We start from the raw sequence: 57031 nt of genomic DNA on the forward strand, positions 1-57031 counted from the left end.
GGCTCCGCAGGCCGGGCAGCGGCGGATGTGGCCGGCCGCCGCGATGACGGTGCGCTCGCCGCAGCGGGAGCAGAAGCGGTGCAGGCGCTGCCAGTTCTCCAGGGCGACGGCATGCACCAGCAGGCCCGCGTCGCGGGGGGACAGGAGCAGGCCCGCCTCGCGCAGTCCGGCGGGCCGGGCCGACTGGTCCATGCGGCCGGGCAGGGCGTCCTTCTGGAGGGCGAAGTAGCTGACGCCTTCCTCGTCGGTGCCCAGGAAGTAGCGGTGGGTCTCGGTGACCGGGGCCTCGAAGGCCGGGGTCATGACGATCTCGGTGCGGCCGTCGGCGATGTCGTCGATCAGGACCTGGCCGCCGGACACCACGAAGACCCGGGTCGTCGGATGGCTCCAGGCGGCCGCCAGCCAGGCCTCGTCGAGGCGGTGGTGGGCCGCGCGGTCGATGCCGCTGTGCTCGGTGAGGCCGATGGGCGTGGCGAGCCCGATCGGCCGGTCCGTGGTGGCTTCACTGCTGGTGGTGCTCACAGGTGCTTCCAACTCCCCCGGGTGGATGGTGTGTTCAGCGATGTCCGTCAGCCGGTGGACCGGGCTGTCGTGGCGGCGGCCGGGCCCCGGCGATGGCCCGCCGGCGCACCGCCCAGGTCGCTCCACAGGTGGGCCGTGGTCTCGACGCCCTTGAGCAGCAGGTCCAGTTGGACCTTCTCGTTGGGCGCGTGCCAGCCGTCGGAGGGGACCGAGATCCCCAGGAACAGGACGGGCGCGGCCAGTACGTCCTGGAGGTCGGCGGCGGGGCCCGAGCCTCCCTCGCGGGTGAAGCGGACCTTCTTGCCGAAGGCCTCGGCCATGGCGCGTACGACGGACTGGAGTGCCGGGTGGCCGAGCGGGGTGAGGCACGGGCGGGTGCCCGCGCTCCAGGTGATCTCGTGCCGGATCCCGGCGGGGACCTGCTCTCCGGCCCAAGCGGTGACGAGCTTCTCGATCCGCTCGGGGTCCTGGCCCGCGACCAGGCGGAACGACAGCTTCACCATCGCCGAGGACGGGATGACCGTCTTGCCGCCAGGGCCCTGGTAGCCGCCGCCGATGCCGTTGACCTCGGCGGTCGGGCGGGCCCAGATCCGCTCCAGGGTGGAGTACCCCGCCTCGCCGAGGGTCGCCGTCGACTTGGCGGTGCGCAGCCATTCGGCCTCGTCGAAGGGCAGCTCGGCGAAGAGCTCGCGCTCGGCGTCGGTCAGCTCGGCGATGCCGTCGTAGAAGCCGGGCACGGTGACGTGCTCGGCACCGTCGTGCAGGGCCGCGACCAGGCGGGCGGCGGCCGTCGCCGGGTTGGGGACCGCGCCGCCGAACGAACCGGAGTGGATGTCCTGGCCGGGGCCGTACAGCCGGATCTCGCACTCGGCGAGGCCGCGCATGCCGGTGCACACGGTGGGGGTGTCCGCGGACCACATGCCGGTGTCGGACACGATCACGGCGTCGGCCGCGAGGCGCTCGGCGTGCTGCTCGACCAGGGCCCGGAAGTGCGGCGAACCCGACTCCTCCTCGCCCTCGATCAGGAGCTTCAGGTTGACGGCGGGGGCGGTGCGGCCGGTGGCCGCCAGGTGCGCGCGGACCCCGAGGGTGTGGAAGAACACCTGGCCCTTGTCGTCGGCCGCGCCCCGCCCGTACATCCGGCCGTCGGCGATCACCGGCTCGAACGGGTCGGTGTGCCAGCCGTCCTCGCGAGCTGCGGGCTGCACGTCGTGGTGGCCGTAGACCAGGACGGTGGGTGCGCCCGGCTCACCCGAGGGCCACTCGGCGTAGACGGCGGGGGCGCCCGGGGTGTCCAGGATCTCGGCGACCGGGAAACCGGTCTCCCTGAGCTTGGCGGCGAGCCAGTCGGCGCTGCGCCGTACGTCGGCGGCGTGGTCGGGCTGGGCCGACACGGACGGGATGCGCAGCCACTCCGCGAGGTCGTCGAGGAAGGCGGCGCGGTGCTGCTCGATGTACGTGCGCACCGTCGCGGTGGCGGTCTGGACGGCGCTGTCCGGGGTCTCGCTCATGTCCTTGAGCCTATCCGGCCTGGGGTGGTGGCTCGTCCTGCGGTCCGCTCCTCGGACTCTGCCCGAGCAGGATCGCCGTCAGCTCGGCGCGACCCGGCAGCCGGGCCGGGCGGACCGTCTCACCTGTGCGTACGTAGACGAACGCGGTCCGCACCGCCTCAAGTGGGATGCCCAGCTGCTCGGCCCAGGCGACCCGGTAGACCGCCAGCTGGAGGGGGTCGGCGGTGGCTTCCCTGCTGGTCTTCCAGTCCACGATCTCGTACCTGGCCGAGCTGCCGTCGCCCTCCTTGTACACGGCGTCGATCCGGCCCCGGATCACCCGGCCCGCGAGGGTCAGCTGGATGGGGGCCTCGATGCGGAACGGGGTGCGGGTCGCGTACGGGGTGCGCTCGAAGGCCTCCTTGAGGGCGGCCAGGTCCCGCTCGTCCGCGATGTCGGCCGCGCTGTCGTCCGCCCCGGGCAGTTCGTCGGGGCCGAGCATCGGCAGCGGGAGCTCTTCGAAGCGGGACTCCACCCAGGCGTGGAACCGGGTGCCCCGGCGGGCGGCGGGCTGCGGGCGGCGCGGCATGGGGCGGGCCAGGTCCCTGGCGAAGCCGTCGGGGTCGGCGGCCAGCCTCAGCAGCTCGGACGCGGTGAGCGAGGCCGGCACCGGAACGTCGCGGGTGGTGGCGCGGGCCCGGCGGAGCTCGGTGGTGAGCGCCTCCAGGTCGCGGTCCCAGGAGTGCAGGGTGCGGCGGTCCTCGGGGGTCAGGCGGGGGGCGGGCACGGCTGCCGAAGCGGGGGCGTGATCGCGCGCCCCGGTGTCGCCGCCGGGCTCGCTGCGGGCGTGCTCGACCCGGGCGCCGCCGGTCGGCGCGGCGGCCGGGCGCTCGGTGGGCAGCAGGTCCCAGTCGTCGGCCGCATCGGCGGGACCGCCGAACTCCTCGTCGTCCTCAGGAGGGAACGGCTCGTCCTCATAAGGCTGGTCCTCATAAGGCTCGCCCTCATAAGAGGGATCGCCATAGGACTCGTCCTCATAAGAGGGGCCGCCGTACGAGGCGTCGCCGTCGGCGCCGTCCTCATAAGAGGCGTCCTTGTAGGGCGGCGCCTCCCCATGGGCGCGCTCTTCGTACGCGGCCGCCGCGGCCGGGCCCGCCAGGTGGGCCAGGACGCGCTCCGCCGCGGCGCGGCGGCGGGCCAGGGATTCCGGGTCGAGCGGGAGCGGCCAGGCGTACGCGGTCGCGGACTCGTGCAGGGCCGGGTTCTCGGCGTCCTCGGCCGGTACGTCCGCCCACGCCTCGATCTCGCCGTGGCCCGCCGCGCAGTGCTCGTACAGCGCGTGCAGGAAGGCGGAGGGACCCCGGGGCTTCTTCTGGCTCGGACCCCACCAGTGGCCCGAGCCGAGCAGCAGGGTGCGGGGACGGGTGAACGTCACGTATCCCAGGCGCAGTTCCTCGGTGTGCTGGTGCTCCTTCATGTCCTCCTTGAAGGACTTGAGGCCCTTCGCGTCCCACTCCCCGACCACGGGCAGCGTCGGGGCGTCGCCGCGCAGGGCGTGCGGGAGGACCTTCGCCTGGGACGTCCAGGCCTCCCGGGACTGGGTGGAGGGGAACGTTCCGGTGACCAGGCCGGGGACGGCGACGACATCCCACTCCAGCCCCTTGGACTTGTGGGCGGTGAGCACCTTCACCGTGTTCTCGCCGCCGGGCAGCGCGTTGTCCAGGCCCTTCTCGTACTGGGCGGCGGTCCGCAGGAAGCCGAGGAAGGCGAGCAGCGAGGCCTCGCCGTCGAGCGCGGCGAAGCCGGCCGCCGTGTCGAGGAACCCGGAGAGCGTCTCGCGGCGGCGGGCGGCCAGCGCGTGCGGGGACGCGGACAGTTCGACTTCGAGGCCGGTGGCGGTCAGGACCCGGTGCAGTACGTCCATGAGCGGATCGGCGAGCGAGCGGCGCAGGTCGCGCAGTTCGGCGGCGAGGCGGGCGAAGCGGACGCGGGCCTCGGCGGAGAAGGGGAGTCCGTCGTCCTCGGTGCTTTCGAGGAACGTGTCCAGGGCGTCGGCCAGCGAGATCACCTCGGCCGGGTCGACCCCGTCGACGGCCTCGGCGAGGCGCTGGTCGGGATCGTCGGAGCCGCTCGGGGTGCGGCGTACGAGGTTGCGGGCGCGGCGGCCGAGCAGCGCCAGGTCGCGGGGGCCGATGCGCCAGCGCGGGCCGGTCAGGATCCGTACCAGGGAGGCGTTGGCGCCCGGGTCCTGGAGGACTTCGCAGACCGCGACGAGGTCGGCGACCTCGGGCAGGTGGAGGAGCCCGGACAGGCCGACGACCTCGACGGGGACGTCCCGGGCCACCAACGCGCCCTGGATCTGCGGGAAGTCGCCCGCCGTACGGCACAGGACGGCGATCTCGCCGGGGGCCTTGCCGGTGCGTACCAGGTGGGCGATCGAGTCGGCGAGCCACTCGATCTCCTGCTCGTGGGTGTCGAGCAGGGCGATGCGGACGCTTCCGTCCCGCTCGGCGCCGGGGGCCGGGCGCAGCGCCTGGACGCCTTCGTGCATCGAACGCAGCGGCGCGGCAAGGGAGTTGGCGAGGTCCAGGAGGCGGCCGCCGCTGCGGCGGTTCTCGGAGAGGGAGTGGCGGGTGGCGGGGCGTCCGTCGGCGTACGGGAAGTGGCGGGGGAAGTCGTCCAGGTTGGCGACCGAGGCGCCGCGCCAGCCGTAGATGGCCTGGCAGGGGTCGCCGACCGCGGTCACGGCGTGGCCGGTGCCGCCGCCGAAGAGCGCGGCGAGCAGGCGGCGCTGGGCGACGGAGGTGTCCTGGTACTCGTCCAGGAGGACCACCCGGAACTCCTCGCGCAGGATCCGGCCGACCTCGGGGCGGGTGAGGGCGAGCTCGGCGGACAGCGCGATCTGGTCGCCGAAGTCCAGCAGGTCGCGGCTCTTCTTGGCGGCGCGGTAGCGGGTGGTGAGGTCGAGCAGTTCGAGGCGGGCCCCGGCGGCCTCGGGGACCTTGCGCAGGTCGGCGTTGGTGAGCCTGGCGTCGGCGAGGGTGCGCAGCAGTTCCCGGTCGTACGCAGCCAGTTGTTCGGGGCGTACGAGATGTTCCGCGAGCTCGGCGTCGAGCGCGAGGAGGTCGCTGACCAGGGAGGCGAACGACTTGGTCAGCGCCGGGTACGGGCCCGGTGCCTCGCGGAGCACCCGGGCGGCGAGCTGGAAGCGGGTGGCGTCGGCGAGCAGCCGGGAGGTGGGCTCCAGGCCTATGCGCAGGCCGTGGTCGGTGAGGAGGCGGCCCGCGAAGGCGTGGTACGTGGAGATGCCGGGCTCGCCCTGCTCGGGTTCCGGGGCGTCCGGGTCCGTGATGCCCGCCCTGATCAGCGCGGTGCGCACGCGGTCCGCGAGCTCGCCCGCGGCCTTGTTGGTGAAGGTCAGGCCGAGGACCTGTTCGGGTGCGACCTGGCCGGTGCCGACCAGCCATACGACCCGGGCCGCCATCACCGTCGTCTTGCCGGAGCCGGCTCCGGCCACGATGACCTGCGGGGCGGGCGGGGCGGTGATGCAGGCCGTCTGCTCCGGGGTGAAGGGGATGCCGAGGAGCTCTTTGAGCTCGTCGGGGTCGCTGAGGCGGGTGGGCACGTCAGGAAGGGTAGTCGGGGGCACTGACAGCGGGCGGGGCGAAGCCGGAACGGGGGGCGGGGCGAAGCCGCCCCCGGCACTGACCAGCGGGGCGAAGCCGGCAGGGGGCGGACGCCTCCTACTCGACCACCTGCCGCCCCTCCGGCTGGGCCGTGCACGACGCCCGGAACGTGCAGTGAGTGCAGTGGGTGCCGGGGGTCGGGGTGAAGTGCTCGTCCAGGACCCGGCCCGCCGCCGTGGCCAGCAGGTCCCCCACCCACTCGCCCGCCAGCGGCTGCTGCGCCTGGACCTTCGGGTGGGCGTCGCCGCCCTCGCGCTGGGGGGCGGGCTGGCGCAGGTGGACGAGCTCGGCGCCGCCGGGGTCGGGGCGGCGGCCCTCGAAGGCCTCGTCCACGGCGCCCTCGCGGACGGCGAGCTGGTAGACGGCGAGCTGCGGATGGGCGGCGACCTCGGCGGCGGTGGGCGCCTGCTTGCCGGTCTTGAAGTCGACCACGTACGCGCGGCCCTCGACGTCCTGCTCGACCCGGTCCATGGAGCCCCGGATGCGCACCTCGTACTCCCCCGCCTCCAGGGTCACGTCGAAGCCGTGTTCCGTGGCGACCGGGGTGCGGCCCGCGCGGTCCAGGGTGTGCCACTGCAGGAACCGCTCCAGGGCGGCGCGGGCGTTCTGCTTCTCCTGGACGGACTTCCAGGGCGCGTCGAAGGCGAGCGCGTCCCATACCGAGTCGAGGCGCTCCATCAGGACGGCGAGGTCGGCGGGCGTGCGGCCGGACGCCACCTCGTCGGCGAGGACGTGGACGACGTTGCCGAAGCCCTGGGCGGCGGTGGCGGGCGCGTCCGCCTTCACCTCGCGGCCCAGGAACCACTGGAGCGCGCAGGTGTTGGCGAGTTGGTCGAGGGCGCTGCCGGACAGCACGACCGGGGTGTCGCGGTCCCGCAGCGGAACCTCCGAACGGGTCGGCTCGTACAGGCCCCACCAGCGGTACGGATGCGCTGCGGGGACCAGCGGCCGGTCCTCGTCGTCGGTCAGCGCGGCCAGCCGGGCGAGCCGCTCGGCGGCCGCCTCGCGCAGCGCGTCCGAGGCCCCCGGGTCGACGGTGGTGGCGCGCAGTTCGGCGACGAGCGGGGCGATGGCGAGCGGGCGGCGGGGGCGGCCGGTCGTGTCGCGCGGTTCGACGCCCAGTTCGGTCAGGAAGCGGGAGGGCTGGTCGCCGTCGTCGGCCGCGGCCTTCACGGCGGTGACGATCAGGCGGTCGCGGGCGCGGGTGGCCGCGACGTAGAAGAGGCGTCGTTCCTCGGCAAGGAGCGCGCCCGGGGTGAGCGGTTCGGCGAGGCCGTCGCGGCCGATGCGGTCGGCTTCGAGGAGCGAGCCGCGGCGGCGCAGATCGGGCCAGAGCCCTTCCTGGACGCAGGCCACCACGACCAGGCTCCACTCCAGGCCCTTGGCGCGGTGGGCGGTCATGACGCGTACCGCGTCCGGGCGGGCGGCCCCGCGGGTCAGGGTGTCGGCCGCTATGTCCTGGGCGTCGACCTCTTCGAGGAAGTTGAGCGCGCCCCGGCCGCCGGTGCGCTCCTCGGCGCGGGCCGCGGTGTCGAACAGCGCGCAGACCGCGTCGAGATCGCGGTCGGCGGCCCGGCCGCCGGCTCCGCCGCGCAGCGCCGCCCGTTCCAGGCGCTGCGGCCAGGGGGTGCCGTTCCACAGCTCCCAGAGGGCCTCGGACGCGGTGCCGCCGCCCGCCAGAAGTTCGCGGGCCTTGCGCAGCAGCGCGGCGAGGCGCTGCGCGCCGCGGGCGTACGAGGGGTCGTGCGCGACGAGCCGCTCGGGCTCGGCCAGCGCGCGGGCGAGCAGCACGTCCGAGGGCGCCGGGAGGCGGGTGCCCGCGGCCCGTTCCTCGTCGCGCAGGGCGCGGGCCAGGCGGCGCAGGTCGGCGGTGTCCATGCCGCCGAGCGGCGAGGTGAGGAGGGCGTGGGCGGTCTCGGGGTCGAGCCAGGCGGGGGGTGCGGCCCGGTCCGCGGCGGGTTCGGCCGGCTCGGTCGGCGGCGCGGGCCCGTCCGGGACCGGAGCCGTGCTGGCCAGTGCCGCCGCGCGCAGCGCCACGAGGAGGGGGCCCACCGCCGGTTCGTGGCGCAGCGGGGTGTCGGCGCCCGAGGTGTCCAGAGGGATGCCGGCCGCGGTCAGGGCGCGACGCAGCGCCGGGATGGTGCGGGTGCCCGCCCGGACCAGGACCGCCATCTCCCGCCAGGAGACGCCCTCTTCGAGGTGCGCGCGGCGCAGCAGGTCCGCGATGTTGTCCAGCTCGGTGGAGGCCGTGGGATAGGTGTGGGCCTCCACGCGGCCGCCCGCGCGGGTGGGCGTCAGCTCGCGGTGCGCGCGGACCCGCTCGGCGGGCAGCCGCGGCAGCGGCATCCGGCGGGTCAGCAGCCGGGTCGCTTCGAGGAGGGCCGCGCCGGAGCGGCGGGAGGTGGTGAGGACCTCCACCGGCGCCGGTGTTCCGTCCGCGCGGGCGAAGGCGTCGGGGAAGTCGAGGATGCCGTTGATGTCGGCGCCGCGGAAGGTGTAGATCGACTGGTCGGGGTCGCCGAAGGCGACCAGGGTGCCGCCGCCGCCCGCCAGCGCCCGCAGCAGCCGTACCTGCGCCGGGTCGGTGTCCTGGTACTCGTCGACGAACACGGCGTCGTAGGAGGGCAGCGCGACGCGCTCGGCGAGCAGCACCGCGCGGTGTACGAGTTCCGCGTAGTCCAGGACGCCCTGGAGGTCGAGGACGTCGAGGTATTCGGCCAGGAACGCGGCGGCCGCCGTCCAGTCCGGGCGCCCGGACTGCCGGGCGAAGTGGGCCAGCGAGTCGGGGCCGAGGCCCAGTTCGCGGCTGCGGGCGAGCACCGCGCGCACCTCGTCGGCGAAGCCGCGCGTGGTCAGGCAGGCGCGCAGTTCGTCGGGCCAGCTCACCCGCGCGAGGCCGGTGCGCTCCAGGTCGAGCTGGCCGGCCAGCAGGTCGCGTACGGCCACGTCCTGTTCGGGACCTGACAGCAGCCGCAGCGGCTCGCGGAACAGCTCCGCATCCTGGTGGGCGCGTACCAGCGCGTAGCAGTACGAGTGGAACGTGGTGGCCTGCGGCCCCTTCGCGCCGGCGCCGAGCCGCAGGGCCATGCGGTCGCGGAGCTCCACCGCGGCCTTGCGGCTGAAGGTGAGGACCAGGATGCGTTCGGGGTCCATGCCGGCCGCCACCCGGGCCGCGACCGCCTCGACCAGGGTGGTGGTCTTGCCGGTGCCGGGCCCCGCGAGCACCAGAAGGGGACCCGAGCGGTGGTCAACCACCCTGCGCTGGGGTGCGTCAAGGAGGGGGGGATCCACCGGGTCCGGCGGGGTACGCACCAGTCGGTACGCGCCGGGGGTCCGCCGACGTACCTGCTGGTACGTCGTACGCCCGGTGGAAGAGGAGGAGCTCACGTGGATCGCCGGTCCTGGTGGGTGTGCTGGTCGTGATGGTGGTTACGAGGTCCGCGCCGCGGGTGCGGGCCCTCGACGGTACGCCGAACCGCACCGGGAACGCAGCGAGTCATCCGTACGGTCCTCAGGCCGCCCCCGGCCGCGCCGGATGGCGGAAGCTGTCACACATGAGCCGCTTCGCCGCCGAGCCCGCCGCCGGAGCCGTCCCAGCGGGCCCGCTTCATGTCGAGCCGCGGCAGATGACCCTCAGCGAACCGGCCCGCCTCGCGCAGCGGCGTGGCCTCGTCCCGGTAGTGCTCCAGGGCGCGCAGTTCGTGGCCGGGCAGCAGCGCGCCGTCCGCCCGCACCACCCGCCACCACGGCACCGCACCGCCGTAGAGCGCCATGACCCGGCCGACCTGGCGCGGCCCGCCCTCGCCCAGCCATTCGGCAACGTCCCCGTACGTCATCACCCGGCCGGGCGGGATGCGCTCGGCGACGTCAAGGACCCGTTCCGCGTATTCCGGGACCTCGGGGAGCGCTCCGCCCGCCGGGTCCGTATGCTCCTCGCTCATCCGCTCCATCCTGCCGTACGCCACCGACAGCGGCCCCGGGTCCGGTCCCGCGGCGGCAAAGGGGCGCAGCTCACACCGCGCACGCCGGGGCAATGCACCCTGATGCCCCCCGGGGGCGTCTGGTCATGCCACCATCATGCGGGCGGTGACCGGTGATACGAGACAGCGACAAGACGGACGAGACAGCGAAGGAGCGGGGCGTGCAGCCACCCGACGCGGCGGCAAGCAGCACCCCTGGGAAGGGGCGGCGCCCCGCCGCACCCGAAGCACCCGAGTCGGCGGCCGAGGCCAGGACCCCCGCCACCGGCCCCACCGGAACCGGCGCCGGGGACCCCGAGGGCGGCGAGCAGCAAAACGCCCACGAGGGCCCGGACTGCCCCGAAGAACCCGGCCCGGACCGCCCCGAAAAACCCAAAGAACACGAAGAGCCCGAAGAGCCCGAGGAGTCCAGCAGCGCGGACTCCGGCAAGAAGTCCCCCGACGCCCGGTGCGAGGACGCCTCCGGACCCATCGAGCGCGTCTCCGTGGACGAGCCGCTGCTGCCCGCCCGGGTGCACCGCCCCTCGGACCTGCTCCGGCTGCTCACCGGTGTGCTCGCGATCGCCGTCGTGCTGGCCGTCGCCGCGTTCGCGCACGGCACCACGTCCGGTCTGGAGGACGACATCACCAAGGGGACCGTCGGCACCCCCGACGTCCTCATCCGGCTCGCCGGGCTGACCTCCAGCATCGCCGTCCTCGTGCTGCCCGTCGCCTTCGCCATCGAGCGGCTGATCAAACGTGACGGGCTGCGGATCGCGGACGGCGTGCTCGCCGCGGTCCTCGCGCACGGCTTCGCGCTCGCCACGGACCTGTGGGTCGCCAAGTCCGCGCCCGGCTCGATCACCCAGGCACTGACCCGGCAGGCCGCCTCGGGCGCCCTCACCGACCCCGTGCACGGCTATCTCGCCCCCGTCATCGCCTATATGACGGCCGTCGGCATGGCCCGCAGACCCCGCTGGCGGGTGGCGCTGTGGGGCGTGCTGCTACTCAACTCCTTCGCGGTGCTCGTCGGCGGGCAGACCACGCCGTTCTCGATCGTCGTGACGATCCTGATCGGCTGGACCGTCGCGTACGGCACGCTGTACGCGGTGGGCTCGCCCAATGTGCGGCCCACCGGGCAGACCCTGCTCGCGGGGCTTCGGCACGTCGGCTTCAACCCGGTGACCGCGATGCGCGCCGAGGACGTACCGGACTCGATGGAGCAGGGCGAGCGCGGCCGGCGCTATCTGGTCACGCTGGAGGACGGGCCGCCGCTCGATGTGACGGTGGTCGACCGCGAGCAGCAGGCGCAGGGCTTCTTCTACCGGGTGTGGCGCCGTCTGACGCTGCGTTCCATCACCACCCGGCGCTCCATCCAGTCGCTGCGGCAGGCCCTGGAGCAGGAGGCGCTCCTCGCGTACGCGGCGATCGCGGCCGGGGCGAACGCGCCCAAGCTGATCGCCACCTCCGAGCTCGGCCCGGACGCCGTGATGCTGGTGTACGAGCACACCGGCGGCCGCTCCCTGGACTCGCTTGAGGACAAGGAGATCACCGACGAGCTGCTGCGCGAGACCTGGCGGCAGGTCGAGGCGCTCCAGTCGCGGCGGATCGCGCACCGCAGGCTGGCCGGCGACGCGATCCTGGTGGATCGTTCCGGCAGCGTGATCGTGACCGATCTGCGCGGCGGTGAGATCGCGGCCGGCGACATCGTGCTCAGGATGGACATCGCCCAGCTGCTCACCACCCTCGGCCTGCGGGTCGGCGCCGAACGCTCGGTGGCCTCCGCCCTCGACGTGCTCGGCCCGGACGCGGTCGCCGACAGCCTGCCGCTGCTCCAGCCCATCGCGCTGCCCCGCTCCACCCGCGCGACACTGCGCAGGCTCGGCCGGGAGCAGGCCCAGCGCGAGCGCGAGGCGGTCCTGGAGGCCTCGGACGCGGCGAAGGAGGCGAAGGCCGCGGAGGCCGCCGCCGCCAAGGAGGCCGCCGCGCATCCCGAGGCCGTGGCCGCCCCGGACGACCGCAAGGCCGTCAAGGCGGGCAAGAAGGCCGAGAAGCTGGCCATCGACGAGGCCCTGGAGCAGGCCCACGAGGACGATCTGCTCACCCAGATCCGCCATCAGGTGCTGCTGATCCGCCCGCAGGCCCCGGTGGAACCGGTGCGCCTGGAGCGCATCAAGGTGAAGACGCTGATCAGTTTTGTGGCCGGGGCGTTCGCCGCGTACTTCCTCCTGGTGCAGCTCACCAACATCAAGTTCGGCGATCTGATCGCGAACGCCCAGTGGGGCTGGGTCGCGGCGGCCGTGCTGTTCTCGGCGCTGTCCTACCCGGCGGCGGCGGCCAGCCTGCTCGGCTTCGTTCCCGAGCGGGTGCCGTTCTGGCGGGCGGTCGTCGCGCAGGTCGCGGGGTCCTTCGTGAAGCTGGTGGCGCCCGCGGCGGTCGGCGGTGTCGCCCTCAACACGCGGTTCCTCCAGCGCGCGGGGGTGCGTCCGGGGCTCGCGGTGGCGAGCGTCGGCGCATCGCAGCTGTTCGGCCTCGCCTCGCACATCTCGCTGCTGCTGGTCTTCGGCTATGTGACCGGCACCGAGCAGACCTCGGAGCTGTCGCCGTCCCGGACGGTGATCGCGGGCCTGCTCACGGCAGCCGTACTGATCCTGGTGGTGACGGCGGTCCCGTTCCTGCGGAAGTTCGTGGTGAGCCGGGTCCGCTCGCTGTTCGCGGGTGTGGTGCCGCGCATGCTCGACGTGCTCCAGCGGCCGCAGAAGCTGCTCACCGGGATCGGCGGCATGCTGCTCCTGACCGGCGTGTTCGTGATGTGCCTGGACGCGTCGATCCGCGCGTTCGGCACCGGCAGCCCGCACACCCTGAGCTATGCGAGCGTCGCGGTGGTCTTCCTGACCGCCAACGCGCTCGGGTCCGCGGCGCCGACCCCCGGCGGCGTCGGCGCCGTCGAGCTGGCGCTGTCGACGGCGCTGACCATCGCGGGCATGACGGCCGAGACCGCCACGTCTGCGGTGCTGCTGTACCGGTTGCTCACGTTCTGGTTGCCTGTGTTGCCGGGGTGGCTGTGCTTCAACTACCTCACCAGGAAGGGCCAGTTGTAGCCGGGGGTGGGGAGCGGCGTATGAGGGGGTGATGCGAGGCCTGGTTGCGCGCGGCCCCCGGTTGGCCGACCCATTCGCGCAGCCCCCGCTCGCCCCCCGCAGGATGGGGGAATGGAACACCACCCTGCCCCGCGCAAGCGGACCCGGGCTGCCGCGTTCAGCGCTGCTGCCGTACTGCTCGCCGCCGTCGGCTGTTCCGGCGGGGGCAAGGACAACAACGGGGTCGGCTCCGCCGCCGCCGACCCGGCCAAGCTCGCCACGCAGAAGCTGAACTGGAAGACGTGCCCCGCGCCCACCCCCGCGGAGGGCAGCGGTGCCGCGCCCTCCCCGCTGCCCGGCGGCGCGCAGTGGAAGTGCGCCACGATGAAGGCGCCGCTCGACTACGGCAACCCGCACGCCGGCACCGTCGACCTGGCCCTGATCCGCACCGAGGCCCGCGACCAGGGCAGCCGCATCGGCTCGCTCATCTTCAACTTCGGCGGGCCCGGCGGCTCCGGCGTGACCACGCTGCCCGCCGCCGCGGGCGACTACGAGGCACTGCGCGCCCGCTACGACCTGGTCAGCTTCGACCCGCGCGGGGTCGGCGCCAGCGCCCCCGTGCGCTGCGAGAACGACTCCCAGCTCGACACCTACTTCGCCCAGGACGCCACCCCCGACGACGCGGCCGAGGAGAAGACGTACATCGACGGCCTCAAGTCGTTCGCCACCGCCTGCAAGGACAACTCCGGCCCGGTGCTCCCCCACGTCGGCACCACCGACGCCGCCCGCGACATGGACCTGCTGCGCCAGGTGCTCGGCGACAAGAAGCTGTACTACATGGGGATTTCGTACGGGACCGAGCTCGGCGGCGTCTACGCCCACCTGTTCCCGAAGACCGTCGGGCGGGCCGTCTTCGACGCCGTGGTCGACCCCACCAGCAACGCCAAGCAGGGCGCGCTCGGCCAGGCCAAGGGCTTCCAGCTCGCCCTCGACAACTTCGCCCAGGACTGCGTCAACCGCGGTGACAAGTGCCTGCTGCGCGGCGCCAACGTCAAGGAGGTCGAGGACGTCATCGTCAAACTGCTCGCCGCCCTCGACAAGAAGCCCATCCCGGCCGGCAACAGCGGCCGCACACTCACCCAGACGCAGGCCACCAACGGCATCGCCCAGGCGCTCTACTCCAAGGACTACTGGCAGCTCCTCGAACAGGGTGTCGACGAGGCCGAGGGCGGCAACGGCGCCCTCCTCCTCGCCCTCTCCGACGCCATGAACGGGCGCGGCAAGGACGGCACGTACAGCAACATCCAGGCGGCCAACGCCGCCATCAACTGTGCTGATTTCAAGGAGCGTTACTCACTGGAGCAAACGAAGGCCGCACTCCCCGAGTTCCAGCGCGCCTCACCCGTTTTCGGCAACTTCATGGGCTGGGGCCTCATGGGCTGCTCCGAGTGGCCCGTACCCGGGCAGTGGGAGACCCCTGACGTCAGTGCGCCCGGCGCCGCCCCCATCGTGGTCATCGGCAACACCGGCGACCCGGCCACCCCGTACGCGGGCGCCAAGAACATGGTGGACAAGCTCGGTCCGGGCGTCGGCGTGGAGCTCACGTACAAGGGCCAGGGCCACGGCGCGTACAACAGCGGCAACAAGTGCGTCCAGGGCGCGGTAAACGCGTACCTCCTGGACGGAAAGGTTCCCTCTGCGGGGGCGGTTTGCCAGTAGCGGCACGGCAAAGGGACCGACCCGCACGCGAGGTGCAGGCCGGCCCCCAGGGCCGTGCTTTGAGGGGCGCGGGGCTGCGACACCATGCGGCTCCGCCGCGTTGGCCCGCAGTCGAATAGCCGCGCCTCAGTAAATCGGCTTCTCCGGCTCGATCTGGTTGACCCAGCCGATCACGCCGCCGCCCACGTGCACCGCGTCCGCGAAGCCCGCGGCCTTGAGGACCGCGAGGACCTCCGCCGAGCGGACGCCCGTCTTGCAGTGCAGGACGATGCGCTTGTCCTGGGGCAGCGACTCAAGGGCCGTGCCCATCAGGAACTCGTTCTTCGGAATCAGCTTGGCGCCCGGGATGGAGACGATCTCGTACTCGTTCGGCTCGCGGACGTCGATGATCTCGATCTTCTCGTCGGCGTCGATCCACTCCTTGAGCTGCTTGGGAGTGATCGTGGAGCCGAGCGCCGCCTCCTGGGCCTCCTCGGACACGACGCCGCAGAAGGCCTCGTAGTCGATGAGCTCGGTGACGGTCGCGTTCGGACCGCAGACCGCGCAGTCGGGGTCCTTGCGGACCTTGACCTGGCGGTACTGCATCTCCAGGGCGTCGTAGATCATCAGGCGGCCGACCAGCGGCTCGCCGACGCCCGTGAGGACCTTGATCGCCTCGGTGACCTGGATCGAGCCGATCGACGCGCAGAGCACGCCGAGCACGCCGCCCTCGGCGCAGCTCGGGACCATGCCCGGCGGCGGGGGCTCCGGGTAGAGGCAGCGGTAGCAGGGGCCGTGCTCGGACCAGAAGACCGAGGCCTGGCCGTCGAAGCGGTAGATCGAACCCCATACGTACGGCTTGTTCAGGAGCACGCAGGCGTCGTTGACGAGGTAGCGCGTCGCGAAGTTGTCCGTGCCGTCGACGATCAGGTCGTACTGGCTGAAGATGTCCATCACGTTCTCGGCTTCGAGCCGCTCTTCGTGCAGGACCACGTTCACGTACGGGTTGATGCCGAGGACGGAGTCACGCGCGGACTCGGCCTTCGAGCGGCCGATGTCGGCCTGGCTGTGGATGATCTGGCGCTGCAGGTTCGACTCGTCGACCTCGTCGAACTCCACGATGCCGAGCGTGCCGACACCGGCGGCGGCCAGGTACATCAGGGCCGGGGAGCCGAGACCGCCGGCGCCCACGGCGAGCACCTTCGCGTTCTTCAGCCGCTTCTGCCCGTCCATCCCGACGTCGGGGATGATCAGGTGGCGCGAATACCTGCGGACCTCGTCTACGGTGAGCTCAGCTGCTGGCTCGACCAGGGGTGGCAGCGACACGGAAACTCCGTCGGTCGGTATGTCAGTACGGTTGTTCTCTGCGTAACACTGCCACGCGCCCGCTCATTCCGAGATACCAGGTCCGATCCGCGAGACGATTTCGTCCCAGTAGCCGGGCAACGCCTCGAACGGGGTGAGATGTCCGCTTCCGTGGCGGGAGTGGTCGGCGCGGTCCGTGAAGTAGATGGTGCCCGCGCCCTGCCAGCGGGCGATCCGCAGGGCCTCCTCCAGGCGGGTTCGGGGCACGCCGTGGACCAGGTGGCAGAAGCGCTCGGGCGGGTGCTCGGCGGTCCATTCGGCCACCTGCGACCAGCGGTAGTCGGCCCAGGACCCGCTGAAGGTGACGAGCTGGTCGGCGGCCTCCGCGTAGCCGGGGTACGGGTGGGTGCCGTGCCCGAAGACGAGGTGGACGTCATCGCGCAGGGCGCGCAGCGTTCCGGCGGAAGTCCGTATTTCGGGCAGGTCGTCTCGGTCTGTGGGACAGCGGTCGAGGAGGAAGCCGTCGACGCGGTACCAGTCGAGGTAGCGGTGGGCATCGGAGAGCTGCTCACCGAGGGAGCGGGTGCCGTACGCGGTGTCGAGGTGGCCGAGCACCCGGATGCCCGCGTTGCGCAGCTTTCCCACGGCTTCCAGGCAGTGCGGGTCGGGCCGGCTGCCCGGGCCGCCCGGAACTCCGCCGGACACGTTGAGCACGGCCCAGTGCAACGGCGTTCCGGGGCGGGTGAGTTCGGCCCATTCGACGGGGGCGACCAGCGGATGGGCGTAGCCGGGGACGCCTAGGCCGAGCCGGGCGGCACCGGTCGCCGCCCGCTGTCCCGCGAGCCGGGTCAGATTCGGCATGCCGCCTCCATCCAGATGTCCGCGAGGGATTCCTCCAGGTTGATCCGGGGCCGCCAGCCGAGCCGGTCCCGCGCGGTGCGCACATCGGCCTGCTGCCAGCTTCCGCAGCCGTCGGGGTACGGCGCGGGCGCGGCGAGGTGGTCCAGCGAGCCGTCGCCGGAGCGCGGGGATCCGATGAGGCCGGGCCGCATCACGGGCGGGCCGTCCAGCTCGTGCAGGGCTCCCGCGTAGCCCGCGACCCTGGCCAGGACGGCGGCCGCGTCGCGGAGCTTCACCGAGCGTCCGGTGCCGATGTTGACCACGCCCTGCGCGGCGGAGAGCGAGGCCGCGTGCACGGCCCGCGCCACATCGCGTACGTCGACGAAGTCCCGCTGCACCCCGAGTCCGCCGAGCTTGAGCTCGCCGTCGCCGGACTGCATGGCCCGCCGCATCGCCTCGGCGAGCCGGCCCAGCGGGGATCCGGCGGGGGTGCCGGGGCCGACGGGCGAGAAGACGCGCAGCACGATCGCGTCGAGCCCGGAGCCGAGGACGAGTTCGGTCGCGGCGAGCTTCGAGACGCCGTACGGTCCGCCGGGGCGCGGCACCGCGTCCTCGGCGGTCGAGGAGCCGGGCTGCGAGGGCCCGTACTCCGAGGCGCAGCCGATCTGCACCAGGCGGGCGCCGCAGCCGCTGCGCCGCAGGGCCTCGCAGACGGTGGCGACGGCGACGGTGTTGTGCCGGGTCAGTTCGCGGGCGCCGCCGCGGGTGGCGCCCGCGCAGTTGACGACGACCCCGGGGTGCACGGCGTCCAGGAAGCGGGTGAGGGCCCCGGGGCTGCCGGTGGCGAGGTCGAAGCGCACGTCGGCGTCGTCGCCGCGCCCGAGGGCGGTGAGCTGCACGGCGGGGTCGGCGAGCAGGCGGTCGGCGACGAACCGGCCGAGGTATCCATTGGCACCGAGCAGCAGCACCCTCATCGCGCGGTCCTTCCGTGCGGGCGGCGGGTGGCCGGTGGCAGGGCGGTCATGTGTCGTTCTCCTTCAATGCCTCGTCGCCCGCTCATGACGTGACCGGGCGAGGTCGGCGTTTTGTGGGGTGGGCGCTCGGTCGTCGGGCGCCTCACTGGTCGGAGTGGGCGGAGGCGCGGGCCAGGACCGCGGTGGCACGGACGAGCAGGGTGAGGGCGGCGGCGGCGCACACGGCAGCCGGCACGGCTCCGGCGCCCCAGGTCTCGACCGCGCTCTTGACGGGCCGGCCGAGGATGCCGCAGCCGGGCAGCCGGCCCGCGAACACGGAGGCGAGCGCGAGCAGTTCGGTGCAGCAGGCGGCGGCGAGCACCTTCGCGGCAGCCCCGGCGAATCCGTGCACGGCGAGCAGCCGGGCCGCCCAGAGCAGCATCCCGAGCGCGGCGGCCGACAGCAACAGGCCTGTTCTGTACGCCAGTTGAGCCGCCGCCAGGCAGCCGGCGAGCCCGCCGAGGAACAGGAGCACGCTTCCCATCAGGAGCGGTCGCGAGCGCCCGGCGAACTCGGCGAGGCCCCGGCTGGAGGCGAGCTGCTTGTGGGCCTGTACGGAGAAGAGGTGGGCGCACCAGATCGCGGGGGCGACGGCGAACGCGAGGCCGGTGGCGGCGGCCGGGTCGAGCGCCCAGGCTCCGTCGGGCCCGCCGCGAACGGCCTCGCCGAGCAGCCCGTCGCCGCCGATCGCGTACGCGACGAGCGAGGCGGTGCAGAGCCGTACGGCCAGCCGATGGTGCGGCTCGGCGCGCAGGGGTCCGCGCCGCAGGGCCAGCGCCAGGGCCGCCACGACGGCGGCCGCCCCGAGGACGGCCACCGCCGACCGGGCGCCGCCGTCGGCGAGTTGTACGCCCGTGACGGCGAGGGCGCAGACGGTTCCGGGCAGCAGTGCCAGCAGGGCCCATCCGGCGGGCTGTCGGGCCAACTCCCCTGCCAGGAGCGGGGTTTCGGTGTCGCGCGGAACGCGGGCGTACAGCTCTTCGGCGAGCGAGAAGACGTCCCGGTGCCGGAAGCGGGCGGCGGTGCGGTCGGTGACGCCGTGTGCTTCGAGGCCCGCCGCGATCTCCAGCGGGTCGACGGCCCGCTCGCAGAGTTCGCGGTGGCGGTGCATGAGCGCCCTGACCGGATCGGCGGGGCCGCGCCGGGTGGTGGCACGGTTCGCGGCGGCGGGTGCGGAGGCGAGGGCGTCCTTCGAGCGTGCGTCCCAGGCGGTACCGGTGGCCGGGGCGGCGGGGATGTCGGTCATGCGCCCGCCCCTTCTTCCGCTTCGGCACGTACTTCAGCTCGTACTTCGGTACGCTCTCCGGCTCGTTCTCCGGTCAGGACCGCGAGCGGGCCGCCCGCCCAGCTCGGTACCGGGCCGCCGGACGCGGCCGGCAGGCGGGCCGCGGTCGGGGCCGCCCAGCGTCCCGGCACATGGGCCTCGGCGGGATGCGCGAAGGGCTGGGGCCCGCCGGAGTCGTCCCCGCTCTCGTGGTGGACCGGGTTGTGCGACATGAGCTCCAGGTAAATGCCGCGAAATGCCGCGAGGTTCTGCTCCACGGTGAACAGTTCGAGCGCGCGGGCGCGGGCGGCTGCGCCCAGGCGCGCGCGGCGTTCGGGGTCGCGCAGCAGCGCCACACAGGCATCGGCGAGGGCGCGCGGGTTGCGCGGCGGCACCACCAGGCCCGTACCGCCGATGACTTCGACCACGGCGCCCGCGTCGGTGGAGACGGTGGCCCGGCCGCAGAACATGGCCTCGACCAGGCTGATCGGGAAGCCCTCGACCACGCTGGACAGGACGACGACGCTTCCGGCCGCGTACGCGTCGGCGAGTTCGGGGGCCTCGGGGCCGCCGAGCTCCTCGAACGACACGGGGTTGTCGCCGACCGCGTGGGCGTCGGCGGCCTCGTCGGGGAAGAGCTGGGCGGCCAGCGCGCGGCAGTGGGCGAGGTAGGTGACGGCCTCGGGGCCCCGCGCGGGCGGGGCGATCAGTCGCAGCCGGGCCTCGGGCTCGGCCCTGCGGACCTCGGCGAAGGCGTGCAGCAGCGCGATGAGGTCCTTGGCGGGCTCGATCCGGCCCACCCACACCAGGGTGTTCGGGTCGCCGCCATACGCGCCCTCCCCCACGGCGTGGAACCGGTCGGCGGACATCCCGGGATAGACGGTGCGCAGCTTGGCGCGGTCGGCTCCGCAGCGCTCCTGCCAGCGCCGGGCGTGGGTGTTGCCGGGGGTGATGAGGGCGGCCTGCGCGTACACCTCGGCGGCGAGGCGGCGCTGGAATGCCGCGCGCAATGCCCGTACGGGGACGGAGAGTTGGGCGTTGGCGAGGTACTGGGCGCGGACCTGGACGCCGTACTCGGTGACCAGGAGGGGGACTCCGCAGAAGCGTTTGGCCAGGAGGCCGGGCAGGGCCGCGCAGCCGCCGGACGCGGCGTGGCTGAGGTCGGCCGCGCCGAGCGCGTCGTCGCCGTACCAGTCGAGCGAGAGCGGGCGCAGGGTGCGCTCCAGGAGGCTCGCGAAGGCGAGCTGGTCGGGGATCCGGGCGGCCTGCACGGCGCGGTTCGCGCCCGGCGTGCGGCAGGCGGCTTCCAGGATGCGGACAGCTGTCTCGGAACGCGGTTCGCCGCCGAGTCCGCCGTGATCCCGGGCGAGGGCGGCCAGTCCGTAGAGCCCCTCGGCGAAGCCGTCGCCCTCGGCCGGGTCCTCGGTGCAGATCGCGGTGGCGAGCCGCCCGAAGTGCGCGGCGAACTCGCGCCGTTCACGGCGCCCGAAGCGGCGCTCGGCGTGGCCCCGTACCGCGTGCCGCGCGTCGGGCGCGGACCAGAGCGGTGCGGTGCGCACCTGGCGCACCTGGGGCGGCAGGTCGACCAGACCCTGCTCCTCCTGGTCCGCGCTGCGGCTCAGCACGTATATGTCGAACTCGTGCCGCGCGAGCCCGCGCACGAGCCGGTCGCACCACAGCCTGGACTCACCGGTCGGGTACGGAAAACCACCGTCCATGAGCAGTCCGATCCGCATGTGCGCACCCCCGATCTCCCTTGTGGGCGGCCACCGTTGGCAACGGCGACTCGCAGCGGGAAGAACGTATGCGGATATGCCGGTGGCGCGACGGACGGTTGTCCATCGCGCCACCGGAAGGGGTGAATGCACGTAACTTTCCCCACCCGGTGGCGTTCAGTCGCGCTACGGGGCGGTTTGGTCACGCACGGCTATGCCGCGGCCACCTCCTGGCGGGGTGTCCCGCGCAGCTCTCGGCGGGCCGCGCGGCGCTCCGAGGCCAGCGCGGGGTCGAGCGAGGGCACGGCCGCGAGCAGCTGCCGGGTGTACGGATCCTTCGGCGCCCCGTACACGGCGGCCACCTCACCCTCCTCCACGATCCGCCCCCGCCGCATCACGGCGACCCGGTCGCTGACCTGCCGCACCACGGCCAGGTCGTGCGCGATGAAGACCAGCGCGAGACCGAGTTCGCGCTGCAACTCGGCGAGCAGCGCGGTGACTTGGGCCTGTGTCGTCACATCGAGGGCCGATACGGGTTCGTCGCACACGATCAGCTGCGGCTCGGCGGCCAGCGCCCGGGCGATCCCGACACGCTGGCGCTGCCCGCCGCTGAACTCGTGCGGGTAGCTGTCGTACCGGTCCGGATCGAGCCCGACCCGCGCCAGCAGCTCCCCGACCCTGGCCCGGACCGCCGCCTCGTCGCGTCGGCCGGCGGCCCGCAGCGGGTCGGCGACGGATTCGCCGATCGAGCGGCGGGGGTTGAGCGAGGAGACGGGGTCCTGGAAGACCATCTGCACGGTGCCGGCGCGCCGCACGCTGCCCTCGCTGGGCTCAAGCAGCCCGACCAGCATCCGGCCCAGCGTCGTCTTTCCGCTTCCGCTCTCGCCGACGATGCCGAGGGTTTCGCCGCGGTGAAGTGTGATGCCGACGCTGTCGACGGCGGTGAATGCGGTTCGGCCGCGCCCGAAGACCTTGCGCAGGTTGCGCGCCTCCAACACGACCTCGCCCGCGGCGGGCAAGTCCCCCACCCCGCCCCTTCCCGAAACCCTCCGGGGGTTGCCGGGGCTCCGCCCCGGATCCCGCTCCGGCTGAGATTCGGCCGCGGACCGTGCGTGGCTGGTCGCGCAGTTCCCCGCGCCCCTAAGCCCTCCAGCACGTCCGGCGTTTGAGGACGAGCGCCCTTCAGGCGCGATCGGGGTCTGGGGCGGAGCGCCAGCGGAGCCGCAGAGTGCCACAGCGGGAAGGGGCGGGGTGGGGGAAATCCTCGGGACCGACGCCAGCAGTGCCTGCGTGTACGGATCCTGGGGCGCACCCAGCACCTTCCCCACCGGCCCCCGCTCCACCTCCCTCCCCGCCCGCATCACCAGCACCTCATCCACGCTCTCCGCCGCGACCCCCACGTCATGGGTGACAAGGAGCAGACCCAGGCCCGTCTCGCGGCGCAGTTCGTGCAGCAGGTCGAGGATCTGAGCCTGGACGGTCACGTCCAGGGCCGTCGTCGGCTCGTCCGCGATCAGCAGCCTCGGCTCGCACGCCAGCGCCATCGCGATGAGCGCCCGTTGCCGCATGCCGCCGCTGAACTCGTGCGGACGGGCCCGGGACTTGCGGGCCGCGTCCGGGATGCCGACCCGGTCCAGGACGGAGACCGCGCGGGCCCGGGCGGCGCGGCGCGAGCCGCCCTTGTGCACCCGGTACACCTCGGCGATCTGGTCGCCGATCGTGTAGTAGGGGTCGAGCGAGGACAGCGGATCCTGGAAGACCATCGCCGCCAACCCGCCTCGCAGGGACCGGAGTTCGGCGTCGGACGCGGCCGCCACATCGACCCCGGCCACCCGCACCGAGCCGGTGACCCGGGCGCCCGTCCCCCGGTGCAGTCCGAGCAGCGCGTACGCGGACGCGCTCTTGCCGGAGCCGGACTCGCCGACGACGCCGAGCGCGGCGCCCGGCGCGAGCGTGAAGGAGAGCCCGTCGACGGCCCGCACCTCCCCGAAGGAGATCCCGAGGTCGGCGACCTCGACCAGAGTTTCCACCGCACTCTTCACCACAGACTCGGTCATGACAGCACCACCCGTCGGTCCGCCATCGCGTACAGGACGTCCGCGACCGCATTGGCAAGCACCACGAAGAATCCGGTGGTCAGGACCACGCCGACCACCACCGGCAGGTCGACCGTGCGCACCGACTGCACGAGTTGCCGGCCGATGCCGGGGATGCCGAACAGCGTCTCGGTGAGCACCGCGCTGCCGAACATGGTGCCCGCGTCCAGCGCGCTGAGCGCGATCACGGGGGCGACCGCGCCGCGCAGCGCGTGGCGGCCGACGATGGCCCGCTCGGTCAGTCCGTATGCCCGGAAGGTGCGCACATGGTCCTCGGCGAGCGTCTCCAGCATCGAACTGCGGGTCAGCCGCGCGTACTTGGCCGATTCGATCAGTGCCAGCGAGAACCACGGCAGCAGCAGCCCCCAGAACCACTGCTGGGGGTCGTCCGTGAAGGGCACGTACTGCGGGAAGGGCAGCCATTGCAGGGTGGAGCACAGGATGATGATCAGCAGAAGCCCGATGACGAACACCGGCGTGGACGTGCCGGCCAGGGTCAGCCAGGTGAGCAGCCGCTCGATCACTCCGCCGCGCTTCCACGCGGAGAGCACCCCGGTGCCGACGCCGATGAGCAGCCACAGCGCGAACGCGCCGACGACCAGTGATCCGGTGACCGGGAGCTTGCCGAGGATGAGGCCGGTGACCTGCTCGTCGGTGCGGTAGGACTGGCCGAGGCAGGGTGCGGAGCAGTGCACCGTGCCGGTGCCGGACGAGAAGTCGCGGCCGGCGAAGATCCCCTGGATGAAGTGGCCGTACTGGACGTACAGCGGGTCGCCGAGCCCCAACTTGTCGTGGACCAGGGCGACTTGCTGCGGTGAGCAGCGTTCGCCGCAGACGATCTGGGCGACGTTGCCGGGGGCCACGTAGAAGACGAGGTAGACGATGACGGAGAGGGCGAGGAGCACGAGGACGGCTCCGGCGATCCGCCTCAGCAGAAAGCCTGTGAAGCCTGTCAACTTGCCTTCTCCTTACGGGACTTGAGCTCCCTGCGGGTGCCCACACGCAGCCGCGAGGCCGCCCTCGGGTCCAGTGCCGTGCGCACGCCCTCGCCGATCACGGTCAGCGAGAGGACGGTGATGAAGAGCAGCCCGGCCGGGAGGAGCAGATAGGTGGGGGCCGCCTGGTACCAGGTGTTGGCGTCGGTGAGCATCTGCCCCCAGGACGGCGTGGGCGGTTTGATGCCGACGCCGAGGAAGGACAGTGCCGCCTCGGCCACCACATTGGTGGGGACAAGGAGTACGGCGTACGTGATGACGGGCGCGGCGAGCGCGGGCAGCAGCTCACGCCGTGCGATCGCCCAGGTGCCCCAGCCGCTGAGCCGCGCCGCCGAGACGTGGTCGAGCGTCTTGAGGGTGAGGGCGCCCGCGCGCACGATCTTCGAGGTGCCGAACCAGCCGAGCCCGGCGATGATCAGGGTGATCAGCACCGGCCGGGGGATCGAGGCGGGGGCCACGGCGAGCAGGCCGAGGGTGATGACGAGCATGGGCAGCGCGGCCGCCACGTCGGTGACGCGGCTGACGATCTGGTCGGCCCAGCGGCCGCCGAGCGCGGCGAACAGGCCGAGTGCGATCCCGAGCGCGACCTGGATGAGGGTGGCGACGAAGGCGACCCCGAGCGAGACCCGGGCGCCGTACACGATCCGGGCGAACAGGTCGCGGCCGGTCTGCGGTTCGACGCCGAGCCAGTGCTCGCCGCTGATCCCGCCGAAGGAGCCGATCGGGACGCCGCCGCTGGCCGAGTCGACGAGCGCGGGGTGGAAGGTGTTCGGGTCCTGGCCCTCCAGGGCGGTGAGCAGGGGCGCCGCGAGCGCGACGAGGACGAGCAGGGCGAAGACGGCCGCGGCGGCGGTGACCGCGCGCTGGGCGCGCAGCCGCCGCCAGAACAGACGGCCTCCCGGGGCGGGCGCCACGGCCCCCGCCCCGGTGGCCAACAGGGCTTCGGACATGGCTACTTGACCGCTACCTGCGAGACGTCGAGCACGCCGGTCCAGTCGCTGATGACGACGTTCTTGACGTCCTTGCCGACGAGCCGCTTGTAGACCGGGTGGAACAGCGGTACGACCACGGCCTGTTCGCCGATCTTCTTGTCGAGCGCGCCCCAGCGCGGGGCGGCCGCGGACAGGTCGGTCAGCTTGTTGATCTGGTCGATCTCACCGTTGACCGAGGGGTCGTTCAGGAAACCGGTGTTGAAGTTGGCGCCGTCCCGCACGATCTGGCGGCCGTCGAAGATCGGCGCGAGGAACGGTCCGCCGGAGGGCCAGTCGGCGCCCCAGCCGCGCAGGAAGAAGCCGGGCTCCTTCTTCACGCTGGCCACGGTGTCGTTGTAGTCGTTGCCTTCGAGGCCCTGGAGCTTGACGGTGATGCCCGCCTTCTTCAGGGCGTCCTGGAGGGCGGTGGCGACCTCGGGTCCCTTGGGGCCGCCCTTGGCGTTGGAGTGGGTGAGCGTGACGGTCAGACCGTCGGGGAAGCCCGCCTCCTTCAGGAGCTCCTTGGCCTTGTCGGCGTTGCCGGACGCGCCCGCCGGGAAGGGGTCGTACGGGGTGTACCCGAAGGCCTTCTGGTTCGGCAGGAAGGTGGTGGCGGGCTCGGCGAGCGAGGAGCCGCCCACGGCGTTGACGGCCGAGGTGCGGTCGACGGCGTACGCGATGGCCTGGCGGACCTTCGGGTTGTCGAACGGCTTCACGTTCGGGTTGAACGCGATGTAGTTGGTGTAGCCGAAGTGCCCGGTGCCGACCCGGGCCGCGAGCTGCTTGTCGCCGGTCACCTTGGCGAGTTCGGCCGGGCCCAGGTTGGTGTCGGTGGTGACGGCGGCCGCGTCCGGGCCCTGCGAGGCGGAGAGCCGCTGGTTGATGACGGCCTGGTCGAGCCCGGAGCGCACGTCGATGCTGTCGGGGTAGGCCTTGCGCTGGGTGTCGGTCGCCTCGGACCAGTCGGGGTTGCGGTCGAGCACCAGGTGCTCGCCGTTGTTCTCGTTCTTGACGACCTTGTACGGGCCCGAGGAGACCGGGTGCTCCGCGTACTTGGTGCCGTTGTCCTTGGCCTTGGGGACCGGTGCGAACTGCGTCTGGGTGGCGAGGAAGGGGAACTCGCCCTCGGGCTTGTTCAGGTGGAACACGATGGTCTTGGCGTCGGGCGTCTCGATGGAGTCAAGGCCCTTGCCGCCGTCTTTGTAGGGGCCCGCGTACGTGCCGCCGCCGACCAGCCAGTCCCTCAAGTACGGTGCGCCGCCGGAGAGTTCGGCCGCGAAGGAGCGCTCGATGCCGTACTTGATGTCGGCGGTGGTGATGGGGCTGCCGTCCTCGTACTTCAGCCCGTCCTTGAGCGTGTACGTCCACACGGTGGCGTCCGCGTTGGGCTTTCCGGTGTCGGTGGCGAGGTCGGGGACGACCTTCGTGCCCTCGGCGCCGCTCTCGCGGTTGCGGGTGGTCAGGGTGCGGAAGACGAGCGAGGGGACGTTTCCGCCGCCGGAGGTGTAGAGCCGTGCCGGGTCGAAGTCGGTCTGCGCCTCGTTGTTGAGGACGCTGAGCGTGCCGCCCTTGCGGGGGGTGCCGGACGCGCCGGCTCCGGCGTCCTTGGCGCCGCCGTCGGGGCCGCAGGCGACGGCGCCCACGGCGAGAACCACGGCTATCGCTGCCGCTCTTGCGGCATTCCCCGACGGAATGGACGTGTGACGCATCGGAAGTAGACCTCTCGGTGGCTGCTCGGGCAGAGCGGAATTGCGGGCGCCCACAGCACGCGCACAGCACCGAAAGGAAGAAAGGGGGTGGCTGCGCCCGCGTGCGGAATCCGTGCGGAAACACGGAAATGCCCGGGCGCAAAAAGGGAAAAGGGGAAGTCGAACGCGCGCGGGCGGGCGTCAGCGACAGAGGATGTCGGCCACGCTGTGCCCGGTCACGCCGATGAGCGCCAGCTCAATGGCGGCGCGTTCGGAGGCGGCGTGGCGATGCGACATGCCGAGAAATATGGACGACCCGCTGGACACTGTCAATCGGGAATGAGACAGCCGTCCCACATCGTGAACAAACCACGCCTCGGCCGGATCAACTCTGGGGAAACACCCACGGGTTGGGCAGACACTTGATCCCGTCGATCTCCAGGGACTTGGTCTGCTGCTGCATCACCGGGGCGAGCGTGCCGGGCGTGCGGCAGCTCACATGGTTGTGCCCGAGCCGGTGGCCGACCTCGTGGTTGATGAGCATCTGCCGGTAGGCGTGCATCGCCTGCGCTCCGTAGGTGACCGAGCCCTGGGCCCACCGGTAGGCGTTGATCATCACGCGGTCGGTGGCGGCCGAGTCGCAGGAGACGTTGTCCTCGGTGGTGTCGAGCCCGGACTTGGCGCACCAGGTGCCGGTGGTCCCCGGGCTCGCCAGCGTGATCACGAAGTCCGGTTTGCCGGACGAGATCCGCTCGAAGGTCATGGCGCCCGAATGCGACCAGCTCCGGTCGTCGTTGAGGGTCTTCTGCACGGCCTCGGCGAACAGCCCGCCGTCCAGTCCGAGACCCTGTTCCATGTCGACCCGGTAGCGGTACTTGCGCCCCGTGCCGGGCGCCGCCTCGAACCCGGGCACGGCGTCGAACCGGCCGGACGCGGTGAGCTTCGCGTCGAGCGGGAACTGCCGGGTCATCTGCTGCTCGTACGTCGCGGCGGCCGGCTCGACCGACGGGGTGGCCCGGCCGTTGCCCCGGGAGGCCGCATCGCCCTGCCCGTCACGGCCGTTGTCGCCCGCCGGCCTGCTCGCCGCACTGTGGCTCTGGCCGTCGGAGACGACCTGCCCGGCGACGACGACCGCAAGCACGGTGGTCACCGCGGCGGCCGCGATCCCGGTGAACGTCCGCCCCTTGGACCCCTTGCCGCCCTTGGCGTTGGGCTCGGGGGCACCCGGCTCGTCCTGCGCCGGGACGAGCGGGGGTGCCGGACTGACGGCGCGCCGCGGCCCGGTGTCCGTGGCGGGCCGGTCCTCGAAGGCCTCGGTGTACTCGCGGCGCGGGCCGGGTATGCGGGGCGCCCCGGCGCGCGGACTCTGCTGCACCGGGCCCGGCCCGTGGGCGGAGCCGTCGTACCCGGGTGCGCCCCAGCCGCCCCCGCCCTCGTGGTGCTGCGGATGTCCGCCGCGTACCTGCGGGGTGCCGAACGCGGGGGTGCCGCCCTGGTGCTGGACGGCGGGGCCGTCGCCCGGGGTGTGGCGCCGGCGCCGGCCGCCGCCCGCGGGGGCGGCCTGCTCGGCCCGCGGCGCCGGGGGCGCCTCCACTATGGGTGCTGGCCCGCTGGAGCCCTTGGGTCGGCTGTGTCGTCCCACGCCCCGGATCAGCTCCTGTTTTCTCGGTCGTTGCTGCGGTGTCCGTCGCCGCCCTCATGGAGCAGCTCCCGTACGGCCTGGGCGACCGTCTCGGGGTACTCCATCATGGCCACGTGCCCGGCGTCGGGCAGGGTGAGCAGCCGCGCGTTCGGGAAGGCGGCCGCCGCTCTGCGGGCCATCCGGTACGAGACGAGCTGGTCGCGGCCCCCGTACACGAGCAGCGTCGGCGCGAGCACCCGCTCCGCCTGCCGCCACAGTCCGTGCTGGCCGCCCAGGGTGTACGCGTCCACGATGCCGCGCGCCGAGCGGGCCATCGCGTCCCAGAAGTACGGCAGTTCGAGGCGCCGCCGCATCTCCTCCACGGCGGCCTCGAAGCCCTCGGGGCTCACCCGCCCCGGGTCGCCGTAGCAGAGCGCCATCACCCCGCGGGTGCGGTCCTCGGGACTCCAGCCGCGGGTCAGCTTGGCGAACAGGGAGGCCACGCCCGGCACCGCGGCCAGCGCGGTCGGCCAGGCGCTGCGCTGGACGCGGAGCTCCGGCAGTGCGGGCGAGATGAGCGTCAGGGTGCGCACCAGATCGGGGCGCAGGGCCGCGATCCGGGTGGAGACGGCGCCGCCCAGCGAGTTGGCGATGAGGTGGACCGGGCCCCGGTCGGACGCGTCGAGCAGCCGGATCACGGCGCGGGCGTGCCCGGTGACCGAGTAGTTGCCGTCGTCCGGCGGCGGGGAGTCCCCGAAGCCGGGCAGATCGAGCGCCTCGCCGTCGAGCCGGTCGGCGAGCAGCCGCATCAGCGCCGTCCAGTTCTGCGAGGATCCGCCGAGTCCGTGGACGTACAGCGCGGGTTCGAGGCCGGGCCGGGTGCCGGGGCGCGAGCGGACCGTCAGCGTGAGCCCGGGCAGGCTCACGGAACGCAGTTCCTCGCCCTCCGCGACCCTGACCGCGCCCACCCGAGGGGCCGTTGCGGCGGCGGCGAGGGTTTCCGGCAGCTCGGTCGAGGACATGCGGCAATAGCTTCTTTCTCGTGAATCATCGCAGGTCAGAGGGTGCTCAGTTATACATCCGTGATGATCCTACTATTCGGCACGTGTCAGCGGTCCCGGTGATGCACCACGGAAGCGTGTGACCTTTCGTACTCCCCTTGGCCCGGGCAACCGCGTTTGCGAGTAACCCAACGGGCTTGCCCGACCAGCTTCATGAAGGGTCCGGCCGTCGGCCGGGCCCTTCATGTTGTCGGCTCTAGCGCCGACGTTGCCAGACTGGCTCTTCGCTCCGGAGCCTGTCCCTCCGGCGTTCGACCCAGTCGAAGAACTCTTTCGGTTGCGCTTCGAACGCGGCTGACAAGAGCTGGTAGAGACGGACCGCGTCGGCGTCCATCTCGTACTCACAGTTCGGACATGCACGCCAGTCGCCGCGTGCTCGTGTGAGGTCAGCCGCACACCGGGGGCAGGCCGGGTCAACCGCGTCTACGCAGGCTGGGAAGTCCCGCATGGGTAGCAGATCCACCAGCCGTCTTGTGTCTTCGTCATCTGAGATCCGCACTTCTGGCACGTCATTGACTTTCCTCTCGGGACGTTGAACTGGCGTACCACACAGGCGGCTACCCGCATAGCGGTCTGGCCGATCCCCCATGCTCAGGGGCGGCGCGGGGCGCTGGTTCAGGTGTTCGCCGTCACAGGCCGTATAGCGGCTTTCCCGGGGAACTCCTAGGCTCATAAGTGGCCCCTGCATCACTCGAAGTGCGCCAAAAGGGAGCAGCCATGCCCGTCGACCCGAGCGATCCGGAAACCTTCCAGGAAGACGACGACGCTGCGGAACTGTCCCAGGAGACCCCCGAGGCGGACGCGGCCGAACAGCACACCGACGTACGCCAGGACCGCGACGACCCGTCGACCCGCGTACACCCGGACACCGCCAATGAGGCAGATGCCGTCGAACAGGGACGTGTGGTGGCACTGGACGAGGACGACTATCGCTGATTTGTTCGGTTTCCTTGGATATATCCAGCTACCCAGCGCGTCCGGTCCGTGAAATTCTGCGTTCGCACCGCGCACAGCCGGGTTACCCAAAAGTACGATGGCGGCGCGCGTACATCGCGCACCGGAACAACTTTGGGAGGCGGCGTGACAGCCATCGAGCAGACCGAGCAGGCGCGCCCGCGAGGCACGCGCCTGCCGCGCCGGGCCCGCCGCAATCAGCTGCTGGGCGCGGCCCAGGAGGTCTTCGTCGCGCAGGGTTACCACGCGGCCGCGATGGACGACATCGCGGAACGGGCCGGTGTCTCCAAGCCGGTGCTCTACCAGCACTTCCCCGGCAAGCTGGAGCTCTACCTGGCCCTGCTGGACCAGCACTGCGAGTCCCTGCTGCACGCGGTGCGCACCGCGCTCGCCTCGACGACGGACAACAAGCTCCGCGTCGCCGCGACGATGGACGCCTACTTCGCGTACGTCGAGGACGAGGGCGGCGCGTTCCGACTGGTCTTCGAGTCGGACCTGACCAACGAGCCCGCCGTGCGCGAGCGCGTGGACCGGGTCAGCCTGCAGTGCGCGGAGGCCATCTCGGACGTCATCGCCGAGGACACCGGCCTGTCCAAGGACGAGTCGATGCTGCTCGCCGTCGGCCTCGGCGGGGTCTCCCAGGTGGTGGCCCGCTACTGGCTCTCCAGCGAGTCGACCATCCCCCGCGACAAGGCGGTCCAGCTGCTCACCTCGCTCGCCTGGCGCGGTATCGCGGGCTTCCCGCTGCACGGCACCGAGGGCCACTGAGAGGTCCTGGGGCGGTCAACGGGCGGCCATTCCTGATTTCTGTTCGCTCCTGGCGTTCAGCGACGGGCTTTGGCCGTCGCCTCCCCGGGCTAATGTGTGCAGCGTACGGCGCGGCTGACCGCGCACCGCACGAGGTCGGAGGGACATAGCCGTGGAGGTCAAGATCGGCGTGCAGCACGCACCCCGGGAGATCGTTCTGGAGAGCGGGCAGTCCGCCGAAGAGGTCGAGAGCGCGGTAGCCGACGCCCTCGCCGGCAAGGCGCAGCTGCTCAGCCTCACGGACGACAAGGGCCGCAAGGTCCTGGTACCGGCCGACAAGATCGCATACGTGGAGATCGGCGAACCGGCGGTCCGCCGCGTGGGCTTCGGCGCGCTGTAGTACACCGGACACCGAAGAAGGGGTGCCACCAGTGCTGACTGGTGGCACCCCTTCTCCGTGCCCCCGATCGGCCGACTTCCGAACGCCGCGAGTCCGGTCGCCGCTGACGCCGGGTCACGGTGAAGCCTCCGTACCGGATTTCACCAGGTGTGACCATGCGCACACAGACACAGACACAGACACGGGCGCGTCCGATCGTACGGGCGTGCTTGCGTGTTGCTTCCTCTCGGTGAGGGGAGGGTTGCGTTCCGCGGGCGTCGGGTAGGACGGGTGTTGACCGGTTACGCCCTGGCCACACCGTAGGAGGCGACGCACATGCTCCTGGAAGCCCTCGGCTCCGCACTGCTGGGACTCGCCCTCGCGTGGGCCGGTGCGACCCGGCTCCCCCACCGGCTGCCCGGCCGCCGCACGGTGCTGTCCGTCGGCCCGCTCGCCGGACTCTTCGGCGCCTTCCTGACCCACTCGGCGGTCGGCCCGGGCCACGCGGTGACCACGGTGCTCGGCGCCACCTTTGTCGCGTCCGTGCTGCTGTCGCTGCTGCTGCGGCCGGCCCGCCGCCTGCGCCGGTCAGCGGCGTAGGCGGCGCTCCCGGCCCCGGGTGCGGCTAGGCCGCGAGGCCCAGGGCCGCCATGCGCTTGGTGTGGGCCTTGGTGATCCGGGTGAACATCTCGCCGACCGCCGCCAGGTCGAAGCCCGCCGCCACCCCGTCGACCCCGCCGACCAGCATGGTCGAGAGCGCGTCGCGCTCGGCGACCACGCGCTGGGCCTGCGACAGCGCCTCGCCCATCAGACGCCGCGCCCACAGCGCGAGCCGGCCGCCGACGCGCGGGTCCGCCTCGATCGCCGCCCGCACCTTCTCCACGGCGAAGTTGCCGTGCCCGGTGTCGTCCAGGACCGACAGCACCAGGGAGCGGGTGTCGGAGTCCAGGTGGTTGGCGACCTCGCGGTAGAAGTCACTCGCGATCGAGTCGCCGACGTACGCCTTGACCAGGCCCTCCAGCCAGTCCGACGGGGCGGTCTGGTGGTGGAAGTCGTCCAGGGCCTTCGCGAACGGCTCCATCGCGGCCGTCGGCTCGGCGTCGATCCCGGCGAGCCGGTCCCTGAGCCGCTCGAAGTGGTGGAACTCGGCGGAGGCCATCTTCGCCAGCTCCGCCTTGTCCGCCAGGGACGGCGCCAGCTTCGCGTCGTCGGCGAGCCGCTCGAAGGCCGCGAGCTCGCCGTAGGCGAGGGCGCCGAGGAGGTCCACGACCGCGGCGCGGTACTGGGGAACCGCGGACGCCGCCGTCCAGTCCTGGGCGGCGATGCCGGTGCGCTCGGGCTCCGGGGCGGTTTCTTCGGCTGCAGTGGCGTTGTCAGACGTCTCCATAAGCCGCACAATAGCCCGCCCGGGACGCCTTGTAAGGGGTGCCTGGGTCACACCCGTCGCACCGGTCCCGCGAATTCTCCCGACACACATGCGCGAATCCGGGGTACAGTGGTAATGCGCCCGGCGAGTATTTCGACGGGCCGCACGAATGAGGATGCCCGGTCGGTTGCCCCGGTCGGCTCCGACCTGACAGCCCTCCGCAGGGCACGTATCAGTACGTGACACCGACGAGGGATCCCTCAGCGGCACGAGCGCTTGAGCGACGGCAGTGGTCCCGCGCCCCCCGGCAACACGATCGAATCTGATCCCGCCGGACGAACTGGGCACGGTACGACCCGCCGCGTTCGCCTCCGTACCGCGTCTCACAGAAGAGGCAGCACCCTGACTACGTTCCGAGAGCTCGGGATCCTTCCCGAGACCGCCGAAGCCCTTGAAGCCGTCGGCATCGTGTCCCCGTTCCCCATCCAGGAGCTGACGCTCCCCGTCGCGCTCTCCGGCGCCGACATCATCGGCCAGGCCAAGACCGGCACCGGCAAGACGCTCGGCTTCGGCCTTCCGCTCCTGGAGCGCGTCACCGTCCCCGCCGACGTCGAAGCCGGCCGGGCCGAGCCCGGGCAGCTCACCAACACCCCGCAGGCCCTCGTCGTCGTACCGACGCGCGAGCTGTGCCAGCAGGTCACCAACGACCTCCTCACCGCCGGCAAGGTCCGCAACGTCCGCGTTCTCGCGATCTACGGCGGCCGGGCCTACGAGCCGCAGGTCGAGGCGCTCAAGAAGGGCGTCGACGTGATCGTCGGCACCCCGGGCCGCCTGCTCGACCTCGCCGGGCAGCGCAAGCTCGACCTGTCCCACGTCAAGGCGCTCGTCCTGGACGAGGCAGACGAGATGCTCGACCTCGGCTTCCTGCCCGACGTCGAAAAGATCATCCAGCACCTGCCGCCCAAGCGGCAGACGATGCTGTTCTCCGCGACCATGCCGGGCGCCGTCATCGGCCTCGCCCGCCGCTACATGTCGCAGCCGACGCACATCCGCGCCACCTCGCCGGACGACGAGGGCACGACCGTCGCCAACACCGAGCAGTTCGTCTACCGCGCCCACTCCATGGACAAGCCGGAGATGGTCGCGCGCATCCTGCAGGCCGAGGGCCGCGGGCTGGCGATGATCTTCTGCCGTACGAAGCGGACCGCCGCCGACATCGCCGACCAGCTCGCCAAGCGCGGCTTCGCCTCCGGCGCGGTCCACGGCGACCTCGGCCAGGGCGCCCGCGAGCAGGCGCTGCGCGCCTTCCGCAACGGCAAGGTCGACGTGCTGGTCTGCACCGACGTCGCCGCGCGCGGCATCGACGTCGAGGGCGTCACGCACGTCATCAACTACCAGTCGCCCGAGGAGGAGAAGACCTACCTCCACCGCATCGGCCGCACCGGCCGCGCGGGCAAGAAGGGCATCGCGATCACGCTGGTCGACTGGGACGACATCCCGCGCTGGCAGCTGATCAACAAGGCCCTTGACCTGAAGTTCCCCGACCCGGCCGAGACGTACTCGACGTCTGCGCACCTGTTCGAGGACCTGAAGATCCCGGCGGGTACGAAGGGTGTGCTGCCGCGGGCCGAGCGCACGCGGGCCGGCCTTGCCGCCGAAGAGGTCGAGGACCTCGGTGAGACCGGTGGGCGCGGGCGCAAGTCCGCCGCCGCGGCTCCCGTCGTCACGGAGGAGCGTCCGGCCCGTACGCGTACGCCGCGTCAGCGCCGCCGTACTCGGGGTGGGTCGCAGCTCGACGGCGCCGAGAGCGCCGCGGCACCGGTCGCGGCTCCTGCCGCTTCGGTCGCTCCTGCCGCTTCGGTCGCGGAGGCTGTCGAGACCGTGGCCGAGCCGCGTACGCCTCGCCGTCGCCGTCGTACCCGCGTGGCCGCGCCGCAGGCCGCTGCCGCGCCGGTGATCGAGGCCGCGCCGGCCGCGCCCGTTGCCGAGCCCGTCGCGCCCAGGCAGCGTCGGCGTCCCGCGCCGGTCGCCGAGGCCGCCGCTGTCGCCGTCCCCGTCGCCGAGCCGGTCGAGCCCAAGCGCCCCCGTCGCCCGGTACGCAAGGTCGCCGCGGCGGCCGAGGTCGGTTTCGTGACGCCGGAGTCGGCGGCGCTGGAACTGGCGAAGGCCGCCAAGGCCGCCACCGCCCAGGCGATCGCCGTGGTCGCCGAGGCGAGCGCGGAGGAGGCGCCTGCCAAGCCGCGCCGCACCCGCGCCAAGAAGGCGGCGGCTGTCGTCGAGACGGTGGAGGCGGTTGAGGCTGTCGCGACCGTCGAGGCCGTCGAGCCTGAGGCGCCGGTCAAGCCGCGCCGCACCCGTGCGAAGAAGGTCGCCGAGGCGCCGGTCGCCGAAGCCGCCGAGGCCGCTGCCGAGGAAGCCCCGGTGAAGCCGCGTCGTAGTACGCGCAAGAAGGCCGCCGAGGCCGTGGTCGAGACGGTTGAGGCCGTCGAGGCCGAAGCCCCGGCCAAGCCCCGGCGCACCCGTGCCAAGAAGGTCGCCGAGGTCGTGACCGAGGCGGCCGAGGCTCCTGCCGCGCCGCGTCGGACCCGGGCGAAGAAGACCGCGGAGGTCGCCCCGGAGGCGGTCGCCGAGGTTGCGGACGCTCCGGTGAAGCCGCGTCGTACGCGCAAGAAGGCGGCCGAAGCCGTGGTCGAGGCCGTTGAGGCTGAGGCGCCGGTGAAGCCGCGCCGCACCCGCGCGAAGAAGGCGGCGGCCGCGCCCGAGGCGTAACCCGCACCACGCTGCGGCCCGGTTCCCCCTGGGGGGGTGCCGGGCCGCTTGCATTTTCCCCACCCCGCCCCTTCCCGAGACCCTCCGGGGGTGCGGGTCAGGTGCGGCCCGGTGGTCCTGGGGCTCCGCCCCAGACCCCGCTCCTCAAGCGCCGGAGGGGCTTGATATGCACCTGCGGATACCCTCTCCGTATGAGCAAGCCCCGTTCCCTCCGCCTCCCTCCCCGTACGCGTGCGTACCGACTCCGCACCGCCCGGCAGGAGTTCGCCGTGCTCGATGCGGCGCCCGCGGGGCGCTCGCGGGGGACCGTGTTGCTGGTGCCCGGGTTCACCGGGAGCAAGGAGGACTTCCTCGGGCTGCTCGAACCGCTCGGCGACGCCGGGTACCGGGCCGTGGCCGTCGACGGGCGGGGGCAGTTCGAGAGTCCGGGGCCGCGGCGCAGAGCCGGGTACACGCCGCGCGCCCTCGGCGGCGATGTGCTCGCGCAGGTCGCGGCGCTCGGCGACGGCCCCGTACACCTCGTCGGGCACTCGTTCGGCGGGTTCGTGGCACGGTCAGCGGCCCGGCTCGATCCGTCCGCGTTCCTGTCGCTGACGCTGCTGGCGTCCGGGCCGGGCCGGGTCGGGCCCGACCAGCGCGCCAAGATCCGGCTGCTGCGGGCCGCGCTGCCCGTGCTGCCGCCGTCCTGGGTGTGGGCGGTCACGCAGTGGCTGGACAGCAGGGACCCGGCGTACCTCGCCGATCCGCCCGAGATCGCCGAGTTCCTCGCACGACGCTGGTTCAGTACGCAGCCCGCCCAACTCATCGCCACCGGGCGGCAGTTGAGGATCGAGCCGGACCGCACCGAGGGCCTCGCCGCGCTGCCGCTGCCGATTCACGTCGCGTACGGGGACGGCGAATCGGTGTGGACCGTCGGCGAGTTGGCGCACCTGGCGCGCAGCGTCGACGCCCGGCACACCGTCATCCGGGGCGCCGAGCACTCCCCCAACGTCTCCCACCCGGAGGAACTGACCGCCGCCCTGGCCGAGTTCTGGGCCGGGGTCACAGCCCGCACCACCGCGCCCTGAAGGGGCGCGGGGAACTGCGCGACCAGCCTCCCCCGAGCTCTCGACTTCGTTCGAGCAGGGGGGACCCCCATCGGCCCGCAGCCGAAGAGCACGACTCCCCGCGGAGCACTCAGTACTGCGACTGAAGGTGCTGCCAGAAGCCGTCGCGCAGTGCGCGGCGCAGGTCGGCGTGGCCGCGCAGGGAGCACTGGAGCAGCCGTTCCGCCTCGATGAGGAGGTCCTGGTCGACCGAGCCCGGCAGATAGGGGTGGCCGGGCAGCAGGTCGGCCAGGGCCGCGCGGCCGCGCTCGGAGAGCCAGGTCGCGGCGATCCGGGCGCCGACGAAGCGCACGTCCTCGCGGCTGGGTGCCGGGCCCTCCTCGTACATGGTGACCGGCCGCCGGGTGACGTACGGCTTGCAGAAGTCGAGGTCGAAGGTGCGCTGGCTGTCGACCTCCCAGAGCAGCGGCTCCGCCTGGTTGCGGCCCCCGGCGGCCTCGATGCCCCAGAGGTGGACGCGGGCGCCGTAGCCCTGCGCGGCCTCGACGGCGGAGACGAGGTCCTCGTCGCCGCCGACCAGTGCCGCGTCGCTGATGGCGCGGTGCCTGGCCAGTGATTCCAGGTCGGAGCGGATCAGCGAGTCGACGCCCTTCTGCTGGTTGTTGGCGTTGAGGTTGCCGAGCCGGACCTTGACGTCGGGGAGCTCGGCGATCGACTGCTGTTCGGCGGTGTGGATGCGGCGGCGGGCGCCGTCGTACCAGTACACGCGGAGCAGCCGGCTGTCCGCGAAGATCGTGCGCGCCTTGTCGATGAAGGCCTCGATCAGCCCCTCGGCGTCCAGGTCGAAGGAGCGGCGGTCCTCGGTGCCGGTGACGAGGAGGCCGGCGGCCGCGTAGACATAGCCCGCGTCCACGAAGATCGCGTGCGTGGAGGGCGTCTTCGCGACTTCGGCGAGCATGCGCTGGAGCAGCTCGTTGGTGCGCTCCAGCTTGCGGTCCAGCTGGGCGGCCATGCCGCGGGGCGCTTGGGCTGGCTGGGGTTCCTGGGAATCGTCCATACGCCCCCCATTGTCGGCGTCGTGACGGACGGGGCACAACCGGGCACATGTGGTCGCCCCTACGGCTTAGTAGTTAGCTACGCGAAAAATTTCCTTAGCGTAGGGAATGTTTGCTGGAGGCAACCCGTTGTACCTGTCGGAACGCGTTGCACTGGCGCCACGCAATCCACTCTTAACGGGCGGGCAACCGCCCTGACGCCGCGCGGGAGCAGGCTGTGCCGCAGCCCCCCGCACCAGTAGTTCTCCTCACAGGAGGATCAGACGAAGGGAGAAGCCGTGCGCTTCGAAATCATGCGCCTGGACGACGTCGACGGCACCGCCGTTGACAGCACCGTCGTGGACGCCGCCTCCGTCAACCGGATTGTGCAGCAGGCCGCCGCAATGGGTCAGCGCATCTACATCCGCCCGGCCGAATCCGCGGCCTCGTAACGCGTGAGAGGCAGTGCTCCGCGAGCGCGGTCGGCGCGCGCGGCTGCCGTACGAAACAAGCGCCCCCGTACACCGTGTACGGGGGCGCTTCGCGTGCTGCGGGCCTGCGAGGATGCCGCCTCAACTGCCGTGGATCACCTGGGTGATGCCGTTGATGATCTGCTGCACGGCGAGGGCCGAGAGCATCATGCCCGCGAGCCGGGTCACCAGGACGACGCCGCCGTCCTTGATGACGCGGATGATCAGCAGTGAGTACCGCATGGTCACGTACAGCACCACATGGATCGCGATGATCGCCGCCCAGACCGAGATCTGCCCGGACACCGAGTCGTGGTTCTGGACGGCCAGGATCACCTGGACGATCGCGCCGGGCCCGGCGAGCAGCGGCATGCCCAGCGGTACGAGCGCGACGTTCACGTCCTTGGTCTGCTTGGGCTCGTCGGTCTTGCCGGTGAGCAGGTCGAGCGCGATCAGGAGCAGCAGCAGACCACCCGCGATCATCAGCGCGGGGACGTCGATGTGCAGATACGTGAGGATCTGGTGGCCGACGAGGCCGAAGAGCGTGATCACCCCGAGCGCGACGGCCGCGGCCTGCCAGGCCATCCGGCGCTGGACCTTCGCGGCCCGGCCGGCGGTCAGCGCGAGGAAGATGGGCGTGATCCCGGGGGGATCCATGATGACGAACAGGGTGAGGAAGAGGGAGCCGAAAACGGCAGCGTCGAACACGGTGAGCCTTGCGGGATGAGGGGTGTACGTACAGAGAAGGGCTGGGGCCGCTGCCGCACAGGTCAGCCTGGCCCGGCCCGCAGAGCCCCGCGGAGGTGGCCCGCGGGGAGGTCCAGGAAACCGGGGTGCGCCCCCGGCGGGGTGGGAGAGGCGAGCTCCCCCTACCGGCGACCGCTTCCGCCCGCCCCCGGCACCGGGAAGGCCCCCGTGGCGCGGCGGGTGATCTCGCCGTAGATCTCGGGGTCGGTCGTGCACTCCCCGAGCCGGGCGGTCTTGCGGCTGCCGTGGTAGTCGCTGGAGCCCGTGGGCAGCAGCCCCAGCTCGCGGGCGAGCCCGCGCAGCCGTGCCCGGGTGGGCTCGTCGTGGTCGGTGTGGTCGACCTCGATGCCGTCGAGCCCGGCGGCGGCCAGTTCGGCTATCGCGGACTCGGGCACGACCTCGCCGCGCTTGACAGCGAGCGGGTGGGCGAAGACGGTGACGCCGCCGGCGGCCTTGACCAGCCGGATCGCGTCGAACGGGTCGAGCTCGTGCTTGCCGACGTAGGCCCGTCCGCCGTCGGCGAGCCAGTCGGGCACGAAGGCGTCGGAGACGGAGTCGACGATGCCGAGTTCGACCAGGGCCTCGGCGACATGGGGGCGGCCGACCGAGCCGTCGCCCGCGATCCGCGCGACCTGTTCCCAGGTGATGGGCACGCCGAGTTCCTGGAGCTTGGCGACCATGCCCCGGGCGCGGGGCACCCGGTCGTCCCGTACGAGCTCGCGCTCGCGGGCCAGCTCGGGCTCCTCGGGGTCGAAGAGGTAGGCCAGCATGTGCAGGCCCACGCCGTCGATGCGGCAGGAGAGTTCGGCTCCGGTCACCAGGGTGAGGCCCTCGGGGAGCGCGGAGATCGCCTCCGGGTAGCCGCGCGTGGTGTCGTGGTCGGTCAGCGCGACCACGTCGAGTCCGGCGGCGGCCGCGTTGCGGACCAGCTCGGCGGGGGTGTCCGTACCGTCCGAGGCCGTGGAGTGAGTGTGCAGATCGATGCGCACGACGCGTACTCCAGGGCATAAGGGGCGGATCAGGGGACAGTCAAGGATAACCGCCCGTCCGCTCGCCGCCGTCCCCCCGGCGACCGGCCCCGGGTCAGGACAGGATGCGCGGAGTCAGGGCCCCGCACGGCACGAGTTCCACTTCGGCGCCCGCGTCGCGCAGATCGGTCAGGACCAGCTCGTCGTACATGAGGAGCCCGGACTGCTCCGGCCACACGATCGCCCACAGCCACAGGCCGCATGCCTCGCCCGCGAACACCGCGCGGTCGTCCGGGGTCCGGGTGACGTGCCACAGCGGGGTGGGCCGGCCGGCCGCGAGGACCTTGGCGTGCGCGGCCTGGTCGACGCTCATGAACGGGCCGGGGTCGGGTCCGTCGATGCCCGCGTACCGGGCGCCGAGCCCCACACCCAGTTCCTCGGCGACCAGGATCAGTTCTCCGATGCCGCCCATGGGTCCAGGACCCGAGCAGGCGACGGCGGTCGCGCGGCCGCCGCTGCGGTCGTCACCGGCGTACGCGACACCCGTGAACAGCCAGCCGACCGGCAGCGGCCAGGGCATCCACACCGGCACCTGCGCCCGGCGCACGACGACTTCCAGGGCCTCGACGCTGGGCGGGATCACCGGCTGGAGCGGAAACACGGGGCCGTGTACGTCGCACTGCCAGGTGTCGGCAAAGAGACCGGGCGCCCTGACCCGGCCTCCGCACTTCGGGCAACTGGGTTCGCCCCTCATAAAGCCCCACGGTCCTCCCCGGCCGTCGCCCCGTCAAGGACGATCACCCGTCCGGAGCCCTGGAGCCCCGGACTGGGTGCGTTTCCGACTCGCTCGGACCCTGGGCGGCGTCATCCGAAATGCCACCCTCTCGCAGAATTGATGAGACTGCCCTAGTCCAGAGTTACGGACTTGCGCAGCGGGTCGCGCAGGTCCGTGCCGTTCGCCAGCCAGCGCTCCTCCAGCTCCTGCGCGCCCCGGACCCGCTTCCACGCGGCCTCGTTCACGGTCATCGGAAGCAGCGGCAGGAAGCGCACCGGGTCCAGCGGGCCGTCGAGCTCCAGGTCCTCGACCAGGCCGCCCGGCTCGGCGACCAGGACCGAGCTGAACAGGGCGCCCGGCCACAGCGGTTCGCCGAGGTCGAGCGAGGCGCCCGGGGCCACCACCACGCCCTCCACCTGCGGGGAGGCGGCGAGCACGGCGAGCGGGCGGAGCACCTTGTCGGTGTCGGCGAGCCCGGCGCGCACCGACAGGACCAGCTCCGCGCGGGGCCCCTTCACCGGGTCGGCGAGCGCGGCGGTGGGGTCGGCCATCGGCTGGGCGGACATGCCGAGGGTGGCGTACCGGACGATGTCGCCGTCGGTGAAGCGCAGCACCTCGATGCGGTCCGTACCGAGAAAGGTCACCGCGGCGCGCGCGTCCGGCTCGCCCAGCGCGGTGCGCAGCCGGGCCTCGACCAGAGCAAGAACATCAACCATGCCGTGAGCATAGAAGGCGTATGGAACGGGCCAAGCGGGGCCTTGACGCAACAGTCGGCTGATAGTCTTGGCCGCTGTTCAGGACAGCAGGAAGTTCCCCACGGGGGACCGGCTGGAGGAGGTGGGGCTGCGATGGATCGAAGTCGGCCCGGCAGTACCAACCGCTCTTCCGTACACCGTCGTTGTCCCCGGTGATCTGAGACCCTCCTTACCCGGCCTCCCGGCCCGGAAACCCGGAGTCTCACGGCATTTCGCACGGCGGAAGAGCACATCGCCTCGCTTTGTCCGTTTCAGTAGCGAACGCCGTCCCCGCGTGCCCCTGTGGTGCCGCCCGCTGTGCGAACGTATGCAATTGATACCCGTTCTGGCCGATCCGGCCCCTTGGTTTCCCTTGCCGTTTCACGTCCCCATGGCGGGCAGTTCCAGAGTGTCACGCCCTCCGACGGCCCTCCGTGAAGGAGTCCTGCCATGTCGATGATCCGTGACCTGCGCGCCGTGGTCCGCCCCGCGCTGCGCAAGACCAGCGCCCCGTACAGCGACTACGACACCACCCGCGATCCCTCGGCGAGCAGCGCCGTGGTCGACTGCGCGGTCTACCGCGACGGGCGCCGCGTCCAGCCCGTCGAGCCCGTCGAGAACGCGACCTGCCTGACGCCCCGTGAGGCGATGCGGCGGGTGCGCGAGGACGGGGGCTTCGCGTGGATCGGTCTGCACGAGCCGACCGAGGCCGAATTCGCCGGTATCGCGGCCGAGTTCGGGCTGCACCCGCTCGCCGTGGAGGACGCGGTGCACGCGCACCAGCGACCCAAGCTGGAGCGGTACGACGACACCCTGTTCACCGTCTTCAAGACGATCCACTACGTGGAGCACGCCGAACTCACCGCCACCAGCGAGGTCGTGGCGACCGGCGAGGTGATGTGCTTCACCGGGCGGGATTTCGTCATCACCGTCCGGCACGGCGGCCAGGGCTCGCTGCGCGCGCTGCGCAAGCGCCTCCAGGACGACCCGGAGCTCCTCGCCAAGGGGCCGTCCGCCGTGCTGCACGCCATCGCCGACCAGGTGGTCGACGGCTATCTGGCGGTCGTGGACGCGGTCCAGGACGACATCGACGAGGTCGAGATCGAGGTGTTCTCGGCTCCGGCCAAGGGCAGCCCGCGCGGTGTGGACGCCGGCCGGATCTACCAGCTCAAGCGCGAGGTACTGGAGTTCAAACGCGCGGTGTCGCCGCTGCTGCGTCCTCTGCAGCAGCTCAGCGAGCGCCCGATGCGGCTCGTGGACCCCGACATCCAGAAGTACTTCCGGGACGTCGCCGACCACCTGGCCCGGGTGCAGGAGCAGGTCATCGGCTTCGACGAACTGCTCAACTCGATCCTCCAGGCCAACCTCGCGCAGGCCTCGGTCGCCCAGAACGAGGACATGCGCAAGATCACGTCCTGGGCGGCGATCATCGCCGTACCGACGATGGTGTGCGGTGTGTACGGCATGAACTTCGAGAACATGCCGGAGCTGCACTGGAAGTACGGCTACCCGATCGCGATGGGCATGACGGCCGTGGTCTGCGTCGGCATCCACCGCATCCTGAAGCGCAACGGCTGGCTCTGAGGCCTCAGACCCTGTGTCTCAGTTGGCGCGGTTCGCCCGGACGACGAGGGCGAGCCCGGCCAGGATCACAAGCAGCGCCGGGTAGGCGAGGGCCGGGGGCTGCTGGCCGAGCCAGAGCGCGGCGATGAGGGCCGCGCCCGGCGTCTCGAGCAGGATCGACGTCGAGGTCACGGACGGCCCGAGGGTGCGCACCACGCGGTTGAGCAGCGAGTGCCCCAGGAGCTGGGCGGCGAGCGTGAGCACCGCGAGCTTCACCCAGGTCGTGCCGTCGTACGAGGTGAGCTCGGCCCCGCTGAGGAGCGCGGCCGCGAGGAGCCCGGCGGCGGCCGTTGCGTAGCAGAGGTAGGTGTAGGGCACGGTGTCGACGCTCTTGCGGACCTCGGCGCCGAGCAGCACGTACCCGGCGGCCGCGATGCCGCCGCCGAGCGCGAGCGCGTCACCGGCCAGCGCGCGCGGCGACAGGCTGAGGTCGACGCCGGTGAGCAGTACGACCCCGGCGCAGGCGACCAGGGTGCCGGTCCACACCAGGGCCGGGGGGCGGTGACCGCGCAGGCGCAGCGCGATGGTCGCCCAGATCGGGGTGGTGGTGCACAGCGCGGTCGAGGAGGCGACGGACGTCATGCTCAGGCTCGGCAGCCACAGCCCGAAGTGCAGCGCCAGCATGGCGCCCGCGCCGACGGTGAGCCCCACTTCGCGCCGGGTCAGCGCGCGCAGCCGTGCGCGGTACGTGAACCAGGCCACCGGGGTCAGCGCCCCGACCGCGAGGGCGTTGCGCCAGAAGGCGATGGCGAGCGCGGGCGCGGCGGTGGCCGCGATCAGCGGCGCGGACAGCGAGACGCTGGCGAGCGCGACGCCGAGCAGCACGAAGTCGACCCGGGGGACGGCCGCGACCTGCGGCGTCGTGGTAGTGGCAGTGGTCACCCGCCGAAGCGTAAGGGGCGTTTCCGGTTTACGGAACTGACTATTCCTGTGGGCCCTTAATGTGGGGGCATGACGCAGACGTTGCTCGACCAGGCCCTTGTCGAGGAGGCCACCAAGAAGTCCGGGCTCATCTGGGTGCGCGGCACCGGGGCGGCCGAGCGGGCGCTGTGGCACGGGTGGCTCGACGGTGCGGCGTACGTCGTCGGCGGCGGTCCGGGCGAGCAGCCGCTCGACGGCCTCATGGACGGCGGGACGGCCGAGGTCACCGTCCGCAGCAAGGACAAGGGCGGGCGGCTCGTCGCCTGGACGGCGGCGGTGTCGGAGATCGCGGCGGGCACGGAGCCCTGGGACGCGGCGGTGGCGGAGCTGAAGGGCAAGCGGCTCAACGCCCCGGACGGCGAGGCGATGACGGCACGCTGGGCGGCGGAGTGCCGCCTACTCCGCCTGACCCCGACGGGCCCACTCGCGCCCGCCCCCGACGGCTCCCTGGCCACGCCCCCGATGTCGACCCCGGCCACGACGAGGCACCCGGTCCCGGCAGGGCTGCCGAAGCTGCTCTTCAAGCGCAAGCGGCGCTGAGCGCTCCGCGGGAAGTGGCGCTCCTCGGCTGCGGGCCGATGGGGGTCCCCCTGCTCGAACGAAGTTGAGAGCTCGGGGGAGGCTGGTCGCGCAGTTCTCCGCGCCCCTTCAGGGTGCGGTACCGCACCGCGCTTCCCCGAGATGGTGCAACGGCGATCGTTTCTGCGGTGAACGGCGCCGCTCGTCCGGGTGAGGATTCTGGGTTGCGGCCGATTCCTGGAGGCAGTTCTCCGCTACAACCGGTGGGGTGGTCAAGTCCTTGCTGAGGCACGGCAGACCGGCCTGACCGGCCGAGCCCTCTGCCTGCCTTCCACCCGCACGCGCAACAGACGGGAACCTTCACATGAGCCTTCCGGAGCAAATCAGTCCCGGCGACGTCGTCCTGACTCGCGGGACGGGGGCCGTGTCCCGGGCGATCTGCCTCCTGGACCGGTCCGACGTCAGCCACGCCCTCCTCGCCTATGACGGCGACACCCTGGTCGAGGTGGTCGGCAAGGGGCTCGGCACCGTCACGTACGCCGAGGCCGTACAAGGCCACGACCGGGTCGTCGGACGGACCCTGGCCTCGCCTGCCGATGCGGCGCCCCTCGTCGATGTGGCCCGCCACTACCTGACCCGGCGCACCGCCTACGCGCATCAGCAGATCGTGCTGCTGGCCGTGCTGTGTGTCACCCGCCGTATCCCCCTGCCCCCGGGCGGCCGTCGCATGGTCCGTACCGTTCTGGACCAGGCCGCGGCCGCGGTGAACGCCATGGCCGAGCGCGGTCAACAGCCCATGATCTGCTCAGAGTTCGTCTACCGCTGTCACTCCGAGGCCCGGCCCGCCGCCCCCTACGTCGTCAAGGTGGACTCCGGCGAGAGCGCCGAGGGGGAGACGCTGCTGCAATGGGCCCACGGTCGTCCCGGGCTGTCGCGGCTGCCCCTGTCCGCGCCCATCGCTGCCGGGCCGGCGGATTCCGCGGCCGTCGAGAAGCAGCTCGAACCCCTGCTGTCCGCGTACACCAAGGCCGTCCAGGCGGCCGCCTCGGTGCCGTTGGGGCAGCAGAGCCTGCTCCCGGGAGCCGTGTCCGAGCCGAGCGAGGAGGACATGCTGGCGGCCATGACCGCGTTCGGTGCCGCCCTGCACCGCGCCACCGAGGGCGATGACGCACCCGCACCGTTGTCGGCCGAGCAGGCGCTGGAGAAGATCAGGGCCACGGAAGCCGATCCGAACTTCGTCACGCCCGGCGACCTGCTGCGCAGTTCTTCCCTGCGGGACACCTACCGCAACCCTTCCAGTACGAAGCCCGCCGGGCCCACCCCCGCGAACCTGCTGCATCCCCGGTAGCCGCGGGAGCGAGACGTCGGCGGGGCGGAGCCCCGAGGGGTCCGGGGGCGGCGCCCCAGTGGTCCCGGGTCAGGTCTTGGGGAGTTGCTGGCCGTAGTCCACCGTGGCCCCCTTCGCCGGAGCGGCAAGCGGGAAGTCCTGGTTCCAGTCGGTCAGTTCGAGGACCCCCGCGCCGCCCGCGCGCTCGAAGCGCAGGGGATACGGCGTGCCCTGGAGGGAGACGTCCAGTGTGCCCCCCTCGCCGCCCTTGCCCGCCGCGATCCGTACCGTACGGACCGAGCCGACCCGCGCATGGTCGCCCTTGGACAGCGCACCCTGGAGCCCGAGCATGTCCTTGAGGAGCGCCGACTTCTCGGTGAAGCCGCGCAGCTGCTGGTAGGACGGGTCGTCGGACGGCACCTTGACGTACTTGTCGTCCAGCTTGCCCGCCGCCGACGCCGAGCCGCCCGAGCCGCTCGCCCCGCTCTGCGCCTTGTGCGACCAGAATCCCGCGTCCGCCTTCAGGAACAGGTCGTCCCCGACCCGCAGCAGCCCGAACGTGCTGTTCTGCGAGGTGACCGTGCCCGTCCCGCCGGTCCCCTTCAGCTTCATGTCGATCTTGTACGAGCCGCCCTTGCTGACCAGCGTCCCCGAGAGCCGTACCGCGTCCGCGCCGTCGGCCGCCGTACGCGCCTTGTTCTCGATCTCGGTGGCGGAGAGCTTGCCGACGCCGTTGGTCCCCTCGTCCGGGTCCGACGCACACGCGGTGAGGGCCGCGGCGAGCCCCGCGCACAGCGCGACGGGCAGGGCGGCCCGGCGGGCCCGGCCCCGTACGGACAAGAGGGTTGAGGTCACCTGCGTACTGCCTCTCATACTGGATGTAGGGGTCGGCAGTCCGCACCCTACCCGGACCGTCTACGCTGCCTGGCAGAGCGCCGGACGGACGACCCGACAAGGGCGTTCGGGGCGACCACCCGTTAGCCTGAAGCCCTTGTCTCGCAGCGAGCGCAGTATTCAGGGCTGCCCTGAACAGAAGGAGGCGCGCACATGGCGGCAGGCGCCCCCCGGATCTTCGTTTCGCACCTCGCCGGTGTCGCCGTCTTCGACCCCAACGGCGATCAGGTCGGCCGGGTGCGCGACCTGGTGGCGATGCTGCGGGTCGGCCGCAAGCCTCCCAGGATGCTCGGCATCGTCGTCGAAGTGGCGGGCCGCAGGCTCATCTTCCTGCCCATGACCCGGGTCACCGGTGTGGAATCGGGCCAGGTCATCACCACCGGCGTCGTCAACCTGCGCCGCTTCGAGCAGCGCCCGACCGAGCGACTGGTGCTGGGCGAACTCCTTGACCGCCGGGTCACGCTGGTGGAGAGCGGCGAGCAGGTCACCGTGCTCGACGTGGCGATCCAGCAGCTGCCGGCCCGCCGCGACTGGGAGATCGACAAGGTCTTCGTACGGAGGGGAAAGTCGGGCGCGCTGCGCCGCAAGGGCGAGACGCTGACCGTCGAGTGGTCGGCCGTCACCGGGTTCTCCCTGGAGGAGCACGGGCAGGGCGCCGAGAACCTGGTCGCCACCTTCGAGCAGCTGCGCCCGGCCGACCTCGCCAACGTCATGCACCACCTGTCGCCCAAGCGGCGTGCCGAGGTGGCCGCGGCGCTGGACGACGACCGGCTCGCGGACGTACTGGAAGAGCTGCCGGACGACGACCAGGTGGAGATCCTCGGCAAGCTGAAGGACGAGCGGGCCGCCGACGTCCTGGAGGCGATGGACCCGGACGACGCCGCCGACCTGCTCTCCGAGCTGCCCGAGGAGGACAAGGAGCGCCTCCTGACGCTGATGCAGCCGGACGACGCGGCGGACGTGCGGCGGCTGCTCTCGTACGAGGAGCGCACGGCGGGCGGTCTGATGACCACCGAACCGATCGTGCTGCGCCCGGACGCCACGGTCGCCGACGCCCTGGCCCGGGTCCGCCAGCAGGACCTCTCCCCCGCGCTGGCCGCGCAGGTGTACGTCTGCCGGCCGCCGGACGAGACGCCGACCGGCAAGTACCTGGGCACGGTGCACTTCCAGCGGTTGCTGCGCGAGCCGCCGTTCGCGCTGGTCAGCTCGGTGGTGGACAGCGATCTCAAACCGCTGCCGCCGAGCGCCTCGCTGCCGTCGGTGACCAGTTTCCTGGCCGCGTACAACATGGTCGCGGCACCGGTGGTGGACGCGAGCGGCTCGCTGCTCGGCGCGGTGACCGTGGACGACGTGCTCGACCACCTGCTGCCGGAGGACTGGCGCGAGACGGAGTTCCACGGGCCTGAGGGGGTACCACATGGGCGGCACTGACCGGACGGAGGAGCGCACCCGCGCGAGCGGCGCGAGCGCGCTGCCGCGCGGCCGCAGCCGCCTCGACCAGCCGCGCACCCCCCGGGTGCGGCTGCTTCCGGAGTACGACCCCGAGGCGTTCGGCCGGTTCAGCGAGCGGATCGCCCGCTTCCTGGGCACCGGGCGGTTCATCGTCTGGATGACCCTGGTCATCATCGTCTGGGTCGCCTGGAACATCTTCGCGCCGAGCAGTGTGCGCTTCGACAACTACCCGTTCATCTTCCTCACCCTCGCGCTGTCGCTCCAGGCCTCGTACGCGGCCCCGCTGATCCTGCTCGCGCAGAACCGGCAGGACGACCGGGACCGGGTCACCCACGAGCAGGACCGCAAGCAGAACGAGCGGTCCATCGCGGACACCGAGTACCTCACCCGGGAAATCGCCGCGCTGCGGATGGGCCTCGGCGAGGTGGCGACCCGCGACTGGATCCGCTCCGAGCTTCAGGACCTGGTCAAGGAGATGGAGGAGCGGCGCCATCTATTCCCGTCGGAGCGGGCGTACGGACGTGACGAAGGCGACCGCTGACAGGCCTTTCCGTACTGCGCGGTAAGCGCCGTACCATCGACCGTATGGCTACGGAAGACGCGGTGCTTGAGGCACTGGCGACGGTGAACGACCCCGAGATCCACCGACCGATCACTGAACTCGGCATGGTCAAATCGGTTGAGATCGGAACGGACGGGGCGGTTGCCGTCACGGTGTACCTAACCGTCTCCGGCTGCCCGATGCGCGAGACCATCATCAGGAACGTGACGGAGGCGGTCGAGCGGGTCGAGGGCGTCGGCCGCGTCGACGTGACGCTTGAGGTGATGAGCGACGAGCAGCGCAAGGAGCTCGCGGCCTCGCTGCGCGGCGGCACCGCCGAGCGCGAGGTGCCGTTCGCCAAGCCCGGCTCGCTGACCCGCGTCTACGCGGTCGCCTCCGGCAAGGGCGGCGTCGGCAAGTCCTCGGTGACGGTCAACCTGGCGGCCGCGATGGCGGCGGACGGACTGAAGGTCGGTGTCGTGGACGCCGACATCTACGGCCACTCCGTGCCCCGCATGCTGGGCGCCGACGGCAGGCCCACCCAGGTCGAGAACATGATCATGCCGCCGTCCGCGAACGGTGTGAAGGTCATCTCCATCGGCATGTTCACGCCGGGCAACGCCCCGGTCGTGTGGCGCGGCCCGATGCTGCACCGCGCCCTCCAGCAGTTCCTCGCGGACGTGTACTGGGGCGATCTGGACGTCCTGCTGCTCGACCTGCCGCCGGGCACCGGCGACATCGCCATCTCGGTGGCGCAGCTGGTCCCGAACGCCGAGATCCTCGTCGTCACCACCCCGCAGCAGGCCGCCGCCGAGGTCGCCGAGCGGGCCGGCTCCATCGCCGTGCAGACCCACCAGAAGATCGTCGGTGTGGTCGAGAACATGGCGGGGCTGCCCTGTCCGCACTGCGACGAGATGGTCGACGTGTTCGGCACCGGCGGCGGCCAGCGGGTCGCCGACGGCCTGACCAAGACGACCGGCACCAGCGTCCCGGTGCTCGGCTCCATCCCGATCGACGTCCGGCTGCGCGAAGGCGGCGACGACGGCCGCCCCGTCGTGCTGTCCAACCCGGACTCCCCCGCGGGCGCCGCGCTGCGCGCCATCGCCGGCAAGCTGGGCGGCCGCGCCCGCGGCCTGTCGGGCATGTCGCTGGGCATCACCCCGCGCAACAAGTTCTAGCCGCCAGACATACGTAAGGGGCGCCCGCCATTGCGGGCGCCCCTTACGCGTTACCTCTGCCTGCTTCTTCTTACCGCCCGCGTACGTTCGCGCGCTTCCGCGTGGTGTCCGCGTACGGCCGCGCCCCTACTCGTACGAGGCGATGTCCTCGACGACCGAGAACCCGAGCCCGTACGCGCTCAGCCCGCGCCCGTACGCCCCGAGGTGCACCGCGCCGTTGTGCGCCGAACCGGCGAGCACCCAGCCGAACTCGGACTCGAGGTAGCGGAACTCGGCCGGCACGCCGTCGACGGGGAGCGAGAGCGTCGACCAGTCGGCGCTCTCCAGATCGTCGGCGAGCTCAAAGGCCGTCTCGGTCTGCTGGTCCAGCCATTCGCCGCGCCGGACGTGGTCCATCTGCGCGGGCCAGGTGAAGGCCAGCAGCCCCGAACCGGCCAGCCAGGCGGCCGAGGAGGCCGAGGTGGCGTCCAGGACGCCCGTGCCGTCACTGCTGCGGCGCACCGGGTTCGTGGGAATGCTCACGACCACCGCGAACCGGTCCCGGTCGGTCGCGCGGTCCGCGGCGTCGGGCCGTATCGACGGCGCGTCGCCGTGTCCGATCGAGCCGTGCTGGACCGTGCCGTCGGCGGCGAGCGCCACCTGCATCAGCCAGCGCGGACCGGTGAACGCCTCGTCGAGTCCGTACCAGGGGAAGGGCGCGCGCAGATAGCCGTCGAGCGTACGCCGGGCCGCCGGCACTCCCTCCGGTGTGGACTGGGCACCCTCGGGCGCCCCTTGAGCGGGCTGGCCCGCCACCCGGCTTGTCGTCTCCATCTGCCCGGCCGCCTCCTAGATCAGTAGCGTCCGGAGCGGCCCGCCCCCCTCGGGCGTCCTGGCTGCCGGACAGATGGAGGATAGCCACCCCGGTGCGGCTCGTCGGAAAAGCCCATGTCGGATTGGCGTGTATCAGGTGGCGTCGGCGTCGAACGGGGGGCGCTCGCCCGGCTCGAGCTTCTCGCGCTTCTTGAGCATGTCCGGGGTGCCGCCCGAGCCGTTCACCGAACCGTTGACGGCCGCCGGGGCGGTGGCCGCCTCCCGGCCGTTCACGGCGTCCGCGACCTCTTCGATGTCCTTGCGCAGGTCGAAACTGTTGCGGATGTCCTTGAGCCCCAGGTCGTCGTTCTCCATCAGCTGCTTGCGGACGAACGTCTTGGGGTTGAGGTCCTCGAACTCGAAGTCCTTGAACTCCGGACCCAGCTCGGACCGGATGTCCTGCTTGGCGCTCTCGGAGAAGCTGCGCACCTTGCGGATGACGTTGGAGACGTCCTGGATGAGCTTGGGCAGCTTGTCCGGGCCGAAGATGAGCACGGCGAGGACCACGAGTGTGACCACTTCCATGGGCCCTATGTCAGTGAACACCCGCTGCTCCTCGTGTTCTCAGTGCTCGCGATCTCGGCGCTTGCTGCTCGGCTCCGCGTCCAGTCATGGACCGCTCCACGGTACCCGGCGAAACTGTCGGCCCGGTACATCCGGGGTGACCTTTGGGCATCGTCGGGGACGCCCGGGGAGGCCTGGAGGCGCCGACGCCTGGACGGCTGGACGCCTCAGGACGCGGAGCCCAGGGTCAGGGTGAGCTCCTGCTCCTTGCCGTTCCGCTGGAGCGTCAGCCTGAGCTGGTCGCCGGGGCGGTGCGCGCGGATCTTCACTATCAGCTCCTCGCCGCTGTGCACCCGCTGTCCGTCCACCTTGGTGATCACGTCCTGCGACCTGACGCCCGCCTTGGCGCCCGGTCCGCCGACTGCCACTCCGGGTCCGCCGTCGTTCGACTTGTCGCCGACGCGGGCGCCGTCGCCGGTGAACTTCATGTCGAGCGTGACGCCGATCACCGGGTGCGTCGCCCTGCCGGAGTTGATCAGCTCCTCGGCGACCCGCTTGCCCTGATTGATCGGTATGGCGAAGCCGAGCCCGATCGAACCGGCCTGGCCGCCGCTGCCGTCCGCGCTGCCGCTGCCCGCCGACCTGATCGCGCTGTTGATGCCGATGACCCGGGCCCTGGAGTCGACCAGCGGGCCGCCGGAGTTCCCCGGGTTGATCGGGGCGTCGGTCTGGAGCGCGTCGACATAGCTGACGTCGGTGCCGTCGCCCTTGTCGCCCCCCGCCGTGATGGGGCGGTCCTTGGCGCTGATGATCCCCGAGGTGACGGTATTGGAGAGGTCGAAGGGCGCGCCGATGGCCACCACCGGGTCGCCGACCAGCACGTTGTCGGAGTTCCCGAGCGGCAGCGGCTTCAGCCCCGATACGCCGGCGACCTTGACGACGGCGAGGTCGTACCCGGTGTCGCGGCCGACCACCTCGGCGGGCGCGCTCTCGCCCCCGCTGAAGGTCACCGAGATCTTGCCCGAGGAGCCGACGGGCTCGACGACGTGGTTGTTGGTGAGGATGTGCCCGGTGTTGTCGAGGACGAAGCCGGTGCCGGTGCCGGACTCGGTGGCGCCCGTGACATGGAGGGTGACCACGCTCGGCAGCGCGCTCGCGGCGATCCCGGCGACGCTGTCCGGGGCCCGGCCCTGCGGCTCCTTGCCCGCCTGCGGCAGCCGAACGCTGGTGAGACCGCCATTGCGCTCGACGTACGCCCCGACACCGCCGCCGATGCCTCCGGCGACGAGTGCGAGCAGCACGGCCCCGACCAGCAGCGCCCCGCGCCGCCGCTTTGGGGCCGCCGGCTGCCCGGCCGTGCTGAGCGGCTCCGCGGGCGCGCCCCAGGGGTCGTACTGGACCCATTGGGAACTCGGGGACGCGGATGCCTGGGGTGCGGTGTACGCGGGTTGCGGTGCGGGTGCCTGCGGTGCGGCGTAGGTGGCCTGCGCGGGCAGCTCGGTGCCGCCCGGCGGCGTCGGCACCGGCCGCTGCACGGGCGGCGCGGGCGCCCACGGCCCCGGCCCGCCATAGGGAGGCGTCCCATAGGGGTCGGGCGCGTGCAGGGGCTGGCGGGGAGCGGGGGGTTCGGGGCGCGGTTCCGGGAGTACGTCGTGTGCGGCGGAGGTCGGCTCGGCGGCTATGTCGTGCACGTCGGTGCGGTGCGCTTGGACGGGGGTGTCGTGCGCGGCGGAGGGCGGCTCGACGGTTGCGTCATGCACGTCGGCGTGGCTCATCGGCACCGTGGCGGCACCGGCGACCGGGCTTCCCGGGATCGGATCGGCGGACGGGCTTCCCGTAACTGCCTCATCGGACGGGCTCCCCGGGATCGGATCGGCAACCGGGGTCGGCGGAGCTGCCTCAGCGATCGGAGCTGCCTCGGCGGACGGGCTTCCCGGGACCGGCTGGGCAACCGGGACCGGCTCGGCGACCGGGGTCGGTGGGGCCAAGTCGTAGGTGTTGGACGGGGGTTCGGCGGGGGTGGCCGGCGTTTCGGGGGCGGGGCGGGGGCGGCCCGCCAGGGGGCGGCTCCACCACTTCGGCTTCGGCCCGCTGGGCTTCCCCTCGTTCATGCTCTCCCCGCAACTCGCTGACCCGCGTGCCCTGACGGACACCCTCCCCCGGATTCAACCAGGTTGCCGGGGGTGGCGGCAGGGCGCGGTCAGTGCCGGGCGGTGAGCGGCAGCCCGGAGGCGAGCGGGGCCGCCAGGTGCGTCGGTGCCGGCGGGGTGGCGGAGGAGGCCGCGGCGAGCACTCCCACCGGGAGGTCCGTCGTGGTGAGCGGCAGGGTCGCCACCGCCGGCCGTATCAACGGAGGCAGGGACGAGCCGTTCAGCCGGCCCGCCGGGAACGCTCCGCCCAGCGGCTGGACGGGGCCGCTCTGCGCGGGCATGCCGCTGAGGTTGGTGAAGCCCGCCGGGGCCGTGGACTGCGCGGGCGCGGCCGCCAGCACGCCGCCACCGCGCCTGCGATCCTCGGCGGAGCTGCTGCTCGGCGCCGAGGCCCCGGACCGCAGCGGGGTGACATTGCTGCCGCCCGCGGCACGCGCGCCGTTCGCCGAACCCAGCGGCAGGGTGCCGCCGAGCGCAATCGCCGCCAGGGACACGGCACTTGCGGCGGCGAACGCGAACCTGCGGCCGCGCCACACCGAACCGGACCGGTCCTGCTCGGACCTGCCCACCTCGTGGATGCGGAAGCCGCCGCCAGCCAGCGCGTCGGGCAGCACCGCCGCGTGGGAGCCGACCGGGACGTAGCCGAAGCCGCCCGAGCGGGGAACGCGCGGGTCGCGGGGACCGCCCGCGGCGGGACTCAGCGCCCCGAGTCCTCCGAAGAACCCGTCGGCCTGGCGCCCCCCGCCGAGCGGGCCCCCCGAATTCTCGTCGTCACCCCCGGGTCCGGCGGGTCCGTCGGACAGCCCTTGGAGCCGGGCGAGGAAGCCTTCCGAGGGGGGCGGTGGAGCCGCCTGGGCGAACACGTTCTTCAGCCGGCGCTGCGCGTCGGCCTCCGCCTTGCACTTGGCGCAGGTCGCCAGATGGGACAGCACCCGCTCGCGGGCATCGTGGTTCAGCTCGCCGTCGACCAGGGCGGCGAGCCGGTCCCCCAGGTGTTGTTCCGCCGGGGTGGGACTCGTACCACTCACGCCGTCCCCTCTCCGACCACCCCGAGAACTCCGGGCGCCACCCCCGCGAGCGCGCGCTGCTGCTCCGCGCGGGCCTCGGGCGAGCGGTGCTGAAGTGCCTTGCGCAGGTGGGAGCGGCCGCGGTGGATCCGGCTGCGGACGGTGCCGAGCTTGACTCCGAGGGTGGCCGCGATCTCCTCGTAGGAGAGGCCCTCGATGTCGCACAGGACGACGGCCGCACGGAACTCGGGCGCCAGCGTGTCGAGCGCCTGCTGTACGTCGGCGTCGAAGTGGGCGTCGTTGAAGACCTGTTGGGGCGAGGGCTCGCGGCTGGGCAGGCGCTCCGCCGCGTCGTCGCCGAGCGCGTCGAAGCGGATCCGCTGGCGGCGGCGGACCATGTCGAGGAAGAGGTTGGTGGTGATGCGGTGCAGCCAGCCCTCGAAGGTGCCCGGCGTGTACGTCGACAGGGAGCGGAAGACGCGGACGAAGACCTCCTGGGTGAGGTCCTCCGCATCGTGCTGATTGCCCGTCAGGCGGTAGGCGAGGCGGTAGACGCGGCCGCTGTGCGTGCTGACGATCTCCTCCCACGAAGGGGGAGTCCACGCCTGGGAATCCGCGTCGGCGAAGGTCGCGGTAGTTGCGGAGCTGGTAGCGCGGGAACGGTCAGCAATGTAGGTCACGGATTTCGGCTCACCCGCCGACCTGAGAAAGCGCCGCAGCACTCCTCCCCGATCCACAGGCGCAGCCGCACCTCCCCTGTCGGCTCTGGTGGTGTCCAGTGGAGCCCCTACCATAGCCACCTCGCCCGTTAGCTCCGGATAAGAATCTTTACGTGCATTTGGGACCTGCTTCCGGCCCTCTGCTCCGAACTTGTCCATGCGCTCCCCCCGCCGTTCCCCCTGTCCTCCTTAACGCGCGGTCCCATCTGCGGGTTCCCGACTCCAGCGGATACAGTCACGGTTGCGCCAACCAAGGGGACAGGAGAGGGCCATTACCGCCAACCGGCAGACGAGCTGGGCGTTCGCCGACGCCTTTGTCGCCGAGGACGACGCGCTGCGCTGGGCCCGTGACCGGGCCCGCGAGGCAGGTCTGCGTTCAGTGTCCCCGGGGACCGGCGCCGCGCTGCGGCTGCTCGCTGCCACGGCGGACGCCAAGGCGGTCGCCGAGATCGGTACCGGCACCGGCGTCTCCGGCATCTACCTCCTGCAGGGCCTGCGGCCGGACGGCGTGCTGACCACCGTCGACCCGGAGCCGGACCGCCAGCAGTTCGCCAAGCAGGCGTTCCGCGCGGCGGGCTTCGCCGCCAACCGGGCGCGTTTCATTCCCGGGCGCGCCCTGGACGTACTGCCGCGGCTCGCGGACGGCGGGTACGACCTGGTGTTCTGCGACGGCGACCGGACCGAGTCCCTCGACTGCCTCGCTGAATCGTTGCGCCTCTTGCGGCCCGGCGGAATCGTCTGCTTCGAGGGTGTCTTCGCGGACGGCCGCACGGTCGATTCGGGGGTGCAGCCGGCCGAGGTGCTGCGGCTGCGGGAACTGCTGCGCGCGGTGCGCGAGAGCACGGAGCTGGTCGAGTCGCTGCTGCCGGTCGGCGACGGACTGCTCTGCGCGGTACGCCGCGGCTGACCCGGCTGCCACACCCCGCCGATCGAAACCCGGCCCGGCGCGGCACTCGGAAACACATCCGCCACCGGCCCCCGGAAGCAGCACAGCCCCGGCACGGCATGCACAGTCGTACATACCGAACCGGGGCGGTGCAAAGAGTCTGGGTCGGGCCCGCTAACTCAGCCGACGACCTTCTTCAGGGCGTCGCCGAGGGCATCGGCCTCGTCCGGAGTCAGCTCGACGACAAGCCGACCGCCGCCTTCGAGCGGAACGCGCATGACAATGCCCCGCCCCTCCTTGGTCACCTCGAGCGGGCCGTCGCCCGTCCGCGGCTTCATGGCCGCCATGCTCGTTCCCCTTCCTGAAACCAGCTCATCGTCAGCCGACGGCCCCCGGGATTGGGCACGCGTCACGGCATCGAACACATTGCTTCCAGGTCATTATCCCGCATCGCAGGACCCGATGACCAACATCGGTCCGCATCGCTTGCGCAACGCGCTCTATCAAAACCACCCAATTCGGCGATCCGCCTGCGATACTTCGCCGCCGCGGGTTCCTCCCGGAGGCCGACGTTTGACGCAGGTCACATGCCCACCACTGGTGATCTCCGCCATGCTGGGCGGACACGACGACCGCGCAGTATCCGCGACGGAGGGGATCCGACCATGGCCGACACCGTGCTGTACGAGGTGAGCGACGGGCTCGCGACGATCACGATCAACCGGCCCGAGGCCATGAACGCCATGAACACGGAGGCGAAGATCGCGCTCCGCGAGGCGGTGCGGGCCGCCGCGGCGGACCCGGCGGTACGGGCCGTGCTGCTCACAGCGACCGGCCGGGCGTTCTGCGTCGGCCAGGACCTCAAGGAGCACGTGGCTTCGCTGACGGCGGACCGCGAGACCGGCACGGGGCAGACCATGAGCACCGTGCAGGAGCACTACAACCCGATCCTGAGGGCGCTCACGGAGATGCCGAAGCCCGTGGTGGCCGGCGTCAACGGGGTCGCGGCGGGCGCCGGGCTCGGTTTCGCGCTGGCCGCGGACTACCGGGTGGCCGCGGACACGGCGGCGTTCAACACGTCGTTCGCCGGGGTGGCCCTGACCGCCGACTCGGGCGTCTCGTGGACCCTGCCGCGGCTGATCGGCCAGTCGCGCGCCGCCGACCTGCTGCTCTTCCCCCGCTCGATCTCCGCCCAGGAGGCGTACGAGGTGGGCCTGGTCAACAAGGTCGTCCCGGCCGCCGAGCTGGCCGCAGAGGCCCTCGCGGTGGCCCGCACGCTGGCCGCCGGGCCGACGGTGGCGTACGGCGCCCTGAAGGAGTCCCTGGCGTACGCCTCGGCACACACGCTCGCCGAGACGCTGGAGAAGGAGGACGAGCTCCAGACGAACGCGGGCGCCTCCGAGGACCACGCGATCGCGGTGGCGGCGTTCCTCGCGAAGGAGAAGCCGAAGTACGTCGGCCGCTG

The 57031-nt window shown here is 72.3% G+C and carries 48 protein-coding genes (2 of these 48 only partly in view); 17 read left to right on the plus strand and 31 right to left on the minus strand.

The window, feature by feature from the left end:
• From nudC to ACIBK6_RS26865, 5 genes are all read right to left on the minus strand, one after another.
• Window positions 1-522, minus strand: partial view of an NAD(+) diphosphatase gene (gene nudC, locus ACIBK6_RS26845; protein ID WP_399053916.1) — the 5' portion only. The gene continues 441 nt to the left of window position 1, outside the view; only the first 522 of its 963 coding nucleotides appear in the window; the start codon lies at window positions 520-522; the stop codon falls past the left edge of the window.
• A gap of 47 nt (window positions 523-569) precedes the next feature.
• Complete coding sequence (locus tag ACIBK6_RS26850) at window positions 570-2033, minus strand: dipeptidase (protein WP_399053917.1); 1464 nt, start codon at window positions 2031-2033, stop codon at window positions 570-572.
• Between the two features lie 10 nt (window positions 2034-2043).
• Window positions 2044-5637 (minus strand): UvrD-helicase domain-containing protein, encoded by a 3594-nt coding sequence (locus tag ACIBK6_RS26855; RefSeq protein ID WP_399053918.1) that lies wholly within the window; start codon window positions 5635-5637, stop codon window positions 2044-2046.
• A 118-nt stretch (window positions 5638-5755) separates the two neighbouring features.
• Window positions 5756-9085, minus strand: a complete 3330-nt coding sequence (locus ACIBK6_RS26860; RefSeq protein ID WP_399053920.1) for an ATP-dependent helicase — start codon at window positions 9083-9085, stop codon at window positions 5756-5758.
• Between the two features lie 161 nt (window positions 9086-9246).
• Window positions 9247-9639 carry an MGMT family protein gene (locus ACIBK6_RS26865; protein ID WP_399053921.1) on the minus strand — a complete coding sequence of 131 codons (393 nt, stop codon included), beginning with the start codon at window positions 9637-9639 and terminating at the stop codon, window positions 9247-9249.
• Between the two features lie 200 nt (window positions 9640-9839).
• On the opposite strand from ACIBK6_RS26865, the gene ACIBK6_RS26870 reads away from it, so the two are divergent.
• Together ACIBK6_RS26870 and ACIBK6_RS26875 are read left to right on the plus strand one after the other, a co-directional pair.
• Window positions 9840-12758 (plus strand): lysylphosphatidylglycerol synthase domain-containing protein, encoded by a 2919-nt coding sequence (locus ACIBK6_RS26870; RefSeq protein ID WP_399053922.1) that lies wholly within the window; start codon window positions 9840-9842, stop codon window positions 12756-12758.
• Window positions 12759-12869: 111 nt separating this feature from the next.
• Complete coding sequence (locus tag ACIBK6_RS26875) at window positions 12870-14456, plus strand: alpha/beta hydrolase (RefSeq protein ID WP_399053923.1); 1587 nt, start codon at window positions 12870-12872, stop codon at window positions 14454-14456.
• 126 nt (window positions 14457-14582) lie between these two features.
• On the opposite strand, the gene moeZ is transcribed toward ACIBK6_RS26875, so the two are convergent.
• The 12 genes from moeZ to ACIBK6_RS26935 all read right to left on the minus strand — a co-directional run bounded on the left by moeZ (window position 14583) and on the right by ACIBK6_RS26935 (window position 28965).
• Window positions 14583-15761 carry an adenylyltransferase/sulfurtransferase MoeZ gene (gene moeZ, locus ACIBK6_RS26880; protein WP_399053924.1) on the minus strand — a complete coding sequence of 393 codons (1179 nt, stop codon included), beginning with the start codon at window positions 15759-15761 and terminating at the stop codon, window positions 14583-14585.
• Between the two features lie 63 nt (window positions 15762-15824).
• Window positions 15825-16601, minus strand: coding sequence for a spherulation-specific family 4 protein (locus tag ACIBK6_RS26885; protein WP_399053925.1), 777 nt, complete (start codon window positions 16599-16601; stop codon window positions 15825-15827).
• Window positions 16589-17554: an NAD-dependent epimerase/dehydratase family protein gene (locus ACIBK6_RS26890; protein ID WP_399053926.1), complete on the minus strand. Its 966-nt coding sequence runs from the start codon at window positions 17552-17554 to the stop codon at window positions 16589-16591. Before ACIBK6_RS26890 ends, ACIBK6_RS26885 begins: the two co-directional genes overlap by 13 nt.
• Before the next feature lie 142 nt (window positions 17555-17696).
• Window positions 17697-18839, minus strand: a complete 1143-nt coding sequence (locus ACIBK6_RS26895; RefSeq protein WP_399053927.1) for a hypothetical protein — start codon at window positions 18837-18839, stop codon at window positions 17697-17699.
• The gene (locus ACIBK6_RS26900) at window positions 18836-20593 is read right to left on the minus strand and encodes a DUF3492 domain-containing protein (RefSeq protein ID WP_399053928.1); all 1758 of its coding nucleotides are present in this window, start codon (window positions 20591-20593) and stop codon (window positions 18836-18838) included. Before ACIBK6_RS26900 ends, ACIBK6_RS26895 begins: the two co-directional genes overlap by 4 nt.
• A 191-nt stretch (window positions 20594-20784) precedes the next feature.
• Complete coding sequence (locus tag ACIBK6_RS26905) at window positions 20785-22629, minus strand: dipeptide ABC transporter ATP-binding protein (protein ID WP_399053929.1); 1845 nt, start codon at window positions 22627-22629, stop codon at window positions 20785-20787.
• Window positions 22626-23624 carry an ABC transporter permease gene (locus ACIBK6_RS26910; protein WP_399053930.1) on the minus strand — a complete coding sequence of 333 codons (999 nt, stop codon included), beginning with the start codon at window positions 23622-23624 and terminating at the stop codon, window positions 22626-22628. The genes ACIBK6_RS26905 and ACIBK6_RS26910 overlap by 4 nt, the downstream gene beginning before the upstream one ends.
• Window positions 23621-24613 (minus strand): ABC transporter permease, encoded by a 993-nt coding sequence (locus ACIBK6_RS26915; protein WP_399053931.1) that lies wholly within the window; start codon window positions 24611-24613, stop codon window positions 23621-23623. The genes ACIBK6_RS26910 and ACIBK6_RS26915 overlap by 4 nt, the downstream gene beginning before the upstream one ends.
• Before the next feature lie 2 nt (window positions 24614-24615).
• Window positions 24616-26343: an ABC transporter substrate-binding protein gene (locus ACIBK6_RS26920; RefSeq protein ID WP_399053932.1), complete on the minus strand. Its 1728-nt coding sequence runs from the start codon at window positions 26341-26343 to the stop codon at window positions 24616-24618.
• 180 nt (window positions 26344-26523) lie between these two features.
• Entirely contained in the window at window positions 26524-26619 is a 96-nt protein-coding gene (locus tag ACIBK6_RS26925; RefSeq protein ID WP_329463189.1) for an Ms4533A family Cys-rich leader peptide, read from the minus strand.
• An 88-nt stretch (window positions 26620-26707) separates the two neighbouring features.
• A complete protein-coding gene (locus tag ACIBK6_RS26930; RefSeq protein ID WP_399053933.1) occupies window positions 26708-27964 on the minus strand; it encodes a DUF3152 domain-containing protein in 1257 nt (418 codons plus the stop codon).
• An 8-nt stretch (window positions 27965-27972) separates the two neighbouring features.
• Entirely contained in the window at window positions 27973-28965 is a 993-nt protein-coding gene (locus tag ACIBK6_RS26935; protein WP_399053934.1) for an alpha/beta fold hydrolase, read from the minus strand.
• A gap of 756 nt (window positions 28966-29721) precedes the next feature.
• Here ACIBK6_RS26935 and ACIBK6_RS26940 point away from each other — a divergent pair.
• The 4 genes from ACIBK6_RS26940 (at window position 29722) to ACIBK6_RS26955 (ending at window position 31684) form a co-directional block, all read left to right on the plus strand.
• A complete protein-coding gene (locus ACIBK6_RS26940) occupies window positions 29722-29940 on the plus strand; it encodes a hypothetical protein (RefSeq protein WP_399053935.1) in 219 nt (72 codons plus the stop codon).
• A 144-nt stretch (window positions 29941-30084) separates the two neighbouring features.
• The gene (locus ACIBK6_RS26945; protein ID WP_399053936.1) at window positions 30085-30726 is read left to right on the plus strand and encodes a TetR/AcrR family transcriptional regulator; all 642 of its coding nucleotides are present in this window, start codon (window positions 30085-30087) and stop codon (window positions 30724-30726) included.
• A 151-nt stretch (window positions 30727-30877) separates the two neighbouring features.
• Window positions 30878-31105 (plus strand): DUF3107 domain-containing protein, encoded by a 228-nt coding sequence (locus tag ACIBK6_RS26950; protein WP_120721528.1) that lies wholly within the window; start codon window positions 30878-30880, stop codon window positions 31103-31105.
• A gap of 315 nt (window positions 31106-31420) precedes the next feature.
• Window positions 31421-31684, plus strand: a complete 264-nt coding sequence (locus ACIBK6_RS26955; protein ID WP_399053938.1) for a hypothetical protein — start codon at window positions 31421-31423, stop codon at window positions 31682-31684.
• Window positions 31685-31709: 25 nt separating this feature from the next.
• Here ACIBK6_RS26955 and ACIBK6_RS26960 read toward each other — a convergent pair whose 3' ends face one another.
• Window positions 31710-32471 (minus strand): ferritin-like fold-containing protein, encoded by a 762-nt coding sequence (locus ACIBK6_RS26960; RefSeq protein ID WP_399053939.1) that lies wholly within the window; start codon window positions 32469-32471, stop codon window positions 31710-31712.
• A gap of 255 nt (window positions 32472-32726) precedes the next feature.
• On the opposite strand from ACIBK6_RS26960, the gene ACIBK6_RS26965 reads away from it, so the two are divergent.
• Window positions 32727-35219 carry a DEAD/DEAH box helicase gene (locus tag ACIBK6_RS26965; RefSeq protein ID WP_399053941.1) on the plus strand — a complete coding sequence of 831 codons (2493 nt, stop codon included), beginning with the start codon at window positions 32727-32729 and terminating at the stop codon, window positions 35217-35219.
• A 191-nt stretch (window positions 35220-35410) separates the two neighbouring features.
• Entirely contained in the window at window positions 35411-36286 is an 876-nt protein-coding gene (locus ACIBK6_RS26970) for an alpha/beta fold hydrolase (RefSeq protein WP_399053942.1), read from the plus strand.
• Window positions 36287-36395: 109 nt separating this feature from the next.
• Here ACIBK6_RS26970 and ACIBK6_RS26975 read toward each other — a convergent pair whose 3' ends face one another.
• Window positions 36396-37277 carry an NYN domain-containing protein gene (locus ACIBK6_RS26975; protein WP_399053990.1) on the minus strand — a complete coding sequence of 294 codons (882 nt, stop codon included), beginning with the start codon at window positions 37275-37277 and terminating at the stop codon, window positions 36396-36398.
• 321 nt (window positions 37278-37598) lie between these two features.
• On the opposite strand from ACIBK6_RS26975, the gene ACIBK6_RS26980 reads away from it, so the two are divergent.
• Complete coding sequence (locus ACIBK6_RS26980) at window positions 37599-37751, plus strand: hypothetical protein (protein WP_329463199.1); 153 nt, start codon at window positions 37599-37601, stop codon at window positions 37749-37751.
• Window positions 37752-37871: 120 nt separating this feature from the next.
• Here ACIBK6_RS26980 and ACIBK6_RS26985 read toward each other — a convergent pair whose 3' ends face one another.
• From ACIBK6_RS26985 to ACIBK6_RS27000, 4 genes are all read right to left on the minus strand, one after another.
• A complete protein-coding gene (locus tag ACIBK6_RS26985; RefSeq protein ID WP_399053943.1) occupies window positions 37872-38477 on the minus strand; it encodes a MarC family protein in 606 nt (201 codons plus the stop codon).
• A gap of 161 nt (window positions 38478-38638) precedes the next feature.
• Window positions 38639-39505 carry a PHP domain-containing protein gene (locus tag ACIBK6_RS26990; protein WP_399053944.1) on the minus strand — a complete coding sequence of 289 codons (867 nt, stop codon included), beginning with the start codon at window positions 39503-39505 and terminating at the stop codon, window positions 38639-38641.
• A gap of 94 nt (window positions 39506-39599) precedes the next feature.
• Window positions 39600-40238: a DUF6758 family protein gene (locus ACIBK6_RS26995; protein ID WP_399053945.1), complete on the minus strand. Its 639-nt coding sequence runs from the start codon at window positions 40236-40238 to the stop codon at window positions 39600-39602.
• Between the two features lie 152 nt (window positions 40239-40390).
• Entirely contained in the window at window positions 40391-40975 is a 585-nt protein-coding gene (locus ACIBK6_RS27000) for a suppressor of fused domain protein (RefSeq protein WP_399053946.1), read from the minus strand.
• A 468-nt stretch (window positions 40976-41443) separates the two neighbouring features.
• On the opposite strand from ACIBK6_RS27000, the gene ACIBK6_RS27005 reads away from it, so the two are divergent.
• Complete coding sequence (locus ACIBK6_RS27005) at window positions 41444-42577, plus strand: magnesium and cobalt transport protein CorA (protein ID WP_399053948.1); 1134 nt, start codon at window positions 41444-41446, stop codon at window positions 42575-42577.
• An 18-nt stretch (window positions 42578-42595) separates the two neighbouring features.
• Here the strand turns inward: ACIBK6_RS27005 and ACIBK6_RS27010 are convergent, their stop codons facing one another.
• Window positions 42596-43498, minus strand: coding sequence for a DMT family transporter (locus tag ACIBK6_RS27010; protein WP_399053949.1), 903 nt, complete (start codon window positions 43496-43498; stop codon window positions 42596-42598).
• 69 nt (window positions 43499-43567) lie between these two features.
• On the opposite strand from ACIBK6_RS27010, the gene ACIBK6_RS27015 reads away from it, so the two are divergent.
• Together ACIBK6_RS27015 and ACIBK6_RS27020 are read left to right on the plus strand one after the other, a co-directional pair.
• Window positions 43568-44077, plus strand: a complete 510-nt coding sequence (locus ACIBK6_RS27015) for a hypothetical protein (protein WP_399053950.1) — start codon at window positions 43568-43570, stop codon at window positions 44075-44077.
• A 343-nt stretch (window positions 44078-44420) separates the two neighbouring features.
• The gene (locus tag ACIBK6_RS27020) at window positions 44421-45404 is read left to right on the plus strand and encodes a hypothetical protein (RefSeq protein WP_399053951.1); all 984 of its coding nucleotides are present in this window, start codon (window positions 44421-44423) and stop codon (window positions 45402-45404) included.
• 69 nt (window positions 45405-45473) lie between these two features.
• Here ACIBK6_RS27020 and ACIBK6_RS27025 read toward each other — a convergent pair whose 3' ends face one another.
• Window positions 45474-46238: a hypothetical protein gene (locus ACIBK6_RS27025; protein WP_399053952.1), complete on the minus strand. Its 765-nt coding sequence runs from the start codon at window positions 46236-46238 to the stop codon at window positions 45474-45476.
• 192 nt (window positions 46239-46430) lie between these two features.
• Here ACIBK6_RS27025 and ACIBK6_RS27030 point away from each other — a divergent pair, with 192 nt between their 5' ends.
• From ACIBK6_RS27030 to ACIBK6_RS27040, 3 genes are read left to right on the plus strand one after another with little or no spacing between them, the layout of a single operon-like run.
• Entirely contained in the window at window positions 46431-47708 is a 1278-nt protein-coding gene (locus ACIBK6_RS27030) for a magnesium transporter MgtE N-terminal domain-containing protein (RefSeq protein WP_399053953.1), read from the plus strand.
• Window positions 47695-48270, plus strand: coding sequence for a DUF1003 domain-containing protein (locus tag ACIBK6_RS27035; protein ID WP_399053955.1), 576 nt, complete (start codon window positions 47695-47697; stop codon window positions 48268-48270). Before ACIBK6_RS27030 ends, ACIBK6_RS27035 begins: the two co-directional genes overlap by 14 nt.
• A gap of 44 nt (window positions 48271-48314) precedes the next feature.
• Window positions 48315-49448, plus strand: coding sequence for an Mrp/NBP35 family ATP-binding protein (locus ACIBK6_RS27040; protein WP_399053956.1), 1134 nt, complete (start codon window positions 48315-48317; stop codon window positions 49446-49448).
• A 126-nt stretch (window positions 49449-49574) separates the two neighbouring features.
• On the opposite strand, the gene ACIBK6_RS27045 is transcribed toward ACIBK6_RS27040, so the two are convergent.
• From ACIBK6_RS27045 to sigE, 5 genes are all read right to left on the minus strand, one after another.
• Window positions 49575-50261 carry a hypothetical protein gene (locus ACIBK6_RS27045; protein ID WP_399053958.1) on the minus strand — a complete coding sequence of 229 codons (687 nt, stop codon included), beginning with the start codon at window positions 50259-50261 and terminating at the stop codon, window positions 49575-49577.
• Window positions 50262-50393: 132 nt separating this feature from the next.
• On the minus strand, window positions 50394-50846 hold the full coding sequence (locus ACIBK6_RS27050; RefSeq protein WP_399053959.1) for a sec-independent translocase: 453 nt from the start codon (window positions 50844-50846) through the stop codon (window positions 50394-50396).
• Between the two features lie 185 nt (window positions 50847-51031).
• Window positions 51032-52915, minus strand: coding sequence for a trypsin-like peptidase domain-containing protein (locus ACIBK6_RS27055; RefSeq protein ID WP_399053961.1), 1884 nt, complete (start codon window positions 52913-52915; stop codon window positions 51032-51034).
• A gap of 89 nt (window positions 52916-53004) precedes the next feature.
• The gene (locus tag ACIBK6_RS27060; RefSeq protein WP_399053962.1) at window positions 53005-53982 is read right to left on the minus strand and encodes an anti-sigma factor family protein; all 978 of its coding nucleotides are present in this window, start codon (window positions 53980-53982) and stop codon (window positions 53005-53007) included.
• Complete coding sequence (sigE, locus tag ACIBK6_RS27065; RefSeq protein ID WP_399053991.1) at window positions 53979-54683, minus strand: RNA polymerase sigma factor SigE; 705 nt, start codon at window positions 54681-54683, stop codon at window positions 53979-53981. Before sigE ends, ACIBK6_RS27060 begins: the two co-directional genes overlap by 4 nt.
• 238 nt (window positions 54684-54921) lie before the next feature.
• Between sigE and ACIBK6_RS27070 the strand changes: the two genes are divergently transcribed.
• Window positions 54922-55587 carry an O-methyltransferase gene (locus ACIBK6_RS27070; RefSeq protein WP_329463215.1) on the plus strand — a complete coding sequence of 222 codons (666 nt, stop codon included), beginning with the start codon at window positions 54922-54924 and terminating at the stop codon, window positions 55585-55587.
• Window positions 55588-55745: 158 nt separating this feature from the next.
• Here ACIBK6_RS27070 and ACIBK6_RS27075 read toward each other — a convergent pair whose 3' ends face one another.
• Window positions 55746-55913 (minus strand): DUF3117 domain-containing protein, encoded by a 168-nt coding sequence (locus tag ACIBK6_RS27075; RefSeq protein WP_003966491.1) that lies wholly within the window; start codon window positions 55911-55913, stop codon window positions 55746-55748.
• A gap of 318 nt (window positions 55914-56231) precedes the next feature.
• Between ACIBK6_RS27075 and ACIBK6_RS27080 the strand changes: the two genes are divergently transcribed.
• Window positions 56232-57031: the 5' portion of an enoyl-CoA hydratase/isomerase family protein gene (locus tag ACIBK6_RS27080; RefSeq protein ID WP_399053964.1), read on the plus strand. 1 nt of this gene lie beyond the right edge of the window; 800 of the gene's 801 nt are visible here — the first part of the coding sequence; the start codon lies at window positions 56232-56234; only part of the stop codon is in view: it crosses the right edge, with 2 bases visible at window positions 57030-57031.

Origin of the sequence: Streptomyces sp. NPDC050485, assembly GCF_044458185.1 — a bacterium.
Taxonomy (GTDB): Bacteria; Actinomycetota; Actinomycetes; order Streptomycetales; family Streptomycetaceae; genus Streptomyces.

Excerpts from the sequence above, each read along its gene's own strand:
- ACIBK6_RS26905 (WP_399053929.1), bottom strand. The coding sequence starts at position 22,629 with ATGACCGAGTCTGTGGTGAAGAGTGCGGTGGAAACTCTGGTCGAGGTC.
- ACIBK6_RS27055 (WP_399053961.1), bottom strand. The coding sequence starts at position 52,915 with ATGAACGAGGGGAAGCCCAGCGGGCCGAAGCCGAAGTGGTGGAGCCGC.
- ACIBK6_RS26925 (WP_329463189.1), bottom strand. The coding sequence starts at position 26,619 with ATGTCGCATCGCCACGCCGCCTCCGAACGCGCCGCCATTGAGCTGGCG.
- ACIBK6_RS26865 (WP_399053921.1), bottom strand. The coding sequence starts at position 9,639 with ATGAGCGAGGAGCATACGGACCCGGCGGGCGGAGCGCTCCCCGAGGTC.
- ACIBK6_RS27075 (WP_003966491.1), bottom strand. The coding sequence starts at position 55,913 with ATGGCGGCCATGAAGCCGCGGACGGGCGACGGCCCGCTCGAGGTGACC.
- ACIBK6_RS27015 (WP_399053950.1), top strand. The coding sequence starts at position 43,568 with ATGACGCAGACGTTGCTCGACCAGGCCCTTGTCGAGGAGGCCACCAAG.
- ACIBK6_RS27000 (WP_399053946.1), bottom strand. The coding sequence starts at position 40,975 with ATGGTTGATGTTCTTGCTCTGGTCGAGGCCCGGCTGCGCACCGCGCTG.
- ACIBK6_RS27030 (WP_399053953.1), top strand. The coding sequence starts at position 46,431 with ATGGCGGCAGGCGCCCCCCGGATCTTCGTTTCGCACCTCGCCGGTGTC.
- ACIBK6_RS26920 (WP_399053932.1), bottom strand. The coding sequence starts at position 26,343 with ATGCGTCACACGTCCATTCCGTCGGGGAATGCCGCAAGAGCGGCAGCG.
- ACIBK6_RS26955 (WP_399053938.1), top strand. The coding sequence starts at position 31,421 with ATGCTCCTGGAAGCCCTCGGCTCCGCACTGCTGGGACTCGCCCTCGCG.
- ACIBK6_RS27035 (WP_399053955.1), top strand. The coding sequence starts at position 47,695 with ATGGGCGGCACTGACCGGACGGAGGAGCGCACCCGCGCGAGCGGCGCG.
- ACIBK6_RS26970 (WP_399053942.1), top strand. The coding sequence starts at position 35,411 with ATGAGCAAGCCCCGTTCCCTCCGCCTCCCTCCCCGTACGCGTGCGTAC.
- ACIBK6_RS26895 (WP_399053927.1), bottom strand. The coding sequence starts at position 18,839 with ATGACCGACATCCCCGCCGCCCCGGCCACCGGTACCGCCTGGGACGCA.
- ACIBK6_RS26890 (WP_399053926.1), bottom strand. The coding sequence starts at position 17,554 with ATGAGGGTGCTGCTGCTCGGTGCCAATGGATACCTCGGCCGGTTCGTC.
- ACIBK6_RS26935 (WP_399053934.1), bottom strand. The coding sequence starts at position 28,965 with ATGTCCTCGACCGAGCTGCCGGAAACCCTCGCCGCCGCCGCAACGGCC.
- ACIBK6_RS27040 (WP_399053956.1), top strand. The coding sequence starts at position 48,315 with ATGGCTACGGAAGACGCGGTGCTTGAGGCACTGGCGACGGTGAACGAC.
- ACIBK6_RS27005 (WP_399053948.1), top strand. The coding sequence starts at position 41,444 with ATGTCGATGATCCGTGACCTGCGCGCCGTGGTCCGCCCCGCGCTGCGC.
- ACIBK6_RS26995 (WP_399053945.1), bottom strand. The coding sequence starts at position 40,238 with ATGAGGGGCGAACCCAGTTGCCCGAAGTGCGGAGGCCGGGTCAGGGCG.
- ACIBK6_RS26940 (WP_399053935.1), top strand. The coding sequence starts at position 29,722 with ATGCCCGTCGACCCGAGCGATCCGGAAACCTTCCAGGAAGACGACGAC.
- ACIBK6_RS26915 (WP_399053931.1), bottom strand. The coding sequence starts at position 24,613 with ATGTCCGAAGCCCTGTTGGCCACCGGGGCGGGGGCCGTGGCGCCCGCC.
- ACIBK6_RS26900 (WP_399053928.1), bottom strand. The coding sequence starts at position 20,593 with ATGCGGATCGGACTGCTCATGGACGGTGGTTTTCCGTACCCGACCGGT.
- ACIBK6_RS27045 (WP_399053958.1), bottom strand. The coding sequence starts at position 50,261 with ATGGAGACGACAAGCCGGGTGGCGGGCCAGCCCGCTCAAGGGGCGCCC.
- ACIBK6_RS26850 (WP_399053917.1), bottom strand. The coding sequence starts at position 2,033 with ATGAGCGAGACCCCGGACAGCGCCGTCCAGACCGCCACCGCGACGGTG.
- ACIBK6_RS27020 (WP_399053951.1), top strand. The coding sequence starts at position 44,421 with ATGAGCCTTCCGGAGCAAATCAGTCCCGGCGACGTCGTCCTGACTCGC.
- ACIBK6_RS26885 (WP_399053925.1), bottom strand. The coding sequence starts at position 16,601 with ATGCCGAATCTGACCCGGCTCGCGGGACAGCGGGCGGCGACCGGTGCC.
- ACIBK6_RS26975 (WP_399053990.1), bottom strand. The coding sequence starts at position 37,277 with ATGGCCGCCCAGCTGGACCGCAAGCTGGAGCGCACCAACGAGCTGCTC.
- ACIBK6_RS26875 (WP_399053923.1), top strand. The coding sequence starts at position 12,870 with ATGGAACACCACCCTGCCCCGCGCAAGCGGACCCGGGCTGCCGCGTTC.
- ACIBK6_RS26960 (WP_399053939.1), bottom strand. The coding sequence starts at position 32,471 with ATGGAGACGTCTGACAACGCCACTGCAGCCGAAGAAACCGCCCCGGAG.